Here is a 57671-nt window from a genome sequence, read left to right as displayed (position 1 = left end):
ACCCGTGCCGGATACGCCGAGGACACGTACGCCCGCCTTGCCGCTTTGAAAGGAAAGTACGACCCCCACAACATGTTCCGGTTCAACCGCAATATCACCCCCGCAACCGCCTGACCCCTGGCCGGGATCCGCGAAGTGCCGCGGCTCCCGGCCGTTGCGCGTCCGCCCGATCGGCTGCTATCTTCGTGATATCACTTTGATACCTGGAGGATGTCATGAAGCTTCGGCCCGCATTACATGTCAACGGCTTCGTGGTGCTGCTGGCTTGGCTGGTGCTCACGCTGCTGTTCGGCGGCCTTGCCGCACTCGGCTACGTCGCGATGGCGCAAAACCACAACGTGCCCGCGCTGATCGGCGCGATCGCCGCGAGCGTGGTGGTGCTCGTACTCCTGCTCGCCGCGACCGGGCTGCTTGTGGTCAACCCGAACGAGGCCCAGGTGGTCCAGTTCTTCGGCCGCTATATCGGCTCGGTGAGCGAGCCGGGCTTCTTCTCGGTGCTCCCGCTGACCGACCGCAAGCGAATCTCGTTGCGAGTGCGCAACTTCGAGACGCAGAAGCTGAAGGTCAACGACGCGGACGGCAACCCGGTCGAGATCGCCGCCGTCGTGGTCTACCGCGTGGTCGACAGCTTCAAGGCCGCCTTCGCGGTCGACGACTACGAGGAGTACGTGCAGACCCAATCCGAGGCCGCGGTACGGCATCTCGCCACCACCCACCCGTACGACTCGCACGACAACACCCGCACGAGCCTGCGTGACGGCGCCGAGGTGGCCGAGGAACTCACCGTCGAACTGCGCGACCGCACCGAGATGGCCGGCATCGAGGTCATCGAGGCCCGCATCACCCACCTCGCCTACGCGCCGGAGATCGCCCAGGCCATGCTCGTTCGCCAGCAGGCCTCGCAGGTGGTCGCCGCCCGCACCCAGATCGTCGAGGGCGCGGTCGGCATGGTCAGCCTCGCGCTCGACCGCCTCACCGAACAGGGTGTGGTGGAACTGGACAATGAGCGGCGCGCCGCGATGGTGTCGAACCTGCTTGTCGTGCTGTGCGGTGACCGAGCCACCCAGCCCGTGGTGAACACCGGCTCCCTCTACAGCTGAGCGCCGGGCCCATGGCTGAGCGCAAGAAGCTGCTGCTACGGCTGGACCCGGCTGTCCACGAAGCCATCGCCAAGTGGGCGGCGGACGATCTGCGCAGCATCAACGCCCAGATCGAATACGCCATCCGGCTGGCCCTCGAACAAGCCGGACGCAAACCCAAATAGCAGTACCCCGAAATCCGCACCCTCCCTGTGCTTCCACAGGGAGGGTGCGGATTTCGGTATGCGGGTCAGAGGTCGAGGTACGCGGCGAGGTGGGGAGCGGCGGTGAGCATGGCTCGGCTGCGGGCGGTGATCCGGGTGCGCCACTGTTCGAGAACATCGTGCAGGTCGGCCGAATCACCCGCCGCACGTAGGTGATTCACGAAGAGGGTGATCTGCGGTAGGGGATAGCCGCCGCGGCGGAGCTGGCGGGCGACCTGCGCGTCCCGCACGGCTTCCGGCGGGTAGTGCCGGTAGCCGGTGGCCCGATCACGCTGCGGGCGAACGATTCCCGCGTCCTCCCATTTGCGCAGCGACGCCGGGTGCATGCCGAGCTGATGGGCCAGCGCGCCGATAGTCACCCCCGCCGATCGGTCCTCGGCGGAGACGGGCGCGGCGGTCAATGTGTCGAGGGCGGCGGCCACCTCGTCGAGTGTCCGTCGTTCGTGCAGCAGGTCGGCGTGGGCCTGGTCGACGAGGCGGAAAACCGCCTGCTCATCGCGACGGTGCGCGGCGCGCAGCATGGCGGCGGCGACCTGATGCCCGTAGCCGGGACGCAGGGCGAGAAAGGCGCGCAATGCCCGCGCGTGCGTCTCGGAGTATCGGCGATATCCGGTGTCGCCACGGTCGGCGGGCGGGAGAATCCCGGCATCCTCGTAATTGCGGACGGCTTGGGTGGACAGACCGTGTTCGCGAGCAAGGTCGATGGGCCGAAGCAAGCGGGCTGCCATCGTCCCAGTTTGAGGGTTTTCAGGCAGATCATCCAGTAATGCCGACAGAAGTTTCCACCGAATGTTCAACGATACGGTTGAGGGGGTCCGATTGGTTTCGCGAAAGGCACACCATGAGCCCGCACCCCTCGCTCCGCGATATCGCCCTCGACCTCGATGCCGCCCACCTCGGCTCGACGATCGGCCGGTTCCTCTACACCCTCGATCAGCCACCCGCACTGCTCGGTCTCGGCGAGTCGACCCACGGCGTCGAGGCGTTTCTCCTGCTGCGTAACCAGCTGTTCGGGCATCTGGTCGAGCAGCACGGGTACCGCTCGATTGCGTTCGAAAGCAGTTGCCTCGCAGCGCTTGTCCTCGACGACTACGTGCGGACCGGCGCGGGTTCGCTCCCGGATGTCCTCGCCACCGGCTTCAGTCACGGCTTGGGTGACCCGCCTGCCACCCGCGAGCTGATCGGCTGGATTCGCGACTACAACGCCGATCGTGATCCCGGCGCGCAGATCCGGGTCTACGGATTCGACGCGCCGACCGAGGTGGAGGCCGCACCGAGCCCCCGTGCCACCCTGCTCGCCGCACACGCGTATCTGGCCAGGTACCTGCCCGCCGAGCGGGTCCCGCACGATGCGCAAACCCTCGACACGTGGCTCGGCGACGACGCCGAGTGGTCGAACCCCGCCGCGATGTTCGACGCGGCGCATTCCATCGGCGACACCGAGCGCGCCCGGCGGCTGCGGCTCGCCGCCGACGACGTTCTCCAGCGCTGCACCATCGAGGCACCCGGTCTCCGGGAGGTCAGCTCGGACAACGAGTTCGAGCGCGCGTTCCTGCTCGCACGCACCGCCGTCGGCCTGCTGCGCTACCACGCGGCCATGGCGACTCCGGGACCCGAACGATTCGCCACCCTGCTCGCCCTGCGCGACGCCAACGGTGCGGACAACTTGCTCGCCATCGCCCGCACCGAGAAACACCGTGGCCCCTGCCTGGTTTTCGCGCACAACTCGCATCTCCAGCGCGCCGAGTCGGCGATGTCCTTCGCGGGCGCGGATCAGCACTGGTGGAGTGCGGGCGCACTCGCCGCGTCGGAGTTGGGCACCGAATATGCCTGCATCGCCACGGATTTCGACCGGCGCGCCGATGCCTCCGCAGCGTCCGAGTTCGATGCTGCCGCGGCCAGGAAAGCTGTCGCCGCCGCGGCCCGTGACGCGGGTGTCGCTGTGCCCCAGTGGGCAGCCGTCGAGTCAGGCGAAACAGGCACCGCTGTTGCCGAGCGATCGGACGTTCCTGTGCCCCAAGAAGATACGCACAGTCTGCAGACCGTTCTCGCGGAAGCGACCACCGGTCGCGCGCTGTTCCCGGCGCGCGTACTGGCCACCGTGCTCGACTCGGATGTGCGGGTTCGCCCTTCGATGGACTATCGCGTCGCGCATTTCGACCCCGCCCAGCTCGACGGTGTCGATGCGGTCGCCTTCATCGAAACGATCTAGCGCCTTACGGCTTTTCGGTGACGAAGATCGCGGTGCCTGGAAAGATCTCGCCGCGCAACGGACTCCACTGCCCCCACTCGCGGTCGAGCCACTCCGGCCAGTCCGGTTCGACGATATCCACCAGCAGCAGCCCGGCTGCGACGATCTCGCGGACCCGGTCGCCGATGGTGCGGTGGTGTTCGACGTAGGTCGGTTCGCCCTCGCCATCCACCTCGACATACGGGGTGCGGTCGAAATAGGGGATGGCGGCGGTGAGCCCGGCCGGTCCTGGATCGTCGGGGAAGATCCAGCGCATCGGATGGTTCACCGAGAACACCCAGCGACCACCGGGCCGCAACACTCGGGCGACCTCGCGCATCACCTGGGCGGAGTCCGCGACGAACGGAACGGCACCGAACGCCGAGCAGGCCAGGTCGAAGGACTGGTCGCGGAACGGAAGCAGTTCGGCGCCCGCCTGGATCAGCGGCACCCGCGGCCCGCCCCGTTCCATCGCCGCCAGTCCCCGCGCCAGCATGCCCATCGACAGGTCGAGCCCGACCGGATGCGCGCCCTGCCCTGCCAGCCAGCGCGCGCACGGCGCCGAGCCGCAGCCGATCTCCAGGATTCGCTTGCCCGCGACATCGCCGAGGAACCGCATATCGCCCTCGTGCAGACCCTCCGGACACCAGACGAACTCACCGTCGGGGGAGTCGACGCCGAGGAAGTCGGCGTGCGTCTCGTGGTACTGGCCTGCGTCCGCATCCCACCAGCGACGGCTGGCTTGCTGACTTGCGGCCGAACCGATCCGGGCGCGCGCCGTCCCTGCGGTTCCGAGCAGTGTGTTTGCCTGTGCATGGCGATCTTCCGACACGCCGTCAGAGTATCCCGGCGTGGCGGCGGGACCGGTTTGCCCGCCCGGACCAAGGTCGCGTACGCTGAACGCGCGAGTGCCTTCTGTACAGCCGTACCGGAGTCAACCACCCGTGCTGAGTTTCACGTGCGTTACGTGCGGTACGTTCCTAGTGTCCGTCTTCACACCATCGCGGTGAATTCGCCAGCGTACCGAAAGTTCCAATGTCCGCAACCGACCACAATCCGTCCGGAGCAAACCGACATATGCCCACCACCGTCACCTCGCCGCAGGTAGCCGTCAACGACATCGGCTCCGCCGAGGATTTCCTCGCCGCCATCGACGCCACGATCAAGTACTTCAACGACGGCGACATCGTCGAAGGAACCATCGTCAAGGTCGACCGCGACGAGGTCCTGCTCGACATCGGTTACAAGACCGAAGGCGTCATTCCTTCCCGCGAACTCTCCATCAAGCACGACGTCGACCCGAACGAGGTCGTTTCCGTGGGCGATGAGGTCGAAGCGCTTGTTCTCACCAAGGAGGACAAGGAAGGCCGTCTGATCCTGTCGAAGAAGCGGGCGCAGTACGAGCGCGCGTGGGGCACCATCGAGGAGCTCAAGGAGAAGGACGAGGCCGTCAAGGGCACCGTCATCGAGGTCGTCAAGGGCGGCCTGATCCTCGACATCGGCCTCCGTGGCTTCCTGCCCGCTTCGCTCGTCGAGATGCGTCGGGTCCGCGACCTCCAGCCGTACGTCGGCAAGGAGATCGAGGCCAAGATCATCGAACTCGACAAGAACCGCAACAACGTGGTGCTGTCGCGTCGTGCCTGGCTCGAGCAGACCCAGTCCGAGGTCCGCAGCGAGTTCCTGCACCAGCTGCAGAAGGGCCAGGTCCGCAAGGGTGTGGTCTCCTCGATCGTCAACTTCGGTGCCTTCGTGGACCTGGGTGGCGTCGACGGCCTGGTGCACGTCTCCGAGCTGTCCTGGAAGCACATCGACCACCCGTCCGAGGTTGTCGAGGTCGGCACCGAGGTCACCGTCGAGGTGCTCGACGTCGATCTGGATCGCGAGCGGGTTTCGCTGTCGCTCAAGGCGACCCAGGAAGACCCGTGGCGTCAGTTCGCCCGCACCCACGCGATCGGCCAGATCGTGCCGGGCAAGGTCACCAAGCTGGTTCCGTTCGGTGCGTTCGTGCGCGTCGAAGAGGGCATCGAGGGCCTGGTGCACATCTCCGAGCTGGCCGAGCGCCACGTGGAGGTCCCGGACCAGGTTGTCGCGGTCGGCGACGACGCGATGGTCAAGGTCATCGACATCGACCTGGAGCGTCGCCGGATCTCGCTGTCGCTGAAGCAGGCGAACGAGGACTACCACGCCGAGTTCGACCCGTCGAAGTACGGCATGGCCGACAGCTACGACGACCAGGGCAACTACATCTTCCCCGAGGGCTTCGATCCCGACACCAACGAGTGGCTCGAGGGCTTCGACAAGCAGCGCGAAGAGTGGGAAGGCCGGTACGCCGAGGCGGAGCGTCGCCACAAGATGCACACCGCTCAGATGGAGAAGATGGCGGCCGACGCCGCGGCCGAGGCCGCGAACGGTGGCGGCTCGTCGAACTACTCCTCCGAGAGTGGTGGCGGCTCGCAGGCTTCCTCCTCGTCCTCCAGCTCGTCCGAGTCGGCCGGCGGTTCGCTGGCCAGCGACGCGCAGCTGGCGGCTCTGCGGGAGAAGCTCTCCGGCAACGCCTGATAGGTACGTTCGACGAAGGCCCCGGTCCGAATGGATCGGGGCCTTCGCCCTTTTCGCCCCGCTTTCGCAGTGCCAACGGCCCGGCCCGGTATTCTGACAAGGATGTCCGATGCCGCCGTAGAGCTTCCTTCGACTTCCTGGGAGCGCAGGAAGATGGAGGCGATGAGCCGAATCCAGCGGGTCGCGCTGGATCTGTTCGACGCGCACGGGTATCGCAATGTGACGATCGAGCGGGTTGCGGCCGCCGCGGCGGTGTCGCCCAGTTCGGTGTACCGCTACTTCGGCACCAAAGAGATGCTCGTGCTGCACGACGAGGCGGATCCGAAGATCTTGGAGGCGATCCGCACGGCGGGCGGGTCGACGACCGTGGAACCCACCGACCTGATCGCCGTGGCGCGGATGCTTGTCCCGGTACTGGTGGAATCGCTGCTCACCGAGGAGTCCGAGCGCCGGATCCGCAGGCGCCTGCTGTACACGGCGGCGATCCCGGAGATCAAAGCGGCCCAGACCAATCAGATGCGTGATATGGCCGAGCAGTTCCGGGTGTTGTTCGCCGAACGAACCGGCTTCGACCCGAACGACTTACGGGTGCGGATGGCCGCCGCCACCGCCGTCTGGGGCTGTGTGGCGGCCCTGGATCATTGGGCGGGAACGGATTTCGCCGACCGGCTCAAGGACGTCTACACCAGAGCGGTCGGCGCGATCATCGACCAGATCGAGATCATTTTCCGATAGTCGCTGGCGCCGAACGCGATCCGAAGGTCGGCAACCACCAGTTCCACCGGCCGAACAGCCGCATGAACGCGGGCACCAGGATCAGCCGAACCAGGATCGCGTCGATCGCGATGGCGACGGCAAGCGCGAAGCCGACCTGCTTGAGCTCGAGCACATCCGCCGTCACGAAGCTGGCGAACACGGCAACCATGATGGCGGCCGCGGCGGTGATCGGCCTGGCCGTTCGCTGCAACCCGTCGGCGACCGCCGGCGCATTGTCGTGGTTGGCGTCCCAATGCTCCTTCATACGCCGGATCAGGAACACCTCGTAGTCCATCGACAGGCCGAACAGCACCGCGAACACCAGCATCGGCAGATAGATCTGCAGGAACCCGGTGCTCTGGAAGCCGAGAAGGCCTTCGCCGATGCCGGTTTGGAACACCGCGATGGTGATACCGAGTGCCGCACCGGTCGCCAGCAGATTCAGCAGGATTGCCTTGAGCGCCAACACGATACTGCGGAACGCGACAACCAGGAAGATCAGGGACACGGCGAGCACCAGGGCGATCAGCACGGGGAAGCGGCTGACGATCCGATGCGACACATCGACGAACAACGCCGACGTGCCGCCGACCCGGATCTCCGCGTCACCGAGACCCGAAGCGCGGGAACGGATATCGGAGACAAGATCGGTGGCCGCAGTCGACCCGAATGTCGTCTTCGGGATGACGGCGGCGAACATCCGGCCGTCCGCGTACTGCGGCAGGACGGCGGCGATCCGCGGGTCACGGGAGAGCTCGGCGAGGAACCGATCGGCTTCGTCGCGGGCGTTGCCGGACAGCGGTGCGGCCTCCGCTCCGGTGGCGACCACTTCGATCGGTCCGAGCAAGCCAGGGGTGAAGTTCTGCTCGACCAGGGCGATGGCCTGGCCCGATGGGCGATCGCCGAGCGAATTGAGCCCCATGTCCACGCCGTATCGGAGGCCGGTGAGCGGGGTTGCCGCCAGCAGCAACAGCGCGACGCCGACCGCGCCGAACAGCACCGGCCGTGCCATCACGGTGTGCGCCCACCGTGCCCAGCCGCTGGACGCCGTCGTCGTCCGCACCTCCGCGGGCCGCATTCGCTCGGGGACGGCGCCGCGATTCACCGCAGGGCCCAGCGTCGCAAGCAATGCGGGAAGCAGGGTGAATGCCGCGCCCATGGTCGAGACGACCGCGGCGATCACGCCGATGGCGATGCCGTTGAGCATCGGTAGCCCGACGACCGCCAGCGAGCACAGCGAGATCATCACGATGAGCCCTGAGGCGAGCACCGTGCGCCCGGTGGTGTCCATCGCCGTGCCGACCGCCTCCGCAATCGCGGTGCGGTCCTTGCGGTTTCGGACACCGCGCCGCGTCAGCTCTTCGTTGAAGCGGCTCACGATGAACATCGCGTAGTCGATCGCGGTGCCGGTGGCGATCATCGTGGCGATCGACAGCACCATCGAGTCGAACGCGAGGAAGCTGGTCAGGCCGAACAGGATGCCGATCGCCACCGCGATGCCCGCCGCGGTCACGGTGATCGGCAGCAGCGCGGCGACCATGGCGCCCAACGCCAGCACCAGCAGCACCGTCGCCACCGGGAGGCCGACGGCTTCGGCGCGTTGCATATCGGCTGTCTCGATGTCCATCAGATCGGCCTGGATCGGCGCGTAGCCGCTGAGCATCACCTTGATGTCGTCGGTCGACCCCACCGCCAGGGCTTCGCGCAGCTCGCGGACGACCTGGACGCGCGCCGAGATGTCCCCGTCGACGCCGACGACGGCGAAGGCGGTGCGCCGATCGGCGGAGATCTGGGCGGCATTGCCCTGGAACGGCCCGACGGCCCCGGCCACACCCTTCGTCTGCTTGGCGACATCGAGTGCTCGATCGACCGCCGCCCGATAGTCGGGAGCGTCGACGGTCTCGCGCGTCGAGTGGAAGACGATCACGTCCTGCTCGGTCCCGAACTGAGAGAAGTGTTCGGCGACAAGACGATCGACCTCGACCGATTCCGACCCCGGCACGGAGTAGTCGGGCGTCCCCAGCCGCCCGTGCAGCGCGGGATAGGCCGCGCCGCAGATCACCACGAGCAGCAGCCAGACTCCGAGCACCACCTTGCGATGCTTGGCCATCGCCGCACCCCACCGCCCGGCCGCACCCCACCGCGGTGCGGGCTGAGTCGGTTCGGGTCGTTCGAGGATCGAGGTATGCGCCATTGCTGCTCCCCAAAGTCATACCTGATAGTCACTATCAGGTTCTCTGGGCAAGCATAGGAACACTAAGCAAAAATTAGCAAGACACTCTCATCTATCCCTCAGGTCCGCACCGCTCAGCGCCAAGGTGGGATCCGCACCCTTTGTCGCAATCCGCACCCGTTCTGGGCGGCCGGAAGGAGGCGGATTCACAGAGAGGGTGCGGATTTTGGCCCGCCGCGTCGGCTCGGGAGATTGGGCGAACCCCGCACGCTCAGCTCCGTGGTGTTCACAGCGAAGTCCCCCTCGCATCGCCCAGCGCGCGCGGGACAGCGTGGCATCGGCCGATTTCACGGCGATGGCCTACTTCGACCGATCTCGCGACTCGTAGCCGCAGGCGCGCCAGATCGACGGGGCCGCATGGTCTGCGCGGATGCCTAGTGCGGCGCGGATTTGAACTGCGGCTGAGCCAGCGCGCTATTCGGCAGGTGCGTCGGCGCTCGGCCATGGATGACAGGGGCCGAGCGGACCGACTGGTCTGTTCTGATCGTATGGCGAGAGTTCCGAGCTCGCGCTGGACCCACCGCCCGGGCGAGCGTGCAGCCTCCGCGAGGGCTTGGTTGTTCCGCGCTGCACCATCGGCGTACTGCTCGGCGGCACCGCGCGTTCGTTCGGCGCGACAACCTGCGCCGTTGTCAGCGCGACGACCTGGATCTGCTCCAATCGCAGGCCGAGCCCGGCGAGCCGGGCGATGACCCCGAGTCGATGCTCCGGCATGCCGGGCCGAATCGGAAGCGGGTCCCTGCCCGGCAGCCGCAGCACGTAAGTCCGGCTCTCGGCGTCGAACACGATCGGCGCCCCGTCCCGGACGGCTCGATACGAGTCGAGGTCCAGATTGTTGTGCCGAACCGGATCGATCATCAGCGCCTCGATCAGCCGCTCGGCATGCGACATGCGCATGTCCCGGTCCTCCGGGTCGAGGTACTCCACCTGCCGTGCCACCCGCCACCGGTACCCCTCTGCGGCGGACCGCAGCAGGTACCGGTGGCGCTCGATCTCGGCCGCCAGCTCGATCGGCCGATCCTGATCGATGGACATCGGATCACGGGGGTCGGGCGTCGAAGCTGGGACGTCAGGCATGCTGCCTCCTCGGTCGAGTTGCGAAATACGTTGCGCGACAACTCGATCGACATCCGACCTATAAACAATTATGGCAGAGGGGTACGACAAGAAACGGCGTCGCCCGAGCCGTCAGTAGCCGACGGTGAAGCGGCGCTGGGGATGGCGGGGGAGTTCGGCTTCGTCGAGCAGCGCGACCGCGACGTCCTCGGCGGAGATATCGCTGTCGCCGAGCAAGAGTTGGTCGCCGCCGATGCGGAATCGTCCGGTGCGCGTGCCGGATTGGATGAGCCCGGCCGACGGGCTGAGATAGGTCCAGTGGCGGTTGGACAACCGGTAGACGTTCAACGCGTCGCCGAGCGCGCGCACGACCGTGCGGTACTCGGCGGGCACTCCGAGCACCTCTGTGAGAGTTGTGGTGAACTCCTCGCCGGTATCGACCAACTGCACTCCCGGCGCGACTTCCAGGCTGCCCGCACCGCCGACCGCGATCACTCGAATGCGGGGATGTCGTTCCAGCGCACGCACCATCGCCTGCGCGCCGAGCACGAAATTGCCCGCGTTGGCGATGGTGTCCGCGATGCCGTGTCCGGCGTTGACCGCGCTGATCACCACGTCGAGACCGGTGATCGCGGTCGCGATGCTGTCGGCGTCGAGCCAGTCCGCGACCCGCCAATCCGCCTCGCCGTGCTCGGCGGGAAACCGCGCGGCATCCCTGGTGAAGGCCGTGACCCGATGCCCCCGGTCCACTGCTTCGGCCACCACCCGGCTGCCGATGACGCCGGTTGCGCCGAAAACTCCGATGTCCATGCTGCTCCTACACGCTGATCATGTACTACACGCCGTTCAGAAACCGTACGGCAGATAGTAGTCAAACGCTGTAGAGTGTCAATCCGTGGAGGTCGTACAAAGTCGCCGGGAACGGCTGCGGGCCCAGGCGGCCGAGGAGATCAAATCGATCGCGCTGCGCCTGCTGGCCGAAGGGGGACCGGACGCGATCTCGTTGCGCGCCATCGCCCGCGAGATGGGCATGACCGCAGGTGCCCTCTACGGCTACTACGCCACCCGCGACGACCTGATCTCCACCCTGATCTCGGACGTCTACACCGCACTCGTCGATCGGGTCGAAGCGGCCAGAGACGCTGTCCCCGAAGCTGATCCGGCCGGGCGCATCATCGCCTGGGGCGAAACGGTGCGCGCATGGGCGGTCGCTGCGCCCGCAGAGTTCCGGCTCATCTACGGCGATCCGGTCCTCGGCTATCGACCGCCGCCCGGCGGACCCGCGGCAACGGCGGCGCTGCGTGCGTGCACCGGCCTGGTCGGCCTCGCCGTCGCCGCCTGGCCGCAGGCGGCGGAACTCCAGACCATCGGGCAGACGACCTGGTCGGACTTCGATGCGGATCTGGTTGCGCACGTTCGCGCGGACTTTCCCGACCTGCCGCCCGCGGCGCTCGCGCTGGCGTTGCGGATGTGGGGCCGGATGCACGGGCTGATCGCGCTCGAGGTCTACGGTCACCTGCGTCCGCAGGCGCAGGATCCGGCGAAGCTCTACCACGCCGAGATGCTCGATCTGGTGCGCTCACTCGGCCTGTAACAGCGCACGCTAGGTTCGGTGGGTGAGTGATCTCGTCGCTACCGTCGGAAAGCTGGCGCCGGTGGCGCTCGTGTTCGGTGGCGGCGTTGTCTTCGCGCGTCGCAAGATCATCGGGGCCGACACGTCGAAGGCGTTCTCCGACTTCGCTTTTCTCTTCGCGATTCCGTGCTACCTGGCGGGCTCGCTCTACTCGAGCGACCTCGGGCGGCTTTTCGACCCGCGCGCCATCGCCGCGTACCTGGTTACCGCGCTGCTCGGCATGCTCGCCGTCGGGTTCTGGTCGCGGCGGACCACCGACGCCAGGGGCGTCGCGTTGCGCATCATGGCCGGCGTGCAGGTCAACACGACCTACTTCGCGATTCCGGTCTTCGTGCTGCTCTTCGGCGACGCGTCCCCGATCTTCCCGATCATCCTGCTGCAGGTCTGCGTGCTCACCGTCGTGGTCATAGCCGTCATGGAATTCGGTGCTGGGCAAGAGCATTCGGATACGCCGGCGCTCGGCGCCGCGCTGCGCGGGGTGCAGGCAGCGCTGGCGACGCCGATCGTGGTGGCGTGCTATCTCGGGATCGCCGGGAACGCGGCCGACGTGCCCGTGCCGCGCTGGCTGCTCGATGCGCTGTCGTTCGCGGGCAATGCCGCTGCGCCCGTTGCCCTGTTCGCCATCGGGCTGCACCTCGGTGGCACTGGCTTACGGCTGCGCGGCGCCGCGCGTGACGAGTACGCGCTGATCGCGTTCAAGTGCCTGGTCTTCCCGTCACTCGCGCTGCTGATCGGCAAGTACCTCTTCGGAATTGGCGGTTCCTGGTTGACCTACCTCGTGCTGATCGCCGCCATGCCAGCGCCGCAGAACCTGTTCATCTTCGCCCAGCGCTACGACACCGACGTCGACCTTGCCGCCGCGATCGTGGCCAAGACCTCGCTGCTCGCGCTGCTGCTGTTGCCTGGATGGTTGCTCGTCGCGCGATGAGCGAGTCAGAAGCCGAGATATCCGATGGTTGCCGCGAACATGGTTCCGGTGAACAGCGGCCAGAAGAGGACCTTGGGCAGCAGGTTTTCCCGCCAGTGGATCAGCTTGGCGAAGGCGCCGGAGAGCAGCATGGTCGCGTTGAGCGCGACGAGCAAGGTCATCATGTACAGCGTGAAATACCAATACTCGATATAGGAGATGCCCGCCGAACCGACCTCGGTGCGGACGGCATTGTCGTTGACCGCGACGACCAGCACCGTAGACACCGAGAAGGTGATGATCGCGAAGGCGGTGAAGCCGGAGATCGGCCGCCGATCGGGATCGGTGGTGATGACGAACAGTGACAGGAACATCAGTGACGCGAGCAGCATCACCGGCACGATCCGGCCGATCAGCGGACCGAGCAGGCCGCGGCTGACGCCGACGTTGAAATACAGTTCGTCGGTATTGGACAGGCCGGGTCGGTCCAACATGCTGTATTTCTGGTGGACCAGGCTGTACACCGTGTAGTCGGGCTTCCAGTCACCGAACACGAGGCCGGGGTCCAACCCGTTGAGCGCGTCCGGATTCCACGGTGGGAACGACTCGAAGCTCGGTACCAGCTGGACCGGGTTGGTCATGTCGGCCGGGCGCATACGCAGCCAGATGTCCTGGTGGTCCAGGGGATAGTTCTCGTAATTGAATTGCTGGCGAATGACGGTGGCGAAGGACCAGACGACCACCTTGGTGTCGCCGAGTGGATATTCGAAGACCTTTCTGAGGCAGTGCGGGTCCTCGGCCTCGAGCAACAGCGCACCGAGCTCGATCCGGTCCTCGGGGAATCCGGGCACGATGTGCTGCCAAATATGGCCGGTGGCTTTGACATTGTGCGCGTTGACGAATTGCAGCGAACTCACCAGCACGCCCGTCGGCAGCAGCGGGATGACTGTGTCCTTCGGCATGCGCGGCGCGATCGCCTCCTGCACCTCCGCCATATTCGTGACAGTGGTGCCGACGTCCGCGATCGGCGCGTGCCGATTTCCGGCATGGACCCACGAGGTCACGGTGCCGAGCGCGAAAAGCAGGGACACGGCGAGGGAGCCGAGCCACAGCAATGGCCGCCATCGGCGCGAGATCACATCCCTGATCGCCACAGCCGTGAGATTAGCTCGAGGTTAGCCCGAGTTGCGTGAGCCGCGCGCCGGTGTCGCAGGTCGTGTCCGGCTTGGTGTATGTGTCTCATTTCACAAATGCTAATGATAATCGTTATCGGTAGTCTACGATGCTGACATGGCTTTGTTTCGGATCGGAATCTGTGCTGCCACAACGGCATTCGTAGTAGGGCTGACGGCATGCGCGGCGCCAGGGCAGACGTCCGGTACTCCCGAGCAGTTCGTGGTGATCGACACCGAGGAGCTCGGCGACTTCAGTCCGCTGCTCGGGCACGGCAAGAACGGTGAGTCGAAGATCTTCGAGAGCTTGTATCGGGTGGCGGAGGGCGTGGACGACCGGATCCCGGCGGCGCTACCGGTACTGGCCGCAGGGCCGCCGGAACCGATCGACGGGGATCTGTCGCGCTGGCGGGTCACGACGCGGTCCGGCGTCCGCTTCTCGGACGGGAGCCCTTTCGGCCCGGAAGATGTTGTGGCCACCTATAACTCGCTGATCGATCCGGCCTTTGCCGCCCCGATCGCCGCGGACTACGACTTCCTGCGCGGCGCGAAGCAGACCGGCCCGGACACCGTCGAGTTCCAACTGACCGGGGCTTACGCGGACTTCGATCACCGGCTGTTCATGGCGATCGCGCCAGCGGAGTCGTTCGCGCAGCCAGGGCCCGCCGATCGCGCCGAGCTCAACCGGAATCCGATCGGCACCGGGCCCTATGTGCTCACCGAATCCCGGCCTGATCAGGTGGTGCTCACGGCGCGGACGGACTACTGGGGTGAACAGGCGCCGGTCCGGCGGTTCGTCATTCGGCGCAGCGATGACGACAATGCCAGGGCGAGTCAACTGCGCGACGGCGCCGACGGGACGGTGCTGCCGCCGGAGCTGGCGCAGGCTGCGGCGAAGGACGGCTATCGGGTGGTGTCCGCCGTCGCCAATGATTGGCGTGCGATCACGTTGCCGTCGGGCAATCCTGTCGCGGGGGATCCCGCGATTCGCCGTGCACTGAACGTCGCCGTCGACCGCAAGGCGATGGTCGAGCACATTCTCGGCGGTCACGGCACCGCCATGTCCACCTTGGTCGGTCCCGTATACGGCGAAACCTACGATCCGGCCCAGGATTTCACCCACGATCAAGGCGAGGCTGCGCGCGAGCTCGACGCCGCAGGCTGGCGGGTCGGCGCGGACGGCATCAGAGCCAAAGACGGTCGCCGAGCGGCCTTCGAGATCGCTTACTACCCAACGGAAGTGCTGCGCCGGGATCTGACGATGGCGGTGGTGTCGGACGCGAAGAAGGTCGGCATCGAGATCACCCCGGTGGCCGTGGACAAGGCCAAGATGACGCCCGCGTATTTGGCGCAGACCGCGTTCATGCTCGGGGGCGGCGGTCAGCCCTACACGGTGGACGGCCAGCTGTACACCAAACTCCACTCCCGTTACGCCACACCGGGTGTCGGATCGAAGTGGGACAACGCCTCGGACTATGTGAACCCGAAGATCGATCAGCTGCTGGATGCCGCACGCGCAGAGCTGAATACACAGCGGCGTACCGAGCTGTACCGGCAGGTTCAGGCCGAGTATCACCGCGATCCGGCGATGCTGGCCTTGGTCGCCACCAACCACGTCTATGTGGTGCGCGACAACGGCTGGCGGATCACGCCGACGGCACTCGAACCGCACTCGCACGGTGTCGCGTGGGGTCCGTGGTACGGGCTGTCCCGGTGGACCCGATGACCGGTGGCGGCAGAGCGGGCAAGCTGATCCTGCGCCGCCTCGTGGTTGCGGTTCCGCTCGCCGGACTGGTCTCGCTCGCGGTGTTCGCACTCGCCGCGGCCAGCCCGTTCGACCCGCTCGACGCGTACCTCGGCGCGCACGGCGACGGGTTCACCGAGGCGCAGCGCACGGCGCTGCGGGACCGGCTCGGCTTGGGACACAGTTGGTTCGACGCTTGGCGATCCTGGGTCGGTGACCTGGTGCGCGGCGAGTTCGGCGAATCGCGCTCGTATCGGCAACCGGTCGCCGAGGTGCTGGCCGAGCGGCTGCCGTGGAGTCTGCTGCTCGGCGCGCTCGGCGGGGCGATCGCCTTGGCGCTCGCGGCGCTGCTCGGTGCCTGGGCGGGGTTGCGCCGAGGCGGGCTCCTCGATCGGACGATCAGTGCATGCGCTGTTGTGCTGCAGGCGGTTCCACCCTTCGTGCTGGCGCTCGGCGCGGTGTTGCTGTTCGCGCTGACCCTGCGCTGGTTCCCGGCGTCGGGGCTGACGGATCCAGGCGGCGCGGTCACCGCGGCGTCGACGGCACGGCATGTGGTGCTGCCTGCCGCCCTGCTCGGCGTGACCCAATTGCCGTGGCTCGTGCTCGGTTTGCGCGAGACCGTGGCAGGCACGCTGGACAGCGACGCGATCAAGGGCGCACGGGCACGCGGTATGCCGTGGCGGGTCATCGCCTTTCGTCATGTGCTGCCGGTGGCGGTGGTGCCGTTCCTGGCGCTGTGCGGTGCCAGGCTGCCGGAGCTCGTGGTCGGCGCCACCGTGGTCGAGTCCATCTTCAGCTGGCCCGGATTGGGGTCGGCGACCGTCGAAGCCGCACGCAGCGTTGACTTTCCGCTGCTCGCGATCCTCACCGTGCTGATTACCGTGGTGGTTCTGCTCGGCAACCTGGCCGCGGATGCGGCGGCGGTACTCATCGATCCACGGATCGACGCCGATGGGTAGGCCTGCGCTGGTCTTCGCCTCTGTCGTGCTCGTCGCGGCGGTGCTGTACGCGGGTGTGGTTCCGGTGTTGCGGCCGGTGGACGACGCACTGGTGGACTTCGCGATCAGCAGGCGACCACCGAGCCTCGAATTCCCGTTCGGCACCGACAATGCCGGCCGTGACGTCTTCGTGCGGGCGGCCGAGGGGATGCGCAGCTCGTTGCTCATCGCGGCGGCGACGGCACTCGGTGCGGCAGTGCTCGGTGCGCTGATCGGCGTGAGCGCCGGTGCGCTCGGCGGCTGGTGGGATCGGATCGCGATGCGGGTGGTCGACGCGGTGAACTCGTTGCCGAGCCTGTTGCTCACGCTGCTGATCGTCGCCATGTACCGCGGCTCGGTCCTAGCCATCGTGGTCTCGCTGGTGCTCACGCATTGGACCTCGATCGCGCGCGTGGTGCGCGGCGAGGTGCTCGCGGTGCGGCATGCCGAATTCGTGCAGGCGGCCCGGCTGCGCGGGGTGCCGCAGTGGCGGATGATCCGGCAGCACTTCGTTCCGGTCGCGATGGGGCAGATCCTGATCGGGGTGGTGCTGTTGATCCCGCATGCCATCTGGCACGAGTCGACGCTGTCGTTCCTCGGTGTCGGCCTGCCGCCGCACCGGGCGTCGTTGGGCACGTTGCTGTCCGACGCGCAGGCGTCGATCCTGCTGGGGGACTGGTGGTTGCTGGTGTTCCCCGCCGGCGTGCTGATCCTCGTCACCCTCGCCGTCGCGGTGCTCGGTCGGGCATGGCAGCGGAAAGCGCAAGCACTCCAGGAGGTTTCGTCATGACATTGACACTCCGAAAGGTGAACGTGCGGGTGCCGCTCGCGCCGGACCGGGTGGTGCACGCCGTCACCGACGCGGATCTGGTGGTGCGCCGCGGCACCGTGCACGGGTTGATCGGTGAATCGGGTTCGGGCAAGTCGATGCTGGCCGCGACGATCACCGGGCTGCTGCCGAAGCAGGCCCGGATGAGGGGCGACGTGGCACTGGAGCTCGACGGTCGGACGCTGGGCACCACCGAGATCCGCCGGTCGCGCGGCCGCACCGTGGCGTGGGTACCGCAATCGGCGATGACCTACTTCACGCCGGTGCGCCGAGTCGGCCCGCAGCTGGCCGAGACGATTCGATACCTTGGCACCGCGCATCACCCGGCCGACCAGTTCGCCGAGGTCGGCCTGGAAGTCGAGGCGCTGCAGCGGTATCCGCACGAACTCTCCGGCGGCATGGCTCAGCGTGCGGCGGTCGCGTTCGCACTGGCCGGGGATCCGGCCCTCATCATTGCCGACGAGCCGACCTCGGCACTCGACGCCGAGCGGGCGGGCGCGATTCTCCGGTTGCTCGGCGATTTCGCGGCGCGCGGCGGCCGTGTCCTGCTGGTCACGCACGATCTCACCGCGTTGCGTGCGTCGGGGATCTGCACCGATGTCTCGGTGATGTATGCCTCGCGGATCGTCGAGACCGGGAGCGCCGCTGTCGTTCTCGACGAGCCGGTCGAGCGGTACACGCGGGACCTGCTCGCTGCTTTGCCGGAGAACGGCTTGCACCCGCTGCCGTTCGCCACTCCGGAGCTGGTGAATCTGGCCGCCGACTTTCGGTACGGCACGCGATGACCGGCCGCTCGCTTGCCGCACACGGTGTTTCGCTGCGGTTAGGTCGGCATCCTGTGCTCACCGACGTCTCCCTGGCGATCGTCCGAGGCGAGGTGGTCGGGCTTGCCGGCCCGTCGGGTTCGGGCAAAACCACACTCGCACAGGTCATGTCAGGGCTGCGCGCGCCCGACAGCGGAACCGTGACCTGCGACGGGTCGCCGCTGCCTCGGCGCAAGACCGGCCGGATCGCGATGCTGTTCCAGTCACCGCGCCGATCCTGCGATCCCCGGATGACCTTGCGGCAGTCGATCGTCGAGCTCGCACGGGGATCGGTGGACTGGAACGGCATCCTCGAATCTGTCGGCATGACACCGGATCTGCTGGACAGATATCCCGTCCAGGTTTCCGACGGCCAGCTGCAGCGGGCCGCCGTCGCCAGGGTCCTCGCGTCGAAGCCCGACTACCTGCTCTGCGACGAGATGACAGCGATGCTCGACCCGGCCACCACGGCCACCGTCGCGCGCACCGTGACCGGCCTGGCCAGCACCGGTGTCGGAGTCCTGTTCATCAGTCATGACCTGCCGCTGCTCGCCGCGTGCGCGGACCGAATCGTGCACCTGGACAGCCGTTCCGCGGTGCAGGCGCAGCACGCAGGCCGCTCCCTCGATTCGCACAACGACATCGGAGTTCTATGAGTAACGCACTGCATATCCTCACCCGCACCGATCTGGCCGATATCGACATCCCGCCTGCCGAGATCATCGAGCTGGTCGAGGACGGCTATCTCGCGTTCGCGCGGGGTGACTCGCGCTGCCCGGTCAAGCTGATGATGCCGATCCCGAAGCCGGAACGCGACGCGGTGTCGTATTCGATGCTGGGATACGACGGCTCGCTCGAGCACCTCGGTTTCAAGACCTCCTATCGGCAGGGCAGCGAGAGCGCCGAGAAGTACTACACGACGATCAGCCTGTACGACGACACCACCGGACTGCCCTTCGCGTACATGGATTGCCAGCGCGTCGGGGCGGCAAGGACACCGGCCACCACGGCCATCATCGCGAAACACAGTGCCAGTGCGGGCGCTACCAGCGCGCTGATGATCGGCACCGGCGTGCAGGGCCGAAACACCCTGCCCTATCTGCTGACCGCGCTGCCGCACTTGGAGCGGCTGCGTTTGTTCGGGACCCATCCCGACGGAATCGCGGAAAGCGTTGCCGCGCTGCACCGCTGGTTCCCCGAGCGGGAGATCGACCTCGTCGACGACGTGCCGACCGCGGTGGCCGAATCCGATATCGTCGTCGTCGCCTCCGGCCGGGCCGCGCATCCCAAGGTGCGCACCGAATGGCTGCCGCCGGGTGGCTTGCTGATCTCGGTGGCGAGCAAGGGTGTCGAGAGCGGCGCGTTGCGCACGGCCGACTATGCGATCGCTACCAGCGCTGGGCAATTGGGCGTCACCGGCGCTCGGCTCGCAGGTCCGGACGGCCGACCCGAGATCGATGCGGAGCTGCCGGACATCGTGGCCGGGCGGGCATCGGGCAGGTCCGGCGCCGACGATCGGGTGTTCGCGTTCGCCAGCGGCATGATCATCACCGACATCCCGGTCGCGTATGCACTGGCGACGCGTGCGGTGGCGGCGGGACGCGGGCAGCGGGTGGAACTGTGGTCGTGAACACGGTCGACCTCCCGGTTCTTCCTGCGCTGGAACAGGAATGGCAGCGCCGGGTCCGCACGGATCCGCACCTGCTCTTCGACATCCACCACGCCGTCGGTGGTCCGTTCCATCTCATCTACCCGGACCAGCTAGGTGCGAATCTCCGGTCTTTCCAGCAGACGTTGGCCGCGCACCGTGTGCGCGGGCAGATCTACTACGGCAAGAAAGCCAACAAGGCGGGCTGCTGGTTGCCGACGATCGCCGAGCTCGACGGTGCCGTCGATGTCGCCAGCGAGCCCGAACTGGTGCACGCACTGGCGCATGGCATCCGCGGGCGCGATATCGGGGTGACCGGCGCCGCGAAAACCGATGCGCTGCTGCGCCTCGCGGCCAGGCACGACTGTGTGATCGCGATCGATGCGCTCGACGAGCTGGAGCGGATGGCGGCAATCTCGGTGCACGCCGGACGGGCTCGGATTCTGTTGCGGCGGCTGCCGCCGAACGCGCCGCACAGTCGATTCGGCTTGTCCACAGCCGATCTGGCGACCGCGATCACCCGGTGCGCGGAGCTACCGGATCGGATCGAACTCGTCGGGTTCTCTTTTCACCTCGACGGCTATGCGGTGGCGCCGCGCGCCGAGCTCGCCTACGAGCTGATCGGGTTGTGCGCCAAGGTGAAAGCACAGGGTCTGCCGGTCGACACGCTCTCGATCGGCGGCGGCTTCGCCTGCCGCTACCTCGGTGACGACGACTGGCACGGCTTTCTCGCCGATCGCCGCGACGAGTGGTTCCACGCGGGGAAGCGGTTCGAGAAGTTCTATCCCTATGCGCAGGGCCCGACCGGCGCCGACATGCTCGATGCGATCCTCGCGACCACGTTCGACGGCCGCACACTCGCGGCGCACCTGCGCGACAACGCTATCCAGCTTTTCGTCGAGCCGGGACGAGCGCTGCTCATCGACGCGGGGTGCACCGTATTCCCGGTGCTCGGCTTCAAGCAGAACGCGGACTACGGCATCACCACCGTGCACGGCCTCAGCATGAGTGTGTCCGAACAGTGGAAGGGCAGCGAGTTCCTGCCGGATCCGATCCTGGTGCCGCGACGTCGCGATCCGGCGGCGGCACCGGTCGCCAGCTGTGTCGGCGGCGCGAGCTGCATGGAATACGACGTGCTCACCTGGCGCAAAGTGCGGCTGCCGCAGCGCCCAGCGCACGGTGATCTGCTGCTGTATCCGAATACGGCGGGCTACCAGATGGACAAGAACGAGAGCGAGTTCCATCAGCTCCCGTTGCCGCCCAAGGTGGTTGTCACCCATCAGGACGGCCGGATGATGTGGAGGTTGGACACGTGAAGACTGTGGCCGACGCAGTGGAGCGGGAAACGGCGACGGACGGTCCGGCGGTGGACGCGTCCGGTGTGCGAGCTTTGCGGGTGCCTCGGCGACCCGAGAACATCGTCCGTCGCGCGTCCGAACTCATCGGCGCCACTCCACTACTCGAACTCGTCCGCGCGGGCACCGGCACCCGTCTGCTGCTGAAGCTGGAGCAGTTCAACCCGACCGGTTCGGCCAAAGTGCGCATGGCACGCGAGATGGTGCTGCACGCCGAACGCACCGGCGAACTCCGTCCCGGCGGGCACATCGTCGAACCGACCTCAGGCAACACCGGCACCGGGCTGGCGCTGATCGCCCTGGAACGGGGCTACACCTTTACCGCGGTGGTCGACGATCATGCCGCCAAGGACAAACTCCGTGCGATGAAAGCGATGGGCGCGCACTTGGTTTCGGTCGACAGTGCCGCCAGTGGTGGACCGAGCACTGTCGAGCGTAGGCGGATCGCCGGCGAGATCGCGGCGCGCACCGGCGCGTATCGGCCGGACCAGCACAACAATCCGCACAACAATTCGGGCTATCGCGACCTGGCCGCCGAACTGCTCGCGGACCTCGACACCGATGTCGACTGTCTGGTCGGCGCCGTCGGTACTGGTGGATCGCTCTGCGGCACTGTCGAAGAACTCCGTAGGCGCGGGTCAGGTGTGTACGCGATCGGTGTGGAGCCCGTGGGCTCCATCATCTTCGGCGGCGCAGGCGGCAGCTACTGGCAGTCCGGCGCAGGTAGCCCGGCGGGATTCCCGATCGGCGCCAACGTCAAGTACGACGCCATCGACGAAGGCTGCCGCGTCGGTGATATCGATGCGTTCGCCACCGCACGAGTTGTCGCGCGCCGCACCGGGATTCTGGTGGGCGGCACCGCGGGCGCCGCCATCCAGGTGGCCCTGCGCCGTCTGGTGCACCTGCCTGCGGGCAGCACCGTGGTCGTGCTTGTGTGTGACGCGGGGGAGAAGTATCTCGACACCGTGTACGACGACGAATGGCTGTGCGAGCGCGGACTGTTCGACCGGGCGGCGCAGCAGCGGATCGCCCGGCTCTGCCAGGCCTACGACGAATCGGTGCGGCTCGCGACCTACCGCGCCGAGCGGACGGGGACCTAGCCGCATGGCCATTCGAGAGTATCGAGCCATCGTCGCGTTGGCCGCGCCGATCGCGGGCATCCAGCTCGCGCAGGCGGCGCTCACCACCGTGGACTTGGCGATGATGGGGCTGCTCGGGGTGGCGGCCGTGGCGGCGGGCGGCCTGGCGCTGCTGCTGTACAACCAGCTGCGCACCATGTGCGTCGGCATGGTCACCGGGGTGGGAAACATGATCGCCGGGGCGGTGGGGCGTAGCGAAAAGCGCACCGGGCGAGCCGATCTCGATGAGCAGGCGCGCGGCGAGATCCGCGGTTACGTGCGCGCGGCCGCGTTCGTGGCGACGGTGGCGTCGGGGGCAGGCGCGCTCGTCCTGATCGTCCTCGGCTACGCCCTGCAGTGGTTCGGCCAGGATCCCGAGGTGCTCGCCCTGGCTCGTCCGATCATGTGGACGCTCGCGCCGGGGCTGATCCCGATGTTGTGGTTGAACGTGTTGCGGCAGTTCGCCGTCGGGCTGCGTCGCGCAGGCTCGCTGCTGCGGGTGACATTGCTGTCGATCGGCGTCAACGCGTTGCTCAACGCGCTGTTCCTCTTCGGCTGGTTCGGCATGCCGAAGCTCGGCCTGGCCGGGATCGGCCTGTCCACCACCCTCGTTCAGCTCTGGACTTTCGGCATCTATCTGCGCACGGTCACCCGCGACCCGCTGCTCGGCGACCTGCTGTCGCTGCGGGCTTGGCGGGCCGACCGCGAGACCGTCACGCGGATCGTCCGGATGGGTACGCCGATTTCGCTGACCTACGGCGCGGAAGCGGCGATCACCTCCGTTGCCACCGTGCTGATGGGCAGCTTCGGCCCGGTGGCGCTGGCCGCGAGCAATATCGTCAACCAGCTGGCCTACCTGGTATACCAGGTCAATATCGGTCTGTCCCAGGGCTCTTCGATTCTGGTGAGTCGCACGGTCGGGCAGGAGGATCGGCCTGCCGTCCGCGGAATCGCCAGGCGCACCTACATTCTCGGCTTCGCGTTCATGACTATCGTCGGCCTGAGCTATGTGTTGTTCCCGAGCCAAGTGCTTGCGCCCTTCCTCGGCTCGCATCACGAAGACGCCGCCGTCGTCGCTGCCGCGTCGACTCTGCTGTGGTTCGCGATCGCCCAGCAGTACTGCAAGGGCTCGCAGAACCTGTCGATCGGACTGCTGCGCGGAATCGGTAATACCAAGGCGGGCATGCAGAGCACGCTGCTCGGCTATTTCGCCGTCGGCATACCTGCCATGGTGCTTTTCGGGTTCGGTATCGGCTGGGGTGGGCCCGGCATTTGGCTCGGACTGTGCCTGGGTTTCGGCACCACCGCGCTGCTGGTGTGGCGCCGGTTCGTGCGTGGCGCGGCCGACCTGGCGATGCCGAGGGAATCCGCTTCTGCTGCTGCGTAAAAGCGGGCACATGGGGCGAAACAGGCACGTGGCGTGACGAATATCGGACCATCGGGAGGTTAACGGGCAACTCTTCAGGAATTCTCGTCCGCCAGCGTGGTTTTGCTCACTTTCCCGGTCCAGCTAAACGATCTTTCTTCGCGACATCGCACCACGTCGGGTAGGGTCGGCGCGGATCGCGAAACTCTGCTCGACAGCCCTGGCGGAAAGGTCGGCCGTAGACATGTGCGCAGCGGGGCCGTTCAGCGGGCTCAATCGCAGACAATTCCTAGCGAAAGCCGCGGCGGCCGGCGCGGTCGGGGCACTGGCCTCGTGGGCGAATCCGATCATCGAGCGCGCGTACGCCGCCGACCCGGCGGGCATGGGCGGGCTCGGCGATATCGAACATTTCGTGCTGCTGATGCAGGAAAACCGTTCCTTCGACCACTATTTCGGCACACTGTCGGGTGTGCGCGGTTTCGACGATCCGTCCGCAGCCTGGCAACAATACGGCTGGACACCCGGCGTCGGACCGACCCCCGACGGATATGTGAACCCGTTCCGCCTCGACACCACGCGCGGCGCGACGCTGGACGGCGAATGCATCAACGACCCCGACCACAGCTGGGGCGGCATGCACAAGGCGTGGAACGGCGGCCGCAACGACGGCTGGATGCCGATGTCGGTCGCCAGTGTCGGTCCGGCCAACGCGCCCGCCGCCATGGGTTACTACCTGCCGCAAGACATTCCGATCCACACGGCACTGGCCGACGCGTTCACGCTGTGCGACAACTACCACTGCTCGGTGCTCGGCCCCACCGACCCGAATCGGCTGTACTGGATCAGCGCCACCATCGATCCGGACGGCAATGCCGGCGGTCCGCTGGTGGAGACCCCGGCGCTGATCCCGCAGCACGTGTACAGCTGGCGCACCTACCCGGAAAATCTCTCCGAGGCGGGCGTCAGCTGGAAGGTCTACAACAACCGCGACGTCGGCCCGCTGTCGTCGGTGATCCTCGACGGCATGCTCGGCTGCTTCACCCAATCGTCGGACCCCAACTCGGAACTCGCGCGCCGCGGCCTGGCGCCGGTGTACCCCAACGACTTTCAAGCCGATGTCGCCAACGACTCGCTGCCCGCCGTCTCCTGGGTGATTCCCTCGCTGCTCAACTGCGAACATCCCGCCCTGCCTGCGGCATTCGGCGCGTACGGCATCGTGCAGCTGCTCGACATCCTCACCTCGAACCCGAAGGTGTGGGAGAAGACCGCGCTCATCATCAGCTACGACGAGAACGGCGGGTTCTTCGATCACGTCACCCCGCCGACCGCGCCACCGGGCACGCCGGGGGAGTTCCTCACCGTCCCGCTGAACCGGGTGTCGAACTCCGACGGCATCGCAGGCCCGATCGGCCTCGGCTATCGCGTTCCCGGACTGGTGATTTCGCCGTACACCCGAGGCGGACTCGTCGCCTCGGAGACTTTTGATCACACCTCCCAGCTGCGCCTGCTGGAAACCAGATTCGGGGTCGAGGTACCGAACCTGACCGCATGGCGGCGCAGCGTTACCGGCGATATGACGTCCGCCTTCGATTTCGGTTCGGCGCCGAACACCGCGAAACCGGTACTGCCCGACCCGAAACCGAAAATGGACGCGGCGATCGCCCAGTGCGGCCCGAATATCGCATTGGGAACGGCGAACACCGGGATTCCATATCCGGTGCCGCCGAACTCGATGCCGACTCAGCAACCCGGAACTCGGCGCACGCCGAGCGGGTTGGTTCGGGCGTGACAGTGGCCCAGCCCTGGCGGGGGCTGGGCCACTGCTCGAAAGTCGAAGGTCGGCCTGCGTCGAACGTCAGCCTGCGGTGGCGGGCACCCACCGGACGGACGTGACGGCCGAGCGTTTACGCATGGCCGCGAAACTATGCCGGGCCGGACTGATCAACGCGGTGAACCATGTGCGGCGGTGCTCGGCTAGCGCGGCCGCGACGGCGGGGATGTGTGTGCAGTGCACGCCGCCCGCCCTACCCAGGCGGTGGCGACCCGTCTGGTTGATTCTGGTGCCCAATGGTGTTCCTTTGCTTGCTGAGTGCTGGCGCCTGGATCGCCAGGGCGAAGATTAGCCGAACGAAACTGCGTCGCAGAGTATTTTGCACAGGTAATTGGGTCGGCGTGTCGGAAAGTTGTCGTCGCGTTACCTAGTGCGGACGGAATTGTTGCGAGATGGTCTCGGCCTCGTCACGGATCGGGCAATTGGCGCGGCGGGAGGTGGAAAGTACGGCCCCGGTGGGTAATCAGGCCGATTGTGCCGTGCCAGGCGACAGTCGCCGCGGCGAACGCGTCCGATCCGAGCGGGGGGTGATCCGGCCCGAGACGGGCGGATGCGAGACTGATCGGATGTTGCGGATCGGCCTCACCGGAGGCATGGGAGCGGGCAAGTCGACGGTGGCACGGGTGCTGGCCGATCTCGGCGCGGTGATCATCGATTCCGACGTGATTGCGCGGGAGGTCGTCGCGCCGGGCACCGAGGGACTTGCGGCGCTCGTCGCGGCATTCGGCACCGATATCCTCGCCGCCGACGGCGGCCTCGACCGCCCCGCGCTGGCGGCGAAGGCATTCGGTGACGACGCGGCGCTGCAGAAATTGAATTCGATTACCCATCCCTTGGTCGGTAAGCGCACCGCCGAACTCATTGCCGCCGCGCCGCAGGACGCTATTGTCGTGCAAGATATTCCATTGCTGGTGGAAAATAGTCTCGCGCCATTGATGAATCTGGTGCTCATCGTGGATGTCGATGCGGAAATTCGACTACGCAGGCTCGTCGAATCGCGCGGTGTCCCCGAATCCGATGCGCGGGCCCGAATGGCGAAACAGGCCACCGATGAACAGCGGCGTGCGGTGGCCGATGTGCTGCTCGACAACAGCGGTCCGCCGGAGGTAATCGAGGCCGCCGTGCGGCGGGTGTGGGCGGAGCGGCTGGTGCCGTTCGAGCACAACCTGCGCACCGGGACGCCCGCCCGACGCAAGGACGTGCGCGTTGTCCCGCCGAACCCGGAGTGGCCCGCGCAGGCGCAGCGGCTCATCGCGAGGCTGTGGCTGGCGTGCGGTGCGGCCGCGTCGCGGATCGATCACATCGGGTCGACCTCGGTGCCGGAGCTGCCCGCCAAGGATGTGATCGATCTGCAGATCACCGTCGCGGATCTGGCGGTCGCCGACGGACTGCGAGATGCGTTGGGCAAGGCGGGCTTTCCCGCCAGGGCGGAGTACGGCCAAGACAGCCCCAAGCCGACGCCGCAGGATCCGGACGGGACCGATCTGGCGTTGTGGGCCAAGCGCCTCCATCAGAACGCCGACCCCGGCCGCCTCGCCAATGTGCATGTGCGCGTGGACGGATCGCCGGGGCAGCAGTTCGCGCTGGCCTTCCGCGACTGGTTGCGCGCCGACGCCGCGGCGCGCGCCGAATATCTCGAGGTCAAGCGCGCGGGCGAGGCGAAGGCGGCAGGGTTGACCGGTCACGAGGCGACGCTGGCCTACCTCGATGTCAAGGAACCCTGGTTCGACGCCGCCTACACCCGCGCGCTGAACTGGCGAGATCGCTAGCGGCGCAACAGCTCTGCCAGTCGATTCAGGCTCTGCCCCCAGCCTTGCGCCGCGCCGTCGTCCGGGCTGAGCGGTCCCGGTGCGAGCAGGTGGAAGGTCATCGTCGTCTTGTTGTCGCCGCTGTCGTCGAAGGTGACCGTGATGATCGATATCGAGTCGGGGCTGGTCGGGTCGCCCCAGGTGAACACCAGTCGTTCGGGTTCGACGATCTCGCGGAACACCCCGGAGCTCGGGAAGGTGGTGCCGTCGGCGTCGGAGACCATCAGCGATTCGTATCGCCCGCCGACCTCGGGCTCGACAACGATGCTGTCGCGTGGCGTCGAGAATCCTTCGGGCCCAGCCCATTCCACGAGCTGGTCGGGATCGGTCCAGGCGTGGAAGACCAGCTCGCGTGGGGCGTCGAAGACGCGGGTGATGGTGAATTCGCGCTCGGCAGTGGTCAGGGTTGAATCGCTCATTGCTAGATCGTCTCCTCGTGTGCGGGGTGTGCTGCGGCGTCGGATGGACCCTTCATCCATTCGGGAGCGCCTTCGGGGTAACGGGTGCGGAAGTCCATCAAGCCGACCCAGCTGGGGCGCACCGCGATTCGCTCCATGCGTGGCGCCATGCCGGTCAGGAAGTCGAGGTACTCGGCGACCTCGGCCTCGCCGCCCTTACGCATGGCGGCCGCGTATTCCGGTAGCAGGCCGTCGGATTCGCTGATTTCGGCGCGGCCGCGGATCAGGAGTACCTCCGGCGGTGCGGCATTCGTGTCGATGGTGATCGCGACCTCGGGGCGGGCACGAAGCATCTTTGCCTTCTTCGAGGTGGCGAAGCCGGTCATGACGACCTCGGTGCCGTTCCACCAGAAGTTGATCGGAATCACCCGAGGCGTGCCGTCGGCGGCGGTGAAGGCAAGGCGGGCAGGAAGATTCGCGGCGAGCAGGCGCTTGGCGAGGTCGGTGTCGAGCAGGCGGACATCGCCCTGGGCGAGGTCGATCGTTTCGGTCATCGGGAGGGGTCCTTCTTCTGTAGCCGTTTCAGGTGTTCGTCGAGGCGATCGAACCGGGTGTCCCAGAACTTCCGGTAGCGGTCCAGCCAGTCGGTGGCCTGGCCGAGCGGTGCGGCATCGAGCCTGCACGGACGCCACTGGGCGTCCCGGCCTCGGGTGATGAGCCCGGCCCGCTCCAGCACCTTCAGGTGTTTGGAGATCGCGGGCATGCTCATTGCGAACGGTTCCGCAAGCTCGGTGACGGTGGCCTCGCCCTCCGCCAGGCGGGCGAGCATCGCCCGTCGGGTCGGATCGGCGAGCGCCGCGAAAGTCCTGCTGAGTTCGTCATCTTGTCCGCCTCTCCGCGTTTTCAGGCCAGACTCGTGTGCCGCGCCGGTCGCGTCGGCGACCGGCGGTAGTGCGGCAACCGAGTTGGCTGGTACCCGGCGAGTTACCCATGTACTTCCGAGATCGGTCGTCGCGTTGGGTTCGGTTGAGTGGTCGTCCGCCATGGCTATATTTAACCACCTAGATAATTAACTGATGAGTTAAATAGTGGCCCCGCGATCGCGGCCTGTCAAGGGATTGGTCGAAAAACCCGGTTACTTCCAGGTCAGGGCGATGCCGCGACCTTCGAGCCAGCGGTCGAGGCTGTAACCGTTGGCGGCGATGCCGTCGATGGTGGTGGTCGCCACCTCGATCGCCGCCTGGGCTTGCGCGGCGGTGAGCAGGCCGGCGGCGTGCGCGGCGAGCAGCTCGTCGACGTCGAGCAGTTCGGTGTCTCGGCCGGTGCGCACGACAATGTCGAGGTAGTGGTCCTCCGACTTCCACCGCTGCGGGCCGACCTGGCTGAACTCGCCGAGGTCCAGGTAGTAGTCCTGATCTCGCTGATGCTCGGGGTGATAGTGGAAGACGCTGGCGCGCACGGCCAGATCGGGCAGCAGCCACGACTCGATGTAGTGGAACTGCTCGTGGTCCGAGGTGCGCGCCATATACAGGCCCCACGGCTCCACCTGATACCGCTCGACCGGTCGCACGAAGCCCTTCGGGTCCGTGTTGGTCAGGTCCGCGAGGTCGAAGTATTCGACCTTCGGCTTATGAACGTCAACCGAGGGTGCCTGCGTCATGCATTCAGAATCTACCGGCGCGGCGACCGAGTCGAGTGGCGTGCCGGTTACATCCAGGTGAGCGTGATGCCGTGGGTGGCGAGCCAGTCCTCGACGCAATGGTCGTTGGCGGCGAGCCCGTCCAATACGGCCGTCGCGCAGCCGACCGCGCGATTCGCCTGCGCCGTGTCCACGAAACCGGCCGCATGGGCGGCCAATAGGTCATCCACCCGGAGCAATTCGGCATTGTGACGGCAATGCACCGCGATGTCGAGATAATGGTCGACCGCTTTCCAGCGTTTCGGCCCGACCTGCGTGAATTCGCCGATATCGAGCCGGAAATTGTGATCGACGTGATGTGCCGGGTTGCGGCGCGTCACCGTCACCCGCAGCGACAGCTCGGGCAGCAGCCAGGTCTCGAGGTAGTGCCGGTGCGGGACCGGGACGATGCGCGCCATGTAGAGGCCCCACGGTTCGTGGTGGTAGCGCTCGACCTGGCGGACGAAACCCTTGTTGTCGGTGCTGGTGAGGTCCGCGAGATTGAAGAACTCGACTTCGGGCCGATGTGGCGGATGGCCAGGGGGTAAGGAGGTCGGCGGGGCGGCGGGTGCGCTGTGGTTCAAGCCGGGTACCGCTGCGCGGACCTTCCTGGCAACGTTTCCGGCAAAGCCGGTGGTTGGCACGGTATTGAGCAATGGAATCAGACCTCTCATGGCTCGTTTGTCCTTCGCCACATCCGAACTCGTTGTCCGAACAACCAAATTAGATTACACCCGGTGCGGGGAATCGGGGCGGAATGAGATGGGATGAATATTCCTGTGAATTGCGTTGCCGCAAGGGACAATTCGGACATGTATCGAATCGATAAGGGAAACGATATCGGTGTGGTGACGATCTGTGGACGGTGATATCGGGGTCGGGGCGTGCCCTGGTAACCGCGTATCGGCGAGCCGCTCGGGATGCGTTACCGGACGGCGGTGGTCGCGGAGCCGGGCCGGGGCCCGAGAAATCTGTCGGTGGGTGGGCCTAGGCTGGTGAGCATGGCATTCGCAACCGAGATTCCGACGGAAGGCTACGAGGACAGGGCCGCTGGCGCGACCCCGCTCGCCCACTCGGAGCACCGTCCGGTCGGCGATATCGAGCGCTCCGAGGCCCGCTTCGAGGTGGTGAGCGAGCACCAGCCCGCCGGTGACCAGCCCGCGGCCATCGAGGAGCTGCAGCGCCGGATCACGGCGGGGGAGCGCGATGTCGTCTTGCTCGGCGCCACCGGCACCGGCAAGTCGGCGACCACCGCCTGGCTGATCGAGCGACTGCAGCGGCCGACCCTGGTGATGGCGCCGAACAAGACGCTCGCCGCGCAGTTGGCCAACGAGCTGCGAGAGATGCTGCCCAACAACGCCGTCGAGTACTTCGTCTCCTACTACGACTACTACCAGCCCGAGGCGTACATCGCGCAGACCGACACCTACATCGAGAAGGACAGCTCGATCAACGACGACGTCGAGCGGCTGCGGCACTCGGCGACCTCCAGCCTGCTGTCCCGGCGCGACGTGGTGGTGGTCGCGTCGGTGTCGTGCATCTACGGTCTCGGCACCCCGCAGTCCTACCTCGATCGTTCGGTGCAGCTCGAGGTGGGTACCGAGGTCGACCGCGACGCGCTGCTGCGGCTGCTCGTCGACGTGCAGTACACCCGCAACGACATGGCGTTCACCCGCGGCTCGTTCCGGGTGCGCGGCGACACCGTCGAGATCATCCCGTCCTACGAGGAGCTCGCGGTCCGGATCGAGTTCTTCGGCGACGAGATCGAGGCGCTGTATTACCTGCACCCGCTCACCGGCGACGTCGTGCGCCAGGTGGACATGCTGCGCATCTTCCCTGCCACCCACTACGTGGCAGGCCCGGAACGCATGGAACGCGCGGTGGGTGACATCGAGACCGAACTGGAAGAACGCCTTGCCGAACTGGAGCGGCAGGGCAAGTTGCTCGAAGCTCAGCGGCTGCGCATGCGGACCCAGTACGACCTGGAGATGATCAGGCAGGTCGGCTTCTGCTCCGGCATCGAGAACTACTCGCGCCACATCGACGGGCGACCGGCCGGCTCCGCGCCCGCGACCCTGCTCGACTACTTCCCCGACGACTTCCTGCTCGTCATCGACGAATCGCACGTGACGGTGCCGCAGATCGGTGGCATGTACGAGGGCGACATGTCGCGCAAGCGCAACCTGGTCGAATTCGGGTTCCGGTTGCCGTCCGCGGTGGACAACCGCCCGCTCACCTGGGAGGAGTTCGCCGACCGGATCGGGCAGGCGGTATATCTGTCGGCCACACCGGGCCCGTACGAACTCGGTCAGGTCGGCGGTGAAGTGGTCGAACAGGTCATCAGGCCGACCGGGCTGGTCGATCCGCAGGTCGTGGTCAAGCCGACCAAGGGGCAGATCGACGATCTGGTGCACGAGATCCGGCTGCGCACCGAGCGGGACGAGCGCGTGCTGGTCACCACGCTCACCAAGAAGATGGCCGAAGATCTCACCGATTATCTACTCGGACTTGGTGTTCGGGTGCGCTACTTGCACTCGGAGATCGACACGCTGCGCCGCGTCGAACTGCTGCGTCAGCTGCGACTCGGTGAATACGACGTGCTCGTCGGCATCAACCTGCTGCGCGAGGGTCTCGACCTCCCCGAGGTGTCGCTGGTCGCGATCCTCGACGCGGACAAGGAAGGCTTCCTGCGCAGCAGCACCAGCCTGATCCAGACCATCGGCCGCGCGGCCCGCAACGTGTCCGGCGAAGTGCACATGTACGCCGACAAGATCACCGACTCGATGCAGCACGCCATCGAGGAAACCGATCGCCGTCGCGCCAAACAGGTCGCCTACAACACCGAGATGGGCATCGACCCGAAACCGTTGCGCAAGAAGATCGCCGACATCCTCGACCAGGTCTACCGCGAAGCCGACGAGACCGAAGTAGAAGTCGGCGGCTCCGGCCGCAACTCCAGCCGCGGCCGCCGAGCCCAAGGCGAACCCGGTCGCGCGGTCAGCGCAGGGGTGTACGAGGGCCGCGACATCAAGTCCATGCCGCGGGCCGAGTTGGCCGACTTGGTGAAGGAACTGACGGCTCAGATGATGAACGCGGCGAGGGAACTGCAGTTCGAGTTGGCGGGACGGTTGCGTGACGAGATTGCGGATTTGAAGAAGGAGCTGCGTGGGATGGATGCGGCGGGGTTGAGCTGAGGTTGGGTGCTGCGGGGAGGGGTTGGGGTGCGGGAGGGGGAGTTGGGTGTGGGGATGTTGGTGGGTTGAGGGGAGGGGTTTCGTTGCGAGGTCCGCGCTTTCGCGCGGAGGGTGGGGTTGAGTAGGGCGGTTCGCTTGTGGGATCCGTGCTTTCGGGCGGAGGGGGAGGAGGGTGGATCGTCGGGGTGTCGGTGGGGTTGGGTGGAGGGGTTTCGTTGCGAGGTCCGCGCTTTCGCGCGGGCGGGGGTGGGGTTGATGGGTGAGTAGAGCGTCCCCTCGTGGGCTCTGCGGATTCGCGCGGAGGGGTGAAGGTTGGGGGAGTTGGATGGTCGCGATGTTGGTGGGTTGAGTGGGGTGGTTCTCTTGTGGGGTCTGGGTTTTCGCGCGGACGGCGGAGGTGGGGTGGGAGCGGGGTGCGCTTTCGCGCGGTGGGGTCGGATGAGGGCGTTGGCGGGTTGAGTTGAGGGGATCGGCGCCCTCGGTCGAGGAGCTCACCGACCAGACGTCGTGATGCGAGTGATCACGCGGCTTCGCTGGAATTGCATTATGGCTCTTTACTTTTGAGCATGGCATTGCGGACATCGCAACGGCATCGGCCTGCCCGGGGTTGACGTCGGCCTGCCCCGGCCGACGTCGGGTTGCGTGGGAGCACGACCGTCTACCTGGCATCCCATCCACTGGGACGCGCTGTCACGAGTGGTACATGACGGAGGCGACACGCCGTAAACGCCTCCGTCATGTACCACTCGTGGAGCCGTCGTTCTGTGAACGGGACATAGCTGCACCAACTTTCGACCTGGGCGTCGCTTCGGGGCGAAGTCTTGGATCGGCGGGGGTGCAATGGTTGCTGGTCCTCGTTGACGGGAGAAGTGGTTGCCACCCCCGGCATTGACGGGAGAGAAATGGTTGCTGACCACGTTTGGCGGTAGTCGAATGGTTGCAACACGCGTTACGACACGTGCGATTTGACTCCCGTCAACTTCTCAAGATCAGTGAGATCACCAAATCTGAAGTGCACCAACGCAACCAGTCCACCGAATCCGCCCTCGCTTCAGGCTCGTGGCGGAGCGGATGCACCGGCGTCTCCCCGGTTGCCGTTGACTGGCGTCTTGGGTCCCGGCCTGTCTACCTGGCGTCGCATCCGCTCGGACGCACTGTTACGAGTGGGACTTGGGGGAGGCGACACGCCGTAAACGCCTCCACCATGTCCCACTCGTCAGCCTGCACGCCGCGAACGGGGTATGGCAGCGACGGGGAGCGCGAGCTGAGCACCTGACTCCATATGTCGAACTAGAAATATTTCCCAAATGGCATATGATGAGGACATGACGGACTTCGGAAGCCTCGGCATGACAGAAGACGGCCGTTGGGCCGTCCGGTTCGAACGGGTGATTGCCCATCCGCAAGCGAAGGTTTGGCGCTCGCTCACCGAGACCGACCAGCTGCGGCACTGGTTTGTCGACATGCTCGACTACGACCGCACGCAGTTCTCTGTCGAGCCGGGAGCTCAGCTGGTATTCGTGGCGAAGGCAGGTGGCGCACCGACGTTCGGGAAAGTCAGCGAGGTCGAGCCGCCGCGCCTGCTGGAGTACAGCTGGGGCGACGAGGTACTGCGATGGGAGCTCGAACCACTCGGTGACGAAGCCTGTCGGCTCGTCTTCGTCAACGTGTTCGCCGACCGGGATGCAGCGCCCGGTCTCGGCGCTGGATGGCACGTCGGTTTGGATCGACTCGAATCTCATCTCGCCGGAGTTTCCGGTGTCGAAGCAGCTTGGGATCGGCTGACCGGGCACTATGCGCAAGCCTTCGCCTAAATCGGATCTGTTCGCCGTCCTGGCCGAGTCGAGTCGCCGCGAGATTCTCGATCTCCTGCGTGCAGGCGAACTGTCGGTCGGTGAGCTGGTGGAATCGGTCGATCTCGAGCAACCGACCGTGTCCAAACATCTTCGCCTGCTGCGTGAGGCAGGCTTGGTCGAAGTCCGCGTGGACGCGCGCCGCCGGCTGTACCGACTCCGCCCCGAACCCTTAGCCGACCTCGACAACTGGCTCGCCCCCTACCGCGCCGCCTGGACCGCTCGCTTCGACGCCTTGGACCGCCACCTGAACGCCACACCCGACGAACCAACGTGACACGGCGCGGCACCCGCCACTTCTCTCACGCCAACTCGTCAAGATTCGCATCGAGTGGGAACTGGTGGCGGGGGCTTCTTGGGCGATGCCGCCGTCAGTTCCCAGTGATCAATCGACCAACTCCAGACGGGGTCCGTGGCTCGGCGGGAAGTGGGGTGGTGTCAGCCTTGGGTGGCCATCCATTCGTTGACGCGGCGTTCGGCTTCTTCGCGGGAGACGTTTTCGACCTTGGTAATGACCGCCCAGCGGTGGCCGAAGGGGTCGATGACGACGCCGAAACGGTCGCCGGTGACGAAGGTTTGGGGTTCTTCGGCGCTGCGGGCGCCGTGCTGAACGGCGCGTTCGATGACGGCGTCGACGTCGGGGCAGTAGTGCACGATCGAGGTGTGTACCCATTCACCGTTGGGAGCGAGGACGCCGTTGTCGGGTATGGGCATGCCCATCTGAAGGGTGGAGTCGCCGATCTTGAGCTCGGCGTGCGCGGGCTGCCCGTCGGGCAGGTCGTTGCGGCTGAGCACTTCGGCGCCGAAGACTGCGGTGTAGAAGTCGATGGCCTTGTTGCCGTCGCCGACTGCGAGGAAACAGGTGATGGAGTGGTAGCCGTCTGCGATGGGGTTCACGGTGTTCGTCATGGGAACAATCCTGGTCGGCGGGCTGCTGGTGGTCTTGTAAGAAAGCGACACCGGCATCTCGGCAGCGGAGGGTGGTGAACGGGTGTCCGGCAGTACGGAATCCGAGCCGCAGCCGAATCCGGCGGTCCCCACGGACACCACCGGCATCCTGCATCCGGACGAGCAGGCCAAGTACCGTTCGCTGACGCGGCTGGCACCGGGCCCCGAGGTGAGTCGGTTCGTCGAGTGGTATTGGTCGGTGCGTTGGGATCTGCGGGGCAGGCCGTCGTACCACGCGGAGGTGCTGCCGTACCCGAGCATCAATGTGACGTTCGAGCGATCGGCCACTCGCACAGGCGGTTTCGTCAACGGTGTGTGTACGACCAAGTTCGTGCGGGAGCTCAGCGGCCAGGGGGAAACCTTCGGTGTGCGGTTCCGCGCGGGTGGCTTCGGCGCCTTCACCGGCTTGGATGTCGGCTCGTTCCGTGACTCCGCTGTCGCGTTGACCGAGGTCATGCCTGGTACGGACGCGCTGATCGAGCGGGTGCTCGATGCGTCGACCGACGAGGCCCGCCGTGTCGTGCTGGAGGAGTTCTTGAAGTCTCGTCCGGCAACCGACGATCCGACGTATCGCCAGGTGCTGCGCATCATCGAGGCGATGGCCCGCGACAAGGAGCTGACCAGAGTCGATCAGATCACCGAACGTTTCGACGTGCCGACCCGCACGTTGCAGCGGATGTTCCGGCGCTATGTCGGGGCGGGGCCGAAATGGGTGTTGCGCCGATATCGGCTGCAGGACGGCGCCGAACTGCTTGCCCGCGGACGTACCGAAGATCTCGCCACTTTGGCCGCGGAACTGGGATACTTCGATCAGGCGCACTTCTCGCGGGAGTTCACCGCGGAAGTCGGAATGGCTCCACTGGAATACGCCAAGAATTCGCTACGCTCGCGCAACGAGGTCACTGCAAAGGTCATGCCGACCGGGATGTAGTTGCCGGGCCGATCGTTTTCGACCATTCGACCGTAGGGCCCGGGAAGTATTTCTCGGATCGCTTAGTTGAATGTTGCACTACCTACCGTCAGCCGAATGAGGGAGCTGGTCATGGATGTTGTGGTGTTGATCGGGCGGGTGTTGTTTGCGGCGTTGTTCCTGGGCGCGGCCTTCGGGCACTTGACCCAAGCCGACGCGATGGCGCCCTATGCGGAGAGCAAGGGTGTTCCGATGGCGAAGTGGGGCGTGCTCGGTTCCGGAGTGGTGTTTGCCCTCGGCGGATTGAGCGTGCTGCTCGGCGTCTGGGCCGACCTCGGTTTCCTGGTGCTCGCGGCGTTGATGCTTGTCATTGCGGTGGTGATGCATCAGTTCTGGAAGGAGAGCGATGAGCAGGCCAAGCAGGCCGAGATGGTCAACTTCAACAAGAATGTGGCGCTGGCAGGCGCCGCGTTGATGCTGTTCGCGTTCTTTGCGCATGTCGAGGATCTGGGATTGACCGTCACCGGACCGCTTTTCCACCTCTGAACGGCGCGGCCGCGTTAATTGTGTGCGTCCCTTTTCGGGCAAGGAGAGGAAGGTATCGACATCGGCGGAGCCGTGCCCGGCATATTTTGGGCGAACTACCAAACGTGACCGTAATGGCACGGTGGTCCCAGGCTCCGCTCGGCTCGTCCGGCGGGCAAATCGCGCGCCGCGGCGGGCCGTCGTCATGTCGGATTGCTCCTGGTTTGTGACGAATATCCCACGGGGACAAGACCGTTCACCCTGGTTGTGCTTGGTCACAGATTCGCGGGCAGGCAATTGTGTCTGCGCTGGTTGGTCATGCCCTTACCGCATTTCCTGGCGAACATGTGGCGCCAATGCGGTACGGGCCCAGATGTGATGTGTTGCGATTTCTGTTATTTCCACTCGGTTTGCCGCTAGGGTCGACGCAAGTCGCTGCGCCGGTGCCGCGTCTTCGAGGGTGCACCGGACGTAGGCACCTGACCACCGCACAGTTGGAGGAGAAGATGACCGCCTACCGGACCATTGTCGTCGGTACCGATGGCTCGGACTCGTCGTACGTAGCCGTCGAAAAGGCCGCCGCTCTGGCTGGAGTGTCCGCCGCGACCCTCGTCATTGCGTGTGCGTACTACCCGACCGACGATCGCGACGTGGCCGCCGCCGCCGACGTGCTCAAGGAAGAGGCATACCAGGTGCGCGGGTCCGCCCCCACCAACGAGATCCTGCGGACCGCGCGGGACAAGGCCACCGCAGCGGGCGCCGTGGACATCGTCGAGCGTGCCGTCGTCGGCGAGCCCGTCGAGTCGCTGCTCACGCTGACCAAGGAGGTCGAGGCCGACCTGCTCGTCGTCGGTAACCGCGGCCTCAACACGCTGACCGGCCGCCTGCTCGGCTCGGTGCCGTCCGACGTAGCCCGCAAGTCCCGTTCGGACGTCCTGATCGTGCACACCACTCGCTGACCGAACCATCACGGCCGCGAACAAGCCGGGCATCCCGGCGGGTTCGCGGCCGTTTCGTTTGTCCCGGCCTGCCCGCCGCCGCATTGCCGCGCGGGCATGCCGGTGAGTCGGGGCCTGTTGTGAGCCCCGGCATGCCAGTGAGTCTGGTCCGTGGCGAGTCTGGTCCGTGGCGAGGCTGGTTCGTGGACCGCATGGTGGACCCGCTGGCGGTGCGCTGTCTCAGCCCAGTGCGCCGAGTACTTCCGGTAGGTCTTCGCTGTGCACCACACCGAGTCGCTGTGTCGCGCGGGTCAGCGCCACGTACAGGTCGTTGAGTCCGCGCGGTGACTCTTCCAGAATCGCCTGCGGCTCCACTAGATAGACCGCGTCGAACTCGAGGCCCTTCACGTCGTGCACCGTCAGCACTCGCACCGATTCCGCGGCCAGTTCGGCCAGTTCTTCGATCAGCGTGTGCGGCACGATCACCGCGGTCGTGCCCGGTCCGGTCTCGGTGGCCACCAACCGCGCGACCTCACCACGCACCTCGTCGGCGGCGACCCGATATGCGCGTGGCGGATGCCCGCTGTCGCGCACCGAGCGCGGCGCCGAGGCGGTCGGGTCGATCGCGGCGAGCACGTTCGCGGCTACGTCCATGATCTCGGCGGGCGTCCGGTAGTTGACGGTCAACTCGGTGAGCTTCCACCGTTTCGCCACATACGGTTCCAGCATCCGCTGCCACGAGGACGCGCCCGCCGGATCGCCGGTCTGCGCGACGTCGCCGACGACGGTGATCCACCGATTCGGGATGCGCCGCATCACCATGCGCCAGGCCATCTCGGAGAGCTCCTGCGCCTCGTCGACGATGACGTGGCCGTAGGTCCAGGTGCGGTCGCCTGCGGCGCGCTCTGCGGTGGTCTGCCGGACGCGCACGTCCTGGCGCTCGGCGAGCTGGCTTGCGTCGATCAGGTCGTAGGCCATCAGGATTTCCGGGTCGAGCTCGTCTTCGAGATCCTGTGGCGCAGAACCGGTCAGGATGTCGAGCGCGTCTTGTGCCTCGGCGAGCTGTGCGCGCCAGCGACGCCGCGACCGCTCGCGTTCCTCGGCGTCGTCGACGCCGAGCAGTTCGGCGAGCTCGTCGAGCAGCGGGGCGTCGGCGGCGCTGAATTCGCCGTTGTCCGAACGCACCAGCTCGGCGCGGTCGTCCGAGTCGAGTGAGCTGCCTGCGCGGTCGAGGCGCTGCGGGTCGGCAAGCAGGTCGGCGAGCACGTCCTGCGGCGACAGCAGCGGCCACAGCTTGCCGATGGCGTGCTGGATCTCCGGGTCGGCCCGCATCTCGTCGCGGATTTCGGCAATGTCGGTGCGGCTGAGCAGGCTCGGCCCGCCGGACAGGTCGCCGCCCATGGTTTCGGCGAGTTGCTCGGTGAGTGCGTCGATCACGGAGCTGGCGAAGATCGGCCTGGCCAGGTTGTGTGGTCGCCGTGAGGAGCGGGCCCGGCCGCGGGCCTTGGTGGCGATCTTGCGGTCCAGTGTCACCGGGTAGCCGTCGAAGCTGAGCCGGATCGGTTCGGGCGGCACTTCCTGCCGGTCGCGCACCGCCTGCTTGAGCACCTCGAGGATGCCGAGCGAGCCCTTGATCTCGCCGGCCCGCAACGAATCCTCGCGGGTCGCCTTCACACCCGGATACAGGTTGCCGATGGTCGACAGCAGCACGCCGGTCTCGCCGAGCGAGGGCAGCACCTGGCCGATGTAGTCGAGGAAGGTGGCGTTCGGCCCGATGATCAGCACGCCGCTCTTGGCCAGCTGCTGCCGGTAGGTGTACAGCAGGTACGCGGCCCGGTGCAGTGCAACGGCGGTCTTGCCGGTGCCTGGCCCGCCCTGCACCACGAGCACGCTCTTGTGCTCGGAGCGGATGATCGTGTCCTGCTCGTGCTGGATGGTCTCGACGATGTCGTTCATGTGACCGGTGCGCGCGGCGTTGAGCGCGGCGAGCAGCGCACTTTCGCTGCCGACGCCACCGTCGTCGTCGGTGGCGCCTGCCTGCCGCGCGGCGTTTAGGTCGAGGTATTCGTCGTTGATCGCGGTCACCTTGCGGTTGCGCGAGCGAATATGCCTGCGCCGGGTCACTCCGTCCGGTGCCGCGGTGGTGGCGAGGTAGAACGGGCGGGCCAGCGGGGCGCGCCAGTCGAGCAGCAGCGTCTCGTAGTCGTCCTTCTCGTCGAGGATGCCGAGCCTGCCGATGTAGCGATTTTCGTCGGCTAGATCGATCCGGCCGAAACACAAACCGTGTTCTGCCGCATCGTATTTGGCGAGGTCCTCGGTGTAGAGCTGGCTGAACGATTCGCGCTCGCTCCTGGCCTGTGGGGTGCCGCCGGATTCAAGCAGCACGGTGCGCAACCGGTTCCGCGCATAGTCGCGCATCTCGTCGAGTCGGTCGTAGAGCACCGACAAATACGCTTGTTCCTGCTCGGTCTCGCGGGTCAGCTCCGGCGCGCCGTCTTGGGTGGCACGGTCCTGAGTGAGGTCGGGCAAACTGAACTCCTTCACCGCGATGAGCCGAGAGAACGGTACACACGGACAGCACCGTGTACGCGAACGCTCGGAAAACAGAGTTGTCGAGTCTACTGCGATTACGGCGGGCTCGCCGCAACCGCAGGTGGGGTACCCGGGATCGCGTGTCCTATCGGTGTGTCGTCGCCGACAGGCACTGGTTCGATGCGCTCGACCACCGGGCAGTGGTCACAGAAGTGATGCAACAGTTCCTTCCACCGCAGGTATTCCGGTGCGCCAGGAAAAACCTTCGTGATCCCCGGGGCGGCCTCGTTCGACGTCGGCATCTGCGTGAATCATCAGCCGAGCAGCTCAGGACGCGTGCGTGCTGTTCGGTCGGCGGCTCTGGCTGACCGATCCTTCGCGGTGCCCGGACGGCTTGGCCCGATACATCGCCAGGTCCGCGTCGTGCAGCACGGCCTCGGGGGTGCGGCGGTCGCCGACGGTGAGCGGGGTGACGCCGATCGAGGCGTTCACCTCGATGCGGTGCCCGCGCGCGATGATCGGCTCGGCCATGCTGGCGCGCAGCCGCGAAACCAGTGCGTCGATGTCCACGCGCCGGGTGCGGCCGGACAGCAGCACCAGGAATTCGTCGCCGCCGAGCCTGCCGACGATGTCGTCGCTGCGCAGCGCGCGCTGCAACCGTTGCGCGACGATCTGCAGCACGGTGTCGCCGATGGCGTGCCCGAGCGTGTCGTTGATCGCTTTGAACCCGTCCAGGTCGATGAACAGCACCGTGGACACCGGCAGGTCCTCGCTGGTCGCCAGCGCGGCGGCCAGCTGGGAGAGCACCAGCGAGCGGTTCGCCAGCCCGGTCAGCGAGTCGTGCGTGGCCTGATACTCCAATTGCCTTCTGCTGGCCCGGAATTCGGTGATGTCGGCGAACGAGGAGACGGCGGAGGAGCGCGGGTCGTCCGGGTTGAGCAGCCTGCTGCTGCCGGAGAGCCAGCGGCGTTGTCCGTCGGCGCGGTCAACGCCGAAGACGTAGCCGGTGATCGTCTCGCCGGTGGCCAGCGTGCGGGCGATGGGGTGGCGGGTCGGCGGCAGCGGCTGCGCGTTGGCGTCGAGCAGGACCAGCGGCAGCGACTGGATGACCTGTCCGAGAATATCCGCGTCGTCGGTGTGCTCGGTGCCGAGGATGCGTTTGGCCGCCGGGTTGATCGATTCGATGCGGCCTTCCGGATCGATCACCACCACGCCCTCCTCCAACTGCGAGACGACCGAGGTGAAGTGCTGCTCGGCCAGGTGCTGTGCGGCTTCGGCGTGGCGCTGGGCGGTGAGGTCGTGGATGACCACCTGATAGGCGAGGTGGTCATGCCATGCGGTGAGCACCGACACCGTCTCCACCGGGATCGCGGCGCCGTCGACGCGGACCAACTGCATCTCGGTGGGCACCGACGCGGCGCCTTTGGTGTTGAGGTGGCTGATCCGGTCGAGCATGCCGGGAATCGAGTCGGGGTGGACGAATTGGGTGAGTGGCTTGCCGATGATGTCCTCGGCGCTTTCCGCGTGCAGCAAACGCACGGTAGCGGGGTTGACATAGACGACGACACCGCGCTCGTGCACGCAGATGCCGTCGGGCGTGTGCTCGACCAGAGAACGGTAGCGCTCAGCTAGCTGCTCGGCGGCGTCGACCGCAGCGGCTACCTTGTCCTCACCCACTCGAACCCCCGATCGTCGACCCGATTATGGCCATTGGAACATGGGATTATTCTGGTATCGACGTGTACAAGATCACAGCGTCGACGCTATTGCTTCGATCACAGTTCGGGCACTTAATCGGGCTCTGTCCGGTGATCATTACAGAACCGGGTTTCCTGGAAAATAACTGGCCGACCGCTGATCGGCCGGGAAATCTGGCGAAGGAGCGATGCTATGCCGGGCGGCAAGCCTAATCATCGACAACAGCATCAAGATCATATGACGTTGGCCGGAATCGGTGCAGTCACGGCCTACGGCTGGGGTCGCGAGGCGCTGTGGCAGGGACTGCTCAGCGGCAAGTCCGCCGCGTCCGTGCAACACGGGTACGGGCCCGGTCGCGACGAGGATGCTTGGGTGTCGCTGGTCCCCGACGGCGGCGATCCGGTGGTCAGCACCAGCCGGTACGGGCGGGCCATGCACGAGTCGGCCAGGGAAGCCATCACGGATGCGCTGGCACGCGGCTGGCAACCGGGCCGGACGGTCGGTGTGCTGCACGCGATCGTGCTCGGCGATGTGGTCAATTGGCGCGACTTCTACCTCGTCGACGGCGGTCATCGGAGCTCCCGCGACTACATGCGGCTGCTGCCGTCCACCCCGGTCTCGGTGCTGATGCAGGAGTACGGCTTTCACGGACCGGCCATGAACGTGTCCGCGGCGTGCAGCTCGGCCAATGTCGCGCTGGTCACCGCGCAGCTCTGGCTGGACGCAGGCATCGCCGACGACGTGGTGTGCATCGCCACCGACATGTCCGCGACCCCGGACATGGTCGAGCACTTCGTCCAGCTCGGGGCCGCGGTGTCCGACACCGAGCCGCTGGACGCGTGCCGCCCGTTCCAGGCGGGCAGCCGCGGGTTCGGCTTCGGCGAGGCCTCGGTCGCGTTCGTGCTGACTCGCTCGGCGGATCGGCCGTACGTCGCGGTGCTCGGCGGCGCGATGAACAACGACGCCTATCACGTGGTTTCGGTCGACCCGACGCACGCGCAGATCTTCGAATGCACCGCGCGCGCACTCGACAAGGCCGGGTTGGCCGCCGAGGACGTGCGGTACTTCAACGCGCACGGCACCGGCACCCGCCAATGCGACATGGCCGAACGGGATCTGATGAAAAACATGTTCGGCGACCAGCCGCACGTCTACGCGCTCAAACCGCTGACCGGCCACTGCCAGGGCGCGGCCGCAGGCGTCGAAGTGGCTGCTGCCGCGCTCGGCTACGAGCGGGGGATCGTGCCTGCCACACCGATTGTCGCGTCTGCGCATCCTCGATTATTAGACGGGCCAACGCCGTTCGAGGGCGGTATCACCGCAAAATTATCGTTGGGCATGGGCGGCAACAACTCCGTCGTGCTGTTAGGGCCGGTCGACTGACCTTCACGGCAGCGGGACCGACCAGCACAACCGGGTGCCAGGCAAATCAGTGCCTGCCGTCGCCTCGTCGGCCGGAGTGATGCCGAACTGCCCGCCTGCCTTCTCCGCTCGCTGCTCCAGATTGCGTAATCCACTGCGCACCACGTGATTCGGCACGCCCCAGCCGTTGTCGGTCACCACGATGGTCAAGTCGTCGTCGACGCTGATCGACACCGCTACGGTGTCGCCCCCCGAATGCCGGACCGCATTGCTGACCGCCTCGCGCACCACCGCCTCCGCGTCGTCAGCCAACTCCGCCTCCAGCACCGACAGCGGGCCGGACACCGAAAACGTCGCCCGCATCGGGCTTTCCGCGGTCTGTCGGCGAATCGCGTGCTCGATCCGCTGCTGCAGCGGATTGCCGTGGCCGCCGTGCAGGTCGAAGATCGAGGTGCGGATTTCCTGCACCACCTCCTGCAGATCGTTGACCACCGTCGAAAGACGTTGCCGCACTTCGGGAACAGTGGTCTTGGCGACCGCGCCCTGCAGGGTGATGCCGACGGCGAACAGGCGCTGGATGACGTGATCGTGCAGGTCGCGGGCGATGCGATCGCGGTCGGCCAGGATATCGATCTCGCGCATCCGATGCTGAGCGTCGGCGAGCTGCATGGCCAGCGCCGCCTGGTCGGTGAAGGCGGCGGTCAGCTCGACCAACTCGTCGGAAAACGGTGCGGCACCGGCCTGCCGCATCGTCGCAAGCACGCCGAGGGTGGTGTCGGGGGTGCACAGCGGGAGGATCAGCAGCGGACCCGCGCCGGGCAGGGTGATGCCGAGGTCGACGCTCTTCGCATCGTCGAAGCGCAGCGGGGTGCGGCGGATGAAGGCCTCGCCGAGCGCGGTGCCCTCGGTGCGCACGAGACTGCCCTCGTGATCCGGGCCTGGGCCGCACCAGTGCGTGATCATGAGTTCGGCGGGTGCCTGCCGCGAACTGCTCGGTCGCTCAGCGCTGCTCGTGTCCTTCGTGGTGGATGCGCCTGTTGTGCCGAACGGGCCTGTCGTGCCGAGTGGGCTTGTCGGGCCGAGTGGGCCTGCTGGGTTTGCCGGGCCGAGTGGGCCTGCCGGGCCCAGTGAGCCTGCCGGGCCGAGTGAGCCTGCTGGGCCGAGTGGGTTCGTTGTGCCACGCCTGCCCGGTGGGTCGGCCTGGCCGGGTGAGGCCGCTGTGTCGTGTGCCTCCGGTGGAGCCGCTGTGCCGTACGTGCTCGTCGCGTCGGGTGGGTCCGCAGGGCGGACAGTGCCGTGAGTGCCGGCCGCGTCGCGTGAGTTTGTGGTGCCGTGCGGGATCGTTGAGTCGGTGGTGCGAGCTGTGCCAGCCGCGCCGGGGAGGTCCGCAGGGCCGACAGTGCCGTGGGTGCGGGCCGCGTCACGCGTGCTTGTAGTGCTGTGCGGGACCGTTGAGTCGGTGGTGCCAGCGGTGCCGTATGCGTTGGTTGCGTCAGGTAGGTCTGCCGGGCCGGCAGTCTTATGTGAGCCTGCAGTGCGATCTGAGCTTGTAGTGCCATGCGGGACTGATGTGTTGGCGGTGCCTGCCGTGCCATAGGTGCCAGCAGCATCGGTTTTGCGGTGGGGGTCGGTTGGGTCGTGCGGATCTGCTGTGCCGTGCGCATCCGCTCGGTCTTGCGTGCCTGAGGAGCGGAGGAGGTCGGCTGGCTTGTGTGGGGTTGCTGTGCCGCGTGCGTTCGCTCGGTCCTGTGCGTCGCGGATGTATGCGTTCACTCTGTCCAGTACGTCGCGCACACCGTAGGGGTCGGCTCGGTCTTCGATGTCGGCTCGGTCCTCAGTGTCGTGCAGAACCGGCGTGCCGTTCGGTCCCACGCCGCCGAACACGTCGGAGCCGCTCAGATCCGGTGCGTCGTCGATGCTTTCGGGGTCGAAGAGCTCCATGAGGTGCGGGCCTGCCAGGAACGATCTATGCGAATTCGTCAGCGTGCGTGCGTGTTCCACGACGTGGGCCAGCACGCTGTCGGAGTGGGTGCCAGCCAGGAACTCGGTGGCGATGTCGCGGGTGGCGGCGATCCAAGCCTGTCTGGTGCGGGCCGAGTCGTAGAGCCGTGCGTTGTCGACCGCGATGCCTGCGGCGGCGGCGAGCGCCTGGACCAGCACGTCGTCATCGTCGGTGAACGGCTGGCCGCCCGCCTTTTCGGTGAGGTAGAGGCTGCCGAACACCTCGTCGCGGATGCGCACCGGCACGCCGAGGAAGGTGTGCATCGGCGGGTGGTGTTCCGGAAGGCCAACGGCGGCAGGGTGATTCGAGAGCTCTTCGAGACGCAGCGGCTTCGACTGATTGAACACGACACCGAGCACGCCGTGTCCGGCGGGCAGTCGTCCGATGGCGTCGCGGGTCGCGTCGTCCATCCCCTCGTCGATGAACTGCACCACCTGGTGGTCGTGGCCGCGCACGGCCAGTGCGCCGTAGCGGGCGTCGACCAGGCTGATGGCGGTGCGCACGATGGTGCGCAGGGTCTCGTCCAGGTCGAGGCCGGAGGTGACGGCGAGCATCGCCTCGACCAAACCGTCCATTCGGTCGCGAGAATCGAGGATGAGCTCAACGCGTTCCTTGACCTCGCTGAGCAATTCGCGCAGCCGCAGTTGCGAGAGGGTGTCGCGGACCGAATAGGGGTCGGTGCCGTGATCATCACTCATATCGGCTTCCCCTGTTGGCAGTGCGCCCCCGCCTGTAGTCCGGGTTGGCGACGGACACCGTCCTTCTGCTCGGCGTCGGACGCGTGAACTGCGCCTCGTGCCAGTCTAGTTGGGCAGCGCAGGCCCGCGCCGGTTCCTGCGCCTGTGCCTGCTCGGCCTCCGTGCGCCATCGGGACCTATCGGCCGATCGGGGACTTTCGGCCCTGTTCGCCAGACCGTTGCGATGGTGACATGACTTCGGGATCAGAAATCGAAAGCAGGGCGTGTCACATGAAGTCGTCTGGGCTGTTGCATACGTCGGTACCACAATATTGGCGCACCGCAGGTGATCTCGATCTTGCGGTGACCACGTCCGGCGACGTGCCTGCCATGGATGTCACGCGGGCGGTCCGCGCGATCGGCCGGGTGCTGCGGCGCCATCACCTGGACGCGGCGACCAGGGTGCGGGTCACCGCGCCCACCGAAGCCGACCAAGCGACCGTGGTGCAGGCCAACATTCGCTGCCAGGGCATCGCGACTCGCGTGCAGGTGACCGGCCCCGGTGGTTTCGCGGTCACCTTCGCCGCCGAACGACTCGACCGGCAGCTGGCGCGGCTGACGACGACCCAGCCCCGCGATTGGCCGGATCCGGCGCGACCGCCGCTGGCGGCGGTGACCGAACCACGTCCGATCGTGCGCCGCAAGCGTTATGTGCTGATGAAGTGCTCCGCGAACGAGGCGACCGCCGTGATGGACGCGATGGATTACGACGCGTACCTGTTCGTCGACGAGGAGTCCGGCGCGGACACCGTTGTCTACCGGGGTGATCCGCTCGGTGCGCGCCGAGCCGCCCATCGCACCGCGGTGTCGTTGCTCGCCCCGCCGCGCGCGGTGACCGCGCTCCCGCACCTCGTCGACTCGGCATCGGCACCCGTCCTCGACGACGACAAGGCCGCGATCATGCTCTGCGACAACGGCTTACCGTTCGTGTTCTACACCGACCCGGGGTCCGGCCGCGGTCGGTTGCTCTACCGGCGCTACGACGGCGATCTCACTCTCGTCACGCCGCGCTGACCTCACGTCGGTACTTCGAGGCTGCTGCCGAATGGGCCCATCGAGTATGAGCTTGGTCATACCATGGGTCGTCGTCCGATCGGCAACCCATCCGAAGCCGTTGCCGTGACGACTACTTCTGCAAACGCCACTGATGTGAGGAGTAGGTCTTGAACCGTGTCGGTGCTGTGCACGATGGAGTCGTCGATCCACCGGCGCCGAGCCACTCGGTGATCGGCAGGCGCTTTCGCGTCAACGACCACTACGAGGTCGGCAGGGAGAAGGTCAGGGAGTTCGCCAGGGCGGTGCAGAACCATCACCCCGTGCACTGGGACGAGACGGTCGCCGCGGCCTACGGGTATGCGGGATTGGTTGCGCCACCGACCTTTACCTGCGTGCTCGGTGGCATCGCGCAGGCGGCGTTGACCCAGATCCTCGACGACTACGACCTTGCCGCGACGGTGCAGACCGATCAGGTGCTGACCTTCCACCGCCCGCTGGTCGTCGGCGACCTGCTGACCAGTTCGCTTGCACTGCACTCGTTTCGGCGCGCGTTCGGCGGCGACCTGATGGTGGTGCAGAACATCGTGACCGACCAGCACGACCGCGCCGTTCTCACCGCGTACACCACGCTGATGGCGAGCACGGGCGACCTGGCGAACAAGGACGAGGTCGCCGCACTGATGTCCGCGATCGTGCGCCACGGCACCGTCTCCGAGCCCGTGCATCCGATCGGATTCACCCCGATCGATCCGGCCGAACCCGTTGTCACCGCTGAGGACTCGCGGACGAGCGGGCGCGCGTTACCGTTTGCCGCGGTGTCGGCGGGTGCGGTGCTGGCGCCGCACACGTTTCAGCTCAAGCACGGTGACCTGGTCAACTATGCCGGTGTCGCGGGTGACGCGAATCCGATCCACTGGCATTCCGGCGCTGCGACGCTCGTCGGACTCGATCGCGGTGTCGTCGCGCACGGCATGCTGACCATGGGCCTCGGCGCGGGCTACCTGAGCTCATGGCTCGGCGACCCCGGCGCCATCCAGGAGTACAGCGTGCGCATGACGAGCCCGGTTTACGTAGCGGCACAAGGCAGTAGCGAGGTCGAGTTCACCGGCCGGGTCAAATCCGTCGACGAGTCGAACGGCACCGCCACCGTGGCACTCACCGCAACCCATGCGGGCCGCAAGATCTTCGGCCGCGCCACGGCGGTCGTTCGCCTGTCCTGACGGCGTCGCTGCGCTCAGCTCAGCGGTGCGGCCCAGTGCACTCGGGTGCCGCCGCTCGCTCGGCGTTCGACGCTGCACGTGCCGTCCGACGCGACCGCCCGCTGCGCGAGATTCGCCAGCCCGCTGGGTATTACCGCGGCGGGCAGGCCGACACCGTTGTCCTCGACGCGGATGGTCAGCTCGTCGCCGACGGTGATCTGGATGGTCACGGCGTCGCCGCCGGAGTGCCGCACCGCGTTGCTGACCGACTCGCGCACCACGGCTTCCGCGTGGTCGGCCAGCGCGGGGCCGACCACCGACAGCGGTCCGTCGACGCCGAGCCGCGCCTGCATCGCGGTGTCCGCGGTCTGCTGGCGGATCGCGTTTTCCAGCCGTCGCCGCAGCGAGGTGCCCGCGCCGCCGTGCAGGTCGAAGATCGTCGTCCTGATCTCGTGCACGATCTCCTGCAGCCGGTCGATCTCGTCCGATAGTCGTTGCCGCACTTGCGGATCCTCGACCCTGGCGCTGGTGCGTTGCAGGCCGAGCCCGACCGCGAAGAGTCGTTGGATGACCTGGTCGTGCAGATCGCGCGCGATGCGGTCGCGGTCGGCGAGCACGTCGAGCTCGCGGGTGCGGCGCTGCGCGTCGGCGAGCTGCATGGCCAGCGCGGCCTGATCGGTGAACGCGGCGACGAGCGCGACGAGTTCCGCTGGGTAGGGCGCAGATTCGGGTGCACGCGAGATGATCAGCACACCGAGTCCGACGCCTGCCGTCTGCAGCGGCACGATCAGCGCGGGTCCCGCAATCGTCACCGGAGCGCCGAGATCGACGTCGCGTGCGTCGGTCAAATGCACCACTGTGCGTTCCGCGAACGCCTTGCCCGCTGCGGTGTCGGTGAGGTGCACGGTGGGCGCGCCGTCCGGGGCGTTCGTGCCCGACCATTGCGTGACAAGAAGTTCCGTGGCCTCCTCGGGCGGGATGCCCGCGTCGAGCACGGCGAGAATCGCCTGCGCCGACCCGGTCAGCGTGCGCGCCCGCTGCACGGCCTGCGCGAGCACCCGGCGCGGCTCGGTGCCTGCGAGGAACTCGGTGGCGATGTCCCTGGTCGCCTCGCTCCACGCCTGCCTGGTGCGGGCCCACTGGAAGAGCCGGGCATTGTCGACGGCGACGCGGGCGGCCGTGTCAACGACGGCGCGCAGCATGTCGAGTACTGCGTGCGGGACAGCGTCCGTCATGGCGCGGTTCAGCGGTCGCCGAGCTTGCTGGCCAGCACCGCCGCCTGGGTTCGCCGCTCCATGCCGAGCTTGGCGAGCAGCCGCGACACGTAGTTCTTCACCGTCTTCTCCGCCAAGAACATTCGGGCCGCGATCTGCCGGTTGGTGAGTCCTTCGCCGAGTAGCTCGAGCAGCCTGCGCTCCTGCTCGGTGAGCCCGGCCAGCGGTCCGTCGTCGTCGGCGCTGTCGCGTAGGCGGGCGCGCAACGCGGCGGCCGCGCGATTGTCGAGCAGCGAACGGCCCGCGCCGACCGCCTTGATCGCCGCGGCCAACTCCATACCCTTGATGTTCTTCACGACGTATCCGCTTGCCCCGGCCAGAATCGCGTCGAGCATCGCCTGCTCGTCGGTGTAGGAGGTGAGGATCAGACAGCGCAGCCCGTCGACCTCGGCGAGCAGATCGCGGCAGAGCTCGATGCCGTTGCCGTCCGGCAGCCGGACATCGAGCACCGCGACATCGGGGCGCAGCGCGGGAATGCGGGCCATCGCCTGCGCGACGTCGCCCGCCTCGCCGATCACCGTCAGCTCGGGGTCGCCCTCCAGCAGATCGATCAGACCGCGCCGGACGATTTCGTGGTCGTCAACGAGAAAAACTTCGAGCACGGCAGCCTCCTGGCGTCGTCTACCTGGCCGAATCAGCAGTCTCGAAATGCCAGAGTAGACACCGGCGTTCCGGGTAAGCTTGCAATGAAGTCAACCAGAGGGGGCCTGGGCATCGGAGCCATAAGGCTCATGTTGCGTGGGAACTCGAGCGATGACGTATTCAGCGACACTAAATTTCAGTACGATCTTCGGTCCCTCACAGGCTTGTCCTGGATGTGGATCCACTGTCGTAGACACCCTTGCCGATGCTCAATCACGTTGTGCCGGTTGCGGCGCGCAGTGGGGCGCTGCACAGGAGGGTAGACGCGACGAAAAGCGCGGCGTCCTATGAGAATCGGGCAGATAGTCCCGCCGTGGGTGCCGGTACCTCCGCCTGCCTACGGCGGCACCGAATCGGTGGTCGGCAATCTTGCCGTCGGTCTCGACCTGCTCGGACACGACGTACACCTGTTCACGGTGGGTGAGTCCACCTGCCCGGTCCACCGGTATTCGCTGTACGAGCATCCGACCGCGCAGATCGGTGTCGGCGAAGCAGAACTGATGCATGTGCTCGCGGCCTACGAGACGTTCTCCGATCTCGACATCATCCACGACCACACCTCGCTCGGCCCGTTCGTCGGCGCGACCCACAACGGGCCGCCGGTGGTGGTCACCAACCATGGCCCGTTCTCGGCGATGCGCCAGGAGCTGTTTCGCTCGATGGCGCGCCACGCCCACATCGTCGCGATCTCCGAGGCACAGCGGCACATGGCGGGCACCGTGCCGATCGCCGGAGTGATCCGGCACGGAATCGACCTCGGCGCTTACCGATACGGCCCTGGTGGCGGCGGTTACGTGGTGTTCGTCGGGCGGATGAACGAGGAGAAGGGCGTGCACCGCGCGGTGCAGATCGCCAGGCTGGCCCGACGCAAGCTGCTCATGATCACGAAGATGCGCGAACCCGAGGAGCGGCGCTACTACACTGAGCGCGTGCGTCCACTGATGGGCCCCGACGACCCCGAACCGCGCGAGGAACCACTGGCGCGCCGGGTCGAGCTGGTGCGCCACGCGGACGCGCTGATCAATCCGATCGAGTGGCCGGAACCCTTCGGGCTCGTCATGGCCGAGTCGTTGGCCTGCGGCACACCGGTTCTGGCGTTCCCCAACGGGGCGGCACCCGAGATCGTCGAGCACGGCAAGACCGGATTCCTGTGTCGCGACGTCGACGAGATGGTGGACGCGCTCGACGCCGTGCCGACCATCGATCGCCGCGCCTGCCGCGCCGCCGCCGAACAGCGCTTCGGCAGGCTGCGGATGGCCCGCGATCACGAGCGGCTGTATCGCAGCATCCTTGCTGATGAGCGCGCCACCCGGGCGATGGCACCGGCGCCGGTGGCGTGAACCGAGGGCGCAGCGTGGGGTCGCGCGACGGAGTCGAGTGCCAGCGCGGCGAGCGCCTGCGAGTGAGCCGAAGGCACAGCGCTGCAGCGCACGACGGAGCCGAGCCTCAGGGAGGCGGAGTCGTGAGTAAGAGTCGGCGAGTGAGCCGAGGGCACAGCGCGGTCGCGCACGACGGAGTCGAACCTCAGCGAGGTGGAGTCGTGAGCGTCGGTAGGGCGACCTTGTGACCCATCCCTGGGGAGACGGGGCTGACACGACCGGTCCACGGACCATCGGTGCCGGCGTCACGTTGGTCGAGGGCTCGACGTTCTGCATCAGCGACGTCGGCGGCTCGATCAGCCCGAATCGCCCGGAGGGCTTGTTCGTTCGCGACACCAGGGTGCTGTCGCATTGGCGACTGACCGTCGACGGGACGGAACCGCAGCCGCTCACCGTGCGCTACGACGACCCGTACAGCGCGACCCTGCTCGCCCGCACCGCGCCGCGGGCAGGCATCGCCGACAGCACGGCGCTGGTGATCGTCGCCCGGCATGTCGGCGACGGCATGCGCGAGGACCTGACCGTGCGCAACCTGTCCGGCGCACCGCTGGAATGCACGATCGTGCTGGAACTCGACGCCGATTTCGCCGACCTGTTCGAGGTGAAAGAGGGTCGCACCGGCCACGATGTGGTCACCGCTGCACGCGCGATGGACGGCGCGGTCGAGATCCAGCGCGACGAGCTCGACATGGCGGTGACCGTCATCGGCAGCAACGGTCGCGCGACCGGCCGCGAATTGCACTGGGACGTCAAGCTTCCCGGACGCGGCGAATGGTCGTCGTGCATCGAGTATCTGCCCGCGCTCGGCACCGGCGCTGCGCCGCCGCGCTATCCGTGCGGCACCCCGGTCAATCGCAGCGCGCCCGCGCAGCGACTGCGCGAGTGGTATGCGAATTCGCCGACCGTGCAGACCGACGACGAGACGCTGGCCGCGGTGTTGCAGCGCACCGTCACCGATCTCGGTGCGCTGCGCATTTTCGACCCAGACCATCCGGAGCGCTCGGTGGTCGCCGCAGGCGCGCCGTGGTTCATGGCGTTGTTCGGCAGGGACTCGCTGCTCACCTCGTGGATGGTGTTGCCGCTCGACCGCAGGCTGGCCGTCGGCACGCTGCAGAGCCTGGCCGGTTTGCAGGGCGCCGAGGTGCACGCGGCGACCGAGGAACAGCCGGGCCGGATCCCGCACGAGGTGCGGTTCGGGCGGGCCGCGACACTGCTGCTCGGCGGCGGCACCGCGTACTACGGAACTGCCGACGCCACTCCGCTTTTCGTGATGCTGCTCGGTGAACTGCAGCGCTGGGGCCTGGATGCGGGGATCAGGGACGAGCTGTTGCCGCACGCGGATCGCGCGCTGGAATGGATCGAGCACTACGGCGACGTCGACGGTGACGGGTTCGTCGAATACGAGCGTGCCGCCGAACACGGCCTGGCCAACCAGGGGTGGAAGGACTCGTGGGACGGGGTCAATTTCGCCGACGGCACGCTGCCCGAGGCGCCGATCGCGCTCGCCGAGGTGCAGGGTTACGTCTACGCGGCGTATCGCGCGCGGGCCACGCTCGCGGCTGGTAGCGGCGACCATGCGACCGCCGAGCGGTGGCGGGCCAAGGCTCTGCAGCTGAAAACCGCCTTCAACGAGGCCTTTTGGCTGCCGGAGCAGGGATGGTTCGCGATCGGGCTCGACCGGGACAAGCGCCCGATCGACGCGCTGACCTCGAACATCGGGCACTGCCTGTGGACCGGGATCATCGACGACGACAAAGCCGAGCGCGTCGCCGACCACCTGCTGTCGCCGGAGATGTTCAGTGGCTGGGGGATTCGCACGCTGGCCACCTCGATGGGCGCGTACAACCCGGTCAGCTATCACAACGGTTCGATCTGGCCGCACGACAACGCGATCTGCGCGGCGGGCCTGATGCGCTACGGCTACACCGAGCACGCGAACCGAGTGGTCTCCGCGGTGCTCGACGCCTCGACCCGATTCGGCTACCGACTGCCCGAGCTCTTCTGCGGATTCGATCGCGTCGAATTCGACATCCCGGTGCCGTATCCGACGTCCTGTTCCCCGCAAGCGTGGGCCGCTGCCGCGCCACTGCTGTTTCTGCGTACGCTGTTGAGACTGGAACCGAGCGTTCCGGAGGGGGTGCTGTCGGTTGCGCCGGTGGTCCCCGCCCGCTATCTGCCGCTGCGTGTCAGCGGCCTGCGCGTGGGTTCGGATGTGCTGACGGTGAGCGTCGACACGGAGGGCTGGCAGGTCCGCGGATTGTCCGGTGACCTGCGGCGGACCGAGGACTGACCGCCTGCGGAACGCGCTCGGAAAAACTTGTCGGTGGGCACGCCTAGCATGACGGCGGGATACGTCTGAACGCCGTTTGTTGGTTGATGCCGAACACGATCGAGAAGGGACTCACCTGGTGGCGGAACGCCTCACTGTGCGCGGAGCTCGGGAGCACAACCTGAAGGGGGTCGACCTCGACCTGCCCCGCGACAGTCTCATCGTGTTCACCGGGCTGTCCGGCTCCGGTAAGTCGAGCCTGGCGTTCGACACGATCTTCGCCGAGGGTCAGCGGCGCTACGTGGAATCGCTGTCGGCCTACGCCCGGCAGTTCCTCGGGCAGATGGACAAGCCGGACGTCGACTTCATCGAAGGTCTCTCGCCTGCGGTGTCGATCGACCAGAAGTCCACCAACCGCAACCCGCGCTCGACCGTCGGCACCATCACCGAGGTGTACGACTACCTGCGGTTGCTGTACGCACGCGCGGGCACGCCGCACTGCCCGGTCTGCGGTGAGTTGATCGCGAAGCAGACGCCGCAGCAGATCGTCGACCAGGTGCTCGCCATGGAAGAGGGCGTCAAGTTCCAGGTGCTCGCGCCGGTGGTGCGCACCCGCAAGGGTGAGTTCGTCGACCTGTTCGAGCAACTGAACACCCAGGGCTACTCCCGGGTCCGGGTCGACGGCGTGGTGTACCCGCTGACCGATCCGCCGAAGCTGAAGAAGCAGGAGAAGCACGACGTCGAGGTCGTGGTCGACCGCCTTGCCGTCAAGCCGAATTCCAAACAGCGCCTCACCGATTCGATCGAGACCGCGCTGCGGTTGGCCGACGGGATCGTCGTCCTCGACTTCGTGGATCGCGACGAGCACGCGCACGATCGCGAGCGGCGCTTCTCCGAGCGGCTGGCCTGCCCGAACGGGCATCCGCTCGACATCGAAGACCTGGAACCCCGGTCGTTCTCGTTCAACTCGCCCTATGGCGCGTGCCCGGATTGCACCGGCCTCGGCATCCGCAAGGAGGTCGATCCGGAACTGGTGGTGCCCGATCCGGCGCTGAGCCTGAACGAGGGTGCGATTGCGCCGTGGTCGCGCGGGCAGACCGCGGAGTACTTCACCCGGTTGCTGTCCGGGCTTGCCGAATCCGTCGGGTTCTCGATGGACACCGCGTGGGAAGACCTGCCGCTCAAGGCGCGCAAGGCGGTGCTGGAGGGCAGTTCCGACCAGGTGCACGTCTCCTACACCAATCGGTACGGGCGGAAGCGTTCGTACTACGCCGATTTCGAGGGCGTGATGCCGTTCCTGCAGCGGCGCATGGACAACACCGAGTCCGAGCAGATGAAGGAGCATTACGACGGGTACATGCGTGATGTGCCGTGCCCCGTCTGTGATGGCGCCCGGCTGCGGCCCGAGATCCTCGCGGTCACCATCAGTGCCGGTGGCGACAACAAGTCCATCGCCGATGTCAGTGATCTGTCGATCGGCGACTGCTCGGCGTTTCTGAACTCGCTCACGCTGGGGGAGCGGGAAGCGGCGATCGCGGGGCAGGTGCTGAAGGAAGTCCAAGCGCGCCTCGGGTTCCTGCTCGATGTCGGCCTGGAATATCTGACGCTGTCGCGCGCCGCTGCCACGCTGTCCGGCGGTGAAGCGCAGCGCATCCGGCTCGCGACCCAGATCGGTTCCGGGCTCGTCGGCGTGCTGTATGTGCTGGACGAGCCGTCCATCGGCCTGCATCAGCGGGACAACCGACGGCTCATCGAAACCCTCACGCGGCTGCGGAATCTCGGCAACACGCTGATCGTCGTCGAACACGACGAAGACACCATCCGCGCCTCCGACTGGGTGGTCGACATCGGCCCGCTGGCCGGTGAACACGGTGGGCGGGTCGTGCACAGCGGCCCGTACCAAGAGCTGCTCACCGATCCCGAATCCCTCACCGGCGCCTACCTTTCCGGTCGGGAACGGATCGAAGTGCCGATGGTGCGCCGGCCGATCAGCAAGAAGCGGCAGCTCACCGTGGTCGGAGCGACCGAGCACAACCTCAAAGGCATCGACGTCAGCTTCCCGCTCGGCGTGCTCACCGCGGTCACCGGTGTCTCCGGCTCCGGCAAATCGACCTTGGTGAACGACATTCTGGCGACGGTGCTCGCCAACAAGCTCAACGGTGCGCGGCAGGTACCCGGCAGGCACACCAGGATCAACGGCTTGGACAACCTGGACAAGCTCGTCCAGGTCGATCAGTCGCCGATCGGGCGCACCCCACGCTCCAACCCCGCCACCTACACCGGCGTCTTCGACAAGATCCGCACCCTGTTCGCCTCGACCACCGAGGCGAAGGTGCGCGGCTACCAGCCCGGCCGATTCTCGTTCAACGTCAAGGGCGGACGCTGCGAAGCCTGCTCCGGCGACGGCACGCTGAAGATCGAAATGAACTTCCTGCCGGACGTTTACGTCCCGTGCGAGGTCTGCCACGGTGCCCGCTACAACCGGGAAACCCTCGAAGTGCACTACAAGGGCAAGACCATCGCCGAGGTCCTCGACATGTCCATCGAGGAAGGCGCCGAATTCTTCGAGCCGATCAGCTCGATCCACCGCTACTTGAAGACATTGGTGGACGTGGGCCTCGGGTATGTGCGGCTCGGCCAGAGCGCGCCGACGTTATCCGGTGGTGAAGCACAGCGAGTCAAGTTGTCGGCGGAACTGCAGAAACGCTCCACCGGCCGTACCGTCTACATCCTCGACGAACCGACCACCGGACTGCACTTCGAAGACATCCGGAAGTTGCTCAAGGTGATCAACGGTTTGGTCGACAAAGGCAACACGGTGATCGTCATCGAACACAACCTGGACGTCATCAAGACCTCCGACTGGGTGATCGACATGGGCCCAGAGGGCGGTTCCGGCGGTGGAACCGTGGTCGCCGAAGGCACCCCGGAAGATGTTGCGGCGGTAGCGGAAAGCTACACCGGGCAGTTCCTCCGTGGGGCGCTGGACCAGCCTGCCGCATCGAAGGCGGTGAAGAAGGCTCCGGCGAAGAAGGCAACGGCGACGAAGGCGGCTACAAAGACGCCTGCGACGACGGCACCTGCCAAGAAGGCTCCGGCGAAGAAGGCGGCCAGTACGGCGGAAAAGCCGACCGAGGCACAGGTGGCGGCGAAGGCGGCCACGAAGCGGTTGTCCCGAAAGGCTGCTGCCCTTCGCTGATTGGGCTGTCACCACCGTCATGTCCCGTTCGGTGAGAAGCACTCTCACGAGTGGTACATGGTGGAGGCGACACGCCGTAAACGGCTCCACCATGTCCCGTTCGTGAACCTCCACCCGCGCGAACGGGACATGGCTGCACCAACTCTCGCGCCGGATCCACTCTGAGGTGGCAGGTCCTGCATCGGCGTGAGAGAAGTGGTTGTCGGCCCGTCGGCGTGAGAGAAGTGGTTGCCGAGGCTCGTTGGCGTGAGAGAAGTGGTTGCTGAACCTGATCGGTGTGAGAGAAGTGGTTGCGGCGCGTGTCGCGACACGCGCCAGTTCTCTCACGCCAACCCTTCAAGATCGATTTGAAGGTCTGCGAGCCGGACCACTGGCCGATGCCTCGGGGACGGCTGCGACCCCGTCGACGGTAGTCAAATGGTTGCTGATGCCCGTTGACGGGAGTCTTATGGTGGCAAGACCCGCCGAGAGGCCCACCATTGGACTCCCGTCAACTTCCCAAGATCACTTTCCCGCAAGATCTTTGGACCGAACCTTCAAGCCGTGTGCGAGGAACTTGGCGGAGCGCCGAGCCCTGGATCGACGGGAGAGAAATGGTTGCTACCCGTTG

At 66.7% G+C, this 57671-nt stretch carries 49 protein-coding genes (1 of these 49 running past the window's edge); 31 read left to right on the top strand and 18 right to left on the bottom strand.

Features of this window, described 5'->3' with window-relative positions; all coding sequences use genetic code 11:
- The 3 genes from NA11_RS30890 to NA11_RS45090 all read left to right on the top strand — a co-directional run.
- Positions 1-114, top strand: partial view of an FAD-binding oxidoreductase gene (locus NA11_RS30890; protein WP_069165562.1) — the end only. 1251 nt of this gene lie to the left of the window's left edge; only the last 114 of its 1365 coding nucleotides appear in the window; the start codon falls outside the window, past its left edge; its stop codon occupies positions 112-114.
- Positions 115-215: 101 nt separating this feature from the next.
- Positions 216-1100 (top strand): SPFH domain-containing protein, encoded by an 885-nt coding sequence (locus NA11_RS30885; RefSeq protein ID WP_069165561.1) that lies wholly within the window; start codon positions 216-218, stop codon positions 1098-1100.
- A gap of 11 nt (positions 1101-1111) precedes the next feature.
- Positions 1112-1264, top strand: coding sequence for a type II toxin-antitoxin system antitoxin (locus NA11_RS45090; protein ID WP_141717931.1), 153 nt, complete (start codon positions 1112-1114; stop codon positions 1262-1264).
- Between the two features lie 65 nt (positions 1265-1329).
- Here the strand turns inward: NA11_RS45090 and NA11_RS30880 are convergent, their stop codons facing one another.
- The gene (locus tag NA11_RS30880; RefSeq protein ID WP_069165560.1) at positions 1330-2031 is read right to left on the bottom strand and encodes a MerR family transcriptional regulator; all 702 of its coding nucleotides are present in this window, start codon (positions 2029-2031) and stop codon (positions 1330-1332) included.
- Between the two features lie 113 nt (positions 2032-2144).
- Between NA11_RS30880 and NA11_RS30875 the strand changes: the two genes are divergently transcribed.
- Positions 2145-3515, top strand: a complete 1371-nt coding sequence (locus NA11_RS30875; protein ID WP_069165559.1) for an erythromycin esterase family protein — start codon at positions 2145-2147, stop codon at positions 3513-3515.
- Between the two features lie 4 nt (positions 3516-3519).
- Here NA11_RS30875 and NA11_RS30870 read toward each other — a convergent pair whose 3' ends face one another.
- On the bottom strand, positions 3520-4365 hold the full coding sequence (locus tag NA11_RS30870; RefSeq protein WP_069165558.1) for a class I SAM-dependent methyltransferase: 846 nt from the start codon (positions 4363-4365) through the stop codon (positions 3520-3522).
- Between the two features lie 245 nt (positions 4366-4610).
- Here NA11_RS30870 and rpsA point away from each other — a divergent pair, with 245 nt between their 5' ends.
- A complete protein-coding gene (rpsA, locus tag NA11_RS30865) occupies positions 4611-6092 on the top strand; it encodes a 30S ribosomal protein S1 (protein ID WP_069165557.1) in 1482 nt (493 codons plus the stop codon).
- A 102-nt stretch (positions 6093-6194) separates the two neighbouring features.
- Positions 6195-6827 carry a TetR/AcrR family transcriptional regulator gene (locus NA11_RS30860; protein ID WP_167837766.1) on the top strand — a complete coding sequence of 211 codons (633 nt, stop codon included), beginning with the start codon at positions 6195-6197 and terminating at the stop codon, positions 6825-6827.
- On the opposite strand, the gene NA11_RS30855 is transcribed toward NA11_RS30860, so the two are convergent.
- From NA11_RS30855 to NA11_RS30845, 3 genes are all read right to left on the bottom strand, one after another.
- The gene (locus NA11_RS30855; protein ID WP_069165555.1) at positions 6814-9042 is read right to left on the bottom strand and encodes an MMPL family transporter; all 2229 of its coding nucleotides are present in this window, start codon (positions 9040-9042) and stop codon (positions 6814-6816) included. The two genes, NA11_RS30860 and NA11_RS30855, sit on opposite strands and share 14 nt — an antisense overlap.
- A 453-nt stretch (positions 9043-9495) precedes the next feature.
- Positions 9496-10158: a hypothetical protein gene (locus NA11_RS30850; RefSeq protein ID WP_141717930.1), complete on the bottom strand. Its 663-nt coding sequence runs from the start codon at positions 10156-10158 to the stop codon at positions 9496-9498.
- A gap of 111 nt (positions 10159-10269) precedes the next feature.
- The gene (locus NA11_RS30845; RefSeq protein WP_069165553.1) at positions 10270-10947 is read right to left on the bottom strand and encodes an NAD(P)-dependent oxidoreductase; all 678 of its coding nucleotides are present in this window, start codon (positions 10945-10947) and stop codon (positions 10270-10272) included.
- Positions 10948-11032: 85 nt separating this feature from the next.
- Between NA11_RS30845 and NA11_RS30840 the strand changes: the two genes are divergently transcribed.
- Positions 11033-11731 (top strand): TetR/AcrR family transcriptional regulator, encoded by a 699-nt coding sequence (locus NA11_RS30840; RefSeq protein WP_069165552.1) that lies wholly within the window; start codon positions 11033-11035, stop codon positions 11729-11731.
- 22 nt (positions 11732-11753) lie between these two features.
- A complete protein-coding gene (locus tag NA11_RS30835) occupies positions 11754-12698 on the top strand; it encodes an AEC family transporter (RefSeq protein WP_069165551.1) in 945 nt (314 codons plus the stop codon).
- 5 nt (positions 12699-12703) lie between these two features.
- On the opposite strand, the gene NA11_RS30830 is transcribed toward NA11_RS30835, so the two are convergent.
- Positions 12704-13831 carry a hypothetical protein gene (locus tag NA11_RS30830; RefSeq protein ID WP_069165550.1) on the bottom strand — a complete coding sequence of 376 codons (1128 nt, stop codon included), beginning with the start codon at positions 13829-13831 and terminating at the stop codon, positions 12704-12706.
- A 136-nt stretch (positions 13832-13967) separates the two neighbouring features.
- On the opposite strand from NA11_RS30830, the gene NA11_RS30825 reads away from it, so the two are divergent.
- From NA11_RS30825 to NA11_RS30780, 10 genes are all read left to right on the top strand, one after another.
- Positions 13968-15575 (top strand): ABC transporter substrate-binding protein, encoded by a 1608-nt coding sequence (locus tag NA11_RS30825; RefSeq protein ID WP_069165549.1) that lies wholly within the window; start codon positions 13968-13970, stop codon positions 15573-15575.
- Positions 15545-16552 carry an ABC transporter permease gene (locus tag NA11_RS30820; RefSeq protein ID WP_369691169.1) on the top strand — a complete coding sequence of 336 codons (1008 nt, stop codon included), beginning with the start codon at positions 15545-15547 and terminating at the stop codon, positions 16550-16552. Before NA11_RS30825 ends, NA11_RS30820 begins: the two co-directional genes overlap by 31 nt.
- Positions 16545-17360: an ABC transporter permease gene (locus NA11_RS30815; RefSeq protein ID WP_069165548.1), complete on the top strand. Its 816-nt coding sequence runs from the start codon at positions 16545-16547 to the stop codon at positions 17358-17360. The genes NA11_RS30820 and NA11_RS30815 overlap by 8 nt, the downstream gene beginning before the upstream one ends.
- Positions 17357-18184, top strand: coding sequence for an ATP-binding cassette domain-containing protein (locus tag NA11_RS30810; protein WP_069165547.1), 828 nt, complete (start codon positions 17357-17359; stop codon positions 18182-18184). The genes NA11_RS30815 and NA11_RS30810 overlap by 4 nt, the downstream gene beginning before the upstream one ends.
- Positions 18181-18858, top strand: a complete 678-nt coding sequence (locus NA11_RS30805; protein ID WP_069165546.1) for an ABC transporter ATP-binding protein — start codon at positions 18181-18183, stop codon at positions 18856-18858. Before NA11_RS30810 ends, NA11_RS30805 begins: the two co-directional genes overlap by 4 nt.
- Positions 18855-19832: an ornithine cyclodeaminase gene (locus tag NA11_RS46755; protein WP_069165545.1), complete on the top strand. Its 978-nt coding sequence runs from the start codon at positions 18855-18857 to the stop codon at positions 19830-19832. The genes NA11_RS30805 and NA11_RS46755 overlap by 4 nt, the downstream gene beginning before the upstream one ends.
- A complete protein-coding gene (locus tag NA11_RS30795) occupies positions 19829-21166 on the top strand; it encodes an alanine racemase (RefSeq protein WP_069165582.1) in 1338 nt (445 codons plus the stop codon). The genes NA11_RS46755 and NA11_RS30795 overlap by 4 nt, the downstream gene beginning before the upstream one ends.
- 80 nt (positions 21167-21246) lie before the next feature.
- Complete coding sequence (locus tag NA11_RS30790) at positions 21247-22305, top strand: PLP-dependent cysteine synthase family protein (RefSeq protein WP_245746282.1); 1059 nt, start codon at positions 21247-21249, stop codon at positions 22303-22305.
- A 4-nt stretch (positions 22306-22309) separates the two neighbouring features.
- Positions 22310-23710: an MATE family efflux transporter gene (locus NA11_RS30785; RefSeq protein ID WP_069165544.1), complete on the top strand. Its 1401-nt coding sequence runs from the start codon at positions 22310-22312 to the stop codon at positions 23708-23710.
- 223 nt (positions 23711-23933) lie between these two features.
- A complete protein-coding gene (locus NA11_RS30780) occupies positions 23934-25478 on the top strand; it encodes a phospholipase C (protein WP_069165543.1) in 1545 nt (514 codons plus the stop codon).
- A 66-nt stretch (positions 25479-25544) separates the two neighbouring features.
- Here NA11_RS30780 and NA11_RS44215 read toward each other — a convergent pair whose 3' ends face one another.
- Complete coding sequence (locus tag NA11_RS44215; protein WP_084655210.1) at positions 25545-25757, bottom strand: hypothetical protein; 213 nt, start codon at positions 25755-25757, stop codon at positions 25545-25547.
- A 329-nt stretch (positions 25758-26086) separates the two neighbouring features.
- Between NA11_RS44215 and coaE the strand changes: the two genes are divergently transcribed.
- Positions 26087-27289 carry a dephospho-CoA kinase gene (gene coaE, locus NA11_RS30775; protein WP_069165542.1) on the top strand — a complete coding sequence of 401 codons (1203 nt, stop codon included), beginning with the start codon at positions 26087-26089 and terminating at the stop codon, positions 27287-27289.
- On the opposite strand, the gene NA11_RS30770 is transcribed toward coaE, so the two are convergent.
- The 5 genes from NA11_RS30770 to NA11_RS30750 form a co-directional block, all read right to left on the bottom strand.
- Positions 27286-27747, bottom strand: coding sequence for an SRPBCC family protein (locus NA11_RS30770; RefSeq protein WP_069165541.1), 462 nt, complete (start codon positions 27745-27747; stop codon positions 27286-27288). The two genes, coaE and NA11_RS30770, sit on opposite strands and share 4 nt — an antisense overlap.
- Before the next feature lie 2 nt (positions 27748-27749).
- Positions 27750-28280: a pyridoxamine 5'-phosphate oxidase family protein gene (locus NA11_RS30765; RefSeq protein ID WP_069165540.1), complete on the bottom strand. Its 531-nt coding sequence runs from the start codon at positions 28278-28280 to the stop codon at positions 27750-27752.
- On the bottom strand, positions 28277-28633 hold the full coding sequence (locus NA11_RS46750; protein WP_281197111.1) for an ArsR/SmtB family transcription factor: 357 nt from the start codon (positions 28631-28633) through the stop codon (positions 28277-28279). Before NA11_RS46750 ends, NA11_RS30765 begins: the two co-directional genes overlap by 4 nt.
- Before the next feature lie 228 nt (positions 28634-28861).
- Positions 28862-29386: a ribonuclease FAU-1 family protein gene (locus NA11_RS30755; protein WP_069165538.1), complete on the bottom strand. Its 525-nt coding sequence runs from the start codon at positions 29384-29386 to the stop codon at positions 28862-28864.
- Between the two features lie 47 nt (positions 29387-29433).
- Positions 29434-30078 (bottom strand): ribonuclease FAU-1 family protein, encoded by a 645-nt coding sequence (locus tag NA11_RS30750; protein ID WP_084655208.1) that lies wholly within the window; start codon positions 30076-30078, stop codon positions 29434-29436.
- Positions 30079-30405: 327 nt separating this feature from the next.
- Between NA11_RS30750 and uvrB the strand changes: the two genes are divergently transcribed.
- The 3 genes from uvrB (at position 30406) to NA11_RS30735 (ending at position 34728) form a co-directional block, all read left to right on the top strand.
- Positions 30406-32598, top strand: coding sequence for an excinuclease ABC subunit UvrB (gene uvrB / locus NA11_RS30745; protein ID WP_069165537.1), 2193 nt, complete (start codon positions 30406-30408; stop codon positions 32596-32598).
- 1325 nt (positions 32599-33923) lie between these two features.
- The gene (locus NA11_RS30740; protein WP_069165579.1) at positions 33924-34412 is read left to right on the top strand and encodes an SRPBCC domain-containing protein; all 489 of its coding nucleotides are present in this window, start codon (positions 33924-33926) and stop codon (positions 34410-34412) included.
- A complete protein-coding gene (locus tag NA11_RS30735) occupies positions 34393-34728 on the top strand; it encodes an ArsR/SmtB family transcription factor (RefSeq protein WP_069165536.1) in 336 nt (111 codons plus the stop codon). The genes NA11_RS30740 and NA11_RS30735 overlap by 20 nt, the downstream gene beginning before the upstream one ends.
- 161 nt (positions 34729-34889) lie before the next feature.
- Here the strand turns inward: NA11_RS30735 and NA11_RS30730 are convergent, their stop codons facing one another.
- Entirely contained in the window at positions 34890-35360 is a 471-nt protein-coding gene (locus NA11_RS30730; RefSeq protein ID WP_069165535.1) for a VOC family protein, read from the bottom strand.
- An 82-nt stretch (positions 35361-35442) separates the two neighbouring features.
- On the opposite strand from NA11_RS30730, the gene NA11_RS30725 reads away from it, so the two are divergent.
- The 3 genes from NA11_RS30725 (at position 35443) to NA11_RS30715 (ending at position 37793) form a co-directional block, all read left to right on the top strand.
- Entirely contained in the window at positions 35443-36330 is an 888-nt protein-coding gene (locus NA11_RS30725) for a helix-turn-helix domain-containing protein (RefSeq protein WP_069165534.1), read from the top strand.
- A 96-nt stretch (positions 36331-36426) separates the two neighbouring features.
- Positions 36427-36855: a DoxX family protein gene (locus NA11_RS30720; RefSeq protein WP_245746276.1), complete on the top strand. Its 429-nt coding sequence runs from the start codon at positions 36427-36429 to the stop codon at positions 36853-36855.
- 485 nt (positions 36856-37340) lie between these two features.
- Positions 37341-37793 (top strand): universal stress protein, encoded by a 453-nt coding sequence (locus NA11_RS30715; protein ID WP_069165577.1) that lies wholly within the window; start codon positions 37341-37343, stop codon positions 37791-37793.
- 219 nt (positions 37794-38012) lie between these two features.
- Here NA11_RS30715 and NA11_RS30710 read toward each other — a convergent pair whose 3' ends face one another.
- Positions 38013-40301 (bottom strand): HelD family protein, encoded by a 2289-nt coding sequence (locus NA11_RS30710; protein ID WP_069165576.1) that lies wholly within the window; start codon positions 40299-40301, stop codon positions 38013-38015.
- 330 nt (positions 40302-40631) lie between these two features.
- Positions 40632-41981, bottom strand: coding sequence for a diguanylate cyclase domain-containing protein (locus NA11_RS30700; protein ID WP_069165532.1), 1350 nt, complete (start codon positions 41979-41981; stop codon positions 40632-40634).
- A 258-nt stretch (positions 41982-42239) separates the two neighbouring features.
- Here NA11_RS30700 and NA11_RS30695 point away from each other — a divergent pair, with 258 nt between their 5' ends.
- On the top strand, positions 42240-43385 hold the full coding sequence (locus tag NA11_RS30695; RefSeq protein ID WP_069165531.1) for a beta-ketoacyl synthase N-terminal-like domain-containing protein: 1146 nt from the start codon (positions 42240-42242) through the stop codon (positions 43383-43385).
- Positions 43386-43388: 3 nt separating this feature from the next.
- Here NA11_RS30695 and NA11_RS46745 read toward each other — a convergent pair whose 3' ends face one another.
- Positions 43389-46064: a GAF domain-containing protein gene (locus NA11_RS46745; RefSeq protein WP_245746274.1), complete on the bottom strand. Its 2676-nt coding sequence runs from the start codon at positions 46062-46064 to the stop codon at positions 43389-43391.
- 270 nt (positions 46065-46334) lie between these two features.
- On the opposite strand from NA11_RS46745, the gene NA11_RS30680 reads away from it, so the two are divergent.
- Both NA11_RS30680 and NA11_RS30675 read left to right on the top strand, forming a co-directional pair.
- A complete protein-coding gene (locus NA11_RS30680; protein WP_069165530.1) occupies positions 46335-47117 on the top strand; it encodes a sigma 54 modulation/S30EA ribosomal C-terminal domain-containing protein in 783 nt (260 codons plus the stop codon).
- 149 nt (positions 47118-47266) lie between these two features.
- A complete protein-coding gene (locus NA11_RS30675; protein WP_069165529.1) occupies positions 47267-48319 on the top strand; it encodes a fused (3R)-hydroxyacyl-ACP dehydratase subunits HadA/HadB in 1053 nt (350 codons plus the stop codon).
- 14 nt (positions 48320-48333) lie between these two features.
- Here the strand turns inward: NA11_RS30675 and NA11_RS30670 are convergent, their stop codons facing one another.
- Positions 48334-49533: a sensor histidine kinase gene (locus NA11_RS30670; protein WP_069165528.1), complete on the bottom strand. Its 1200-nt coding sequence runs from the start codon at positions 49531-49533 to the stop codon at positions 48334-48336.
- Between the two features lie 8 nt (positions 49534-49541).
- A complete protein-coding gene (locus NA11_RS30665) occupies positions 49542-50174 on the bottom strand; it encodes a response regulator transcription factor (RefSeq protein ID WP_069165527.1) in 633 nt (210 codons plus the stop codon).
- A gap of 357 nt (positions 50175-50531) precedes the next feature.
- Here NA11_RS30665 and NA11_RS30660 point away from each other — a divergent pair, with 357 nt between their 5' ends.
- From NA11_RS30660 to uvrA, 3 genes are all read left to right on the top strand, one after another.
- Positions 50532-51554 carry a glycosyltransferase gene (locus NA11_RS30660; protein WP_218023408.1) on the top strand — a complete coding sequence of 341 codons (1023 nt, stop codon included), beginning with the start codon at positions 50532-50534 and terminating at the stop codon, positions 51552-51554.
- 223 nt (positions 51555-51777) lie between these two features.
- Complete coding sequence (locus NA11_RS30655) at positions 51778-53883, top strand: amylo-alpha-1,6-glucosidase (RefSeq protein WP_069165525.1); 2106 nt, start codon at positions 51778-51780, stop codon at positions 53881-53883.
- Positions 53884-54001: 118 nt separating this feature from the next.
- Positions 54002-57061: an excinuclease ABC subunit UvrA gene (gene uvrA, locus NA11_RS30650; protein WP_069165524.1), complete on the top strand. Its 3060-nt coding sequence runs from the start codon at positions 54002-54004 to the stop codon at positions 57059-57061.
- The last annotated feature ends 610 nt before the right edge of the window (positions 57062-57671 follow it).

The organism is Nocardia altamirensis NBRC 108246, assembly GCF_001612685.1.
Lineage (GTDB): Bacteria > Actinomycetota > Actinomycetes > Mycobacteriales > Mycobacteriaceae > Nocardia > Nocardia altamirensis.
Note: the sequence above shows the minus strand (reverse complement) of the source record. Positions and strands in the feature narration are given on the sequence as shown.

What these genes read in the sequence shown, in the direction of transcription:
- NA11_RS30885 (WP_069165561.1), top strand. Translation starts at nt 216, where the DNA reads ATGAAGCTTCGGCCCGCATTACATGTCAACGGCTTCGTGGTGCTGCTG.
- NA11_RS45090 (WP_141717931.1), top strand. Translation starts at nt 1,112, where the DNA reads ATGGCTGAGCGCAAGAAGCTGCTGCTACGGCTGGACCCGGCTGTCCAC.
- NA11_RS30880 (WP_069165560.1), bottom strand. Translation starts at nt 2,031, where the DNA reads ATGGCAGCCCGCTTGCTTCGGCCCATCGACCTTGCTCGCGAACACGGT.
- NA11_RS30875 (WP_069165559.1), top strand. Translation starts at nt 2,145, where the DNA reads ATGAGCCCGCACCCCTCGCTCCGCGATATCGCCCTCGACCTCGATGCC.
- rpsA (WP_069165557.1), top strand. Translation starts at nt 4,611, where the DNA reads ATGCCCACCACCGTCACCTCGCCGCAGGTAGCCGTCAACGACATCGGC.
- NA11_RS30860 (WP_167837766.1), top strand. Translation starts at nt 6,195, where the DNA reads ATGTCCGATGCCGCCGTAGAGCTTCCTTCGACTTCCTGGGAGCGCAGG.
- NA11_RS30855 (WP_069165555.1), bottom strand. Translation starts at nt 9,042, where the DNA reads ATGGCGCATACCTCGATCCTCGAACGACCCGAACCGACTCAGCCCGCA.
- NA11_RS30850 (WP_141717930.1), bottom strand. Translation starts at nt 10,158, where the DNA reads ATGCCTGACGTCCCAGCTTCGACGCCCGACCCCCGTGATCCGATGTCC.
- NA11_RS30845 (WP_069165553.1), bottom strand. Translation starts at nt 10,947, where the DNA reads ATGGACATCGGAGTTTTCGGCGCAACCGGCGTCATCGGCAGCCGGGTG.
- NA11_RS30825 (WP_069165549.1), top strand. Translation starts at nt 13,968, where the DNA reads ATGGCTTTGTTTCGGATCGGAATCTGTGCTGCCACAACGGCATTCGTA.
- NA11_RS30815 (WP_069165548.1), top strand. Translation starts at nt 16,545, where the DNA reads ATGGGTAGGCCTGCGCTGGTCTTCGCCTCTGTCGTGCTCGTCGCGGCG.
- NA11_RS30810 (WP_069165547.1), top strand. Translation starts at nt 17,357, where the DNA reads ATGACATTGACACTCCGAAAGGTGAACGTGCGGGTGCCGCTCGCGCCG.
- NA11_RS30805 (WP_069165546.1), top strand. Translation starts at nt 18,181, where the DNA reads ATGACCGGCCGCTCGCTTGCCGCACACGGTGTTTCGCTGCGGTTAGGT.
- NA11_RS46755 (WP_069165545.1), top strand. Translation starts at nt 18,855, where the DNA reads ATGAGTAACGCACTGCATATCCTCACCCGCACCGATCTGGCCGATATC.
- NA11_RS30785 (WP_069165544.1), top strand. Translation starts at nt 22,310, where the DNA reads ATGGCCATTCGAGAGTATCGAGCCATCGTCGCGTTGGCCGCGCCGATC.
- NA11_RS30780 (WP_069165543.1), top strand. Translation starts at nt 23,934, where the DNA reads ATGTGCGCAGCGGGGCCGTTCAGCGGGCTCAATCGCAGACAATTCCTA.
- coaE (WP_069165542.1), top strand. Translation starts at nt 26,087, where the DNA reads ATGTTGCGGATCGGCCTCACCGGAGGCATGGGAGCGGGCAAGTCGACG.
- NA11_RS30770 (WP_069165541.1), bottom strand. Translation starts at nt 27,747, where the DNA reads ATGAGCGATTCAACCCTGACCACTGCCGAGCGCGAATTCACCATCACC.
- NA11_RS30765 (WP_069165540.1), bottom strand. Translation starts at nt 28,280, where the DNA reads ATGACCGAAACGATCGACCTCGCCCAGGGCGATGTCCGCCTGCTCGAC.
- NA11_RS30755 (WP_069165538.1), bottom strand. Translation starts at nt 29,386, where the DNA reads ATGACGCAGGCACCCTCGGTTGACGTTCATAAGCCGAAGGTCGAATAC.
- NA11_RS30750 (WP_084655208.1), bottom strand. Translation starts at nt 30,078, where the DNA reads ATGAGAGGTCTGATTCCATTGCTCAATACCGTGCCAACCACCGGCTTT.
- uvrB (WP_069165537.1), top strand. Translation starts at nt 30,406, where the DNA reads ATGGCATTCGCAACCGAGATTCCGACGGAAGGCTACGAGGACAGGGCC.
- NA11_RS30740 (WP_069165579.1), top strand. Translation starts at nt 33,924, where the DNA reads ATGACGGACTTCGGAAGCCTCGGCATGACAGAAGACGGCCGTTGGGCC.
- NA11_RS30735 (WP_069165536.1), top strand. Translation starts at nt 34,393, where the DNA reads ATGCGCAAGCCTTCGCCTAAATCGGATCTGTTCGCCGTCCTGGCCGAG.
- NA11_RS30730 (WP_069165535.1), bottom strand. Translation starts at nt 35,360, where the DNA reads ATGACGAACACCGTGAACCCCATCGCAGACGGCTACCACTCCATCACC.
- NA11_RS30720 (WP_245746276.1), top strand. Translation starts at nt 36,427, where the DNA reads ATGAGGGAGCTGGTCATGGATGTTGTGGTGTTGATCGGGCGGGTGTTG.
- NA11_RS30715 (WP_069165577.1), top strand. Translation starts at nt 37,341, where the DNA reads ATGACCGCCTACCGGACCATTGTCGTCGGTACCGATGGCTCGGACTCG.
- NA11_RS30695 (WP_069165531.1), top strand. Translation starts at nt 42,240, where the DNA reads ATGACGTTGGCCGGAATCGGTGCAGTCACGGCCTACGGCTGGGGTCGC.
- NA11_RS46745 (WP_245746274.1), bottom strand. Translation starts at nt 46,064, where the DNA reads ATGAGTGATGATCACGGCACCGACCCCTATTCGGTCCGCGACACCCTC.
- NA11_RS30680 (WP_069165530.1), top strand. Translation starts at nt 46,335, where the DNA reads ATGAAGTCGTCTGGGCTGTTGCATACGTCGGTACCACAATATTGGCGC.
- NA11_RS30670 (WP_069165528.1), bottom strand. Translation starts at nt 49,533, where the DNA reads ATGACGGACGCTGTCCCGCACGCAGTACTCGACATGCTGCGCGCCGTC.